The organism is Paraburkholderia sediminicola (genome assembly GCF_046027355.1).
In the GTDB taxonomy this organism is placed as follows: Bacteria; Pseudomonadota; Gammaproteobacteria; order Burkholderiales; family Burkholderiaceae; genus Paraburkholderia; species Paraburkholderia sediminicola_B.
Genome location: NZ_JAQQEK010000007.1, coordinates 285,688 through 343,358 on the forward strand (window position 1 = coordinate 285,688; position 57,671 = coordinate 343,358).

50 protein-coding genes (2 of these 50 only partly in view) are annotated in these 57,671 nt (G+C 63.6%); 26 read left to right on the plus strand and 24 right to left on the minus strand.

The genetic code is table 11. The features are described from left to right. The 3 genes from PQR42_RS15060 to PQR42_RS15070 all read left to right on the plus strand — a co-directional run. On the plus strand, nt 1-461 hold the 3' portion of the coding sequence (locus PQR42_RS15060) for an ABC transporter permease (RefSeq protein WP_408385279.1). The gene continues 682 nt to the left of window position 1, outside the view; 461 of the gene's 1,143 nt are visible here — the last part of the coding sequence; its start codon lies beyond the left edge, outside the window; it ends in the stop codon at nt 459-461. A 12-nt stretch (nt 462-473) separates the two neighbouring features. After that, nucleotides 474-1,934 carry an efflux transporter outer membrane subunit gene (locus tag PQR42_RS15065; RefSeq protein WP_408385276.1) on the plus strand — a complete coding sequence of 487 codons (1,461 nt, stop codon included), beginning with the start codon at nt 474-476 and terminating at the stop codon, nt 1,932-1,934. 308 nt (nt 1,935-2,242) lie between these two features. Continuing rightward, nucleotides 2,243-2,467: a hypothetical protein gene (locus PQR42_RS15070; RefSeq protein WP_408385274.1), complete on the plus strand. Its 225-nt coding sequence runs from the start codon at nt 2,243-2,245 to the stop codon at nt 2,465-2,467. A gap of 556 nt (nt 2,468-3,023) precedes the next feature. Here PQR42_RS15070 and PQR42_RS15075 read toward each other — a convergent pair. Beyond that, on the minus strand, nt 3,024-3,341 hold the full coding sequence (locus PQR42_RS15075; RefSeq protein WP_168792719.1) for a DUF1840 domain-containing protein: 318 nt from the start codon (nt 3,339-3,341) through the stop codon (nt 3,024-3,026). Between the two features lie 532 nt (nt 3,342-3,873). Between PQR42_RS15075 and PQR42_RS15080 the strand changes: the two genes are divergently transcribed. The 8 genes from PQR42_RS15080 (at nt 3,874) to PQR42_RS15115 (ending at nt 11,665) form a co-directional block, all read left to right on the plus strand. Then, on the plus strand, nt 3,874-5,040 hold the full coding sequence (locus PQR42_RS15080; RefSeq protein ID WP_408217092.1) for an HPP family protein: 1,167 nt from the start codon (nt 3,874-3,876) through the stop codon (nt 5,038-5,040). A gap of 89 nt (nt 5,041-5,129) precedes the next feature. Continuing rightward, nucleotides 5,130-5,543 carry a MarR family winged helix-turn-helix transcriptional regulator gene (locus PQR42_RS15085; protein WP_012431895.1) on the plus strand — a complete coding sequence of 138 codons (414 nt, stop codon included), beginning with the start codon at nt 5,130-5,132 and terminating at the stop codon, nt 5,541-5,543. Nucleotides 5,544-5,549: 6 nt separating this feature from the next. Next, nucleotides 5,550-7,340: a chloride channel protein gene (locus PQR42_RS15090; RefSeq protein WP_408385271.1), complete on the plus strand. Its 1,791-nt coding sequence runs from the start codon at nt 5,550-5,552 to the stop codon at nt 7,338-7,340. A 285-nt stretch (nt 7,341-7,625) separates the two neighbouring features. Continuing rightward, nucleotides 7,626-8,159: a DUF4142 domain-containing protein gene (locus tag PQR42_RS15095; protein ID WP_408385268.1), complete on the plus strand. Its 534-nt coding sequence runs from the start codon at nt 7,626-7,628 to the stop codon at nt 8,157-8,159. After that, complete coding sequence (locus PQR42_RS15100; protein ID WP_408385265.1) at nt 8,152-8,529, plus strand: cupredoxin domain-containing protein; 378 nt, start codon at nt 8,152-8,154, stop codon at nt 8,527-8,529. The genes PQR42_RS15095 and PQR42_RS15100 overlap by 8 nt, the downstream gene beginning before the upstream one ends. A 39-nt stretch (nt 8,530-8,568) precedes the next feature. Then, nucleotides 8,569-9,279: an RNA polymerase sigma factor gene (locus PQR42_RS15105; protein ID WP_408385262.1), complete on the plus strand. Its 711-nt coding sequence runs from the start codon at nt 8,569-8,571 to the stop codon at nt 9,277-9,279. A 493-nt stretch (nt 9,280-9,772) separates the two neighbouring features. After that, nucleotides 9,773-10,378, plus strand: a complete 606-nt coding sequence (locus tag PQR42_RS15110; protein WP_408385260.1) for a hypothetical protein — start codon at nt 9,773-9,775, stop codon at nt 10,376-10,378. 252 nt (nt 10,379-10,630) lie between these two features. After that, on the plus strand, nt 10,631-11,665 hold the full coding sequence (locus PQR42_RS15115) for a hypothetical protein (protein ID WP_408385258.1): 1,035 nt from the start codon (nt 10,631-10,633) through the stop codon (nt 11,663-11,665). A gap of 64 nt (nt 11,666-11,729) precedes the next feature. Here the strand turns inward: PQR42_RS15115 and PQR42_RS15120 are convergent, their stop codons facing one another. Next, a complete protein-coding gene (locus PQR42_RS15120; protein WP_408385589.1) occupies nt 11,730-12,803 on the minus strand; it encodes a glycosyltransferase in 1,074 nt (357 codons plus the stop codon). Next, a complete protein-coding gene (locus PQR42_RS15125; RefSeq protein ID WP_408217112.1) occupies nt 12,803-14,056 on the minus strand; it encodes an oligosaccharide flippase family protein in 1,254 nt (417 codons plus the stop codon). Before PQR42_RS15125 ends, PQR42_RS15120 begins: the two co-directional genes overlap by 1 nt. A 328-nt stretch (nt 14,057-14,384) precedes the next feature. Here PQR42_RS15125 and PQR42_RS15130 point away from each other — a divergent pair, with 328 nt between their 5' ends. After that, the gene (locus PQR42_RS15130; RefSeq protein ID WP_408493662.1) at nt 14,385-15,590 is read left to right on the plus strand and encodes a glycosyltransferase; all 1,206 of its coding nucleotides are present in this window, start codon (nt 14,385-14,387) and stop codon (nt 15,588-15,590) included. 116 nt (nt 15,591-15,706) lie between these two features. On the opposite strand, the gene PQR42_RS15135 is transcribed toward PQR42_RS15130, so the two are convergent. Further along, nucleotides 15,707-16,861, minus strand: a complete 1,155-nt coding sequence (locus tag PQR42_RS15135; protein ID WP_408217118.1) for an acyltransferase family protein — start codon at nt 16,859-16,861, stop codon at nt 15,707-15,709. Between the two features lie 480 nt (nt 16,862-17,341). Between PQR42_RS15135 and PQR42_RS15140 the strand changes: the two genes are divergently transcribed. Both PQR42_RS15140 and PQR42_RS15145 read left to right on the plus strand, forming a co-directional pair. Further along, on the plus strand, nt 17,342-18,835 hold the full coding sequence (locus PQR42_RS15140) for an O-antigen ligase family protein (protein ID WP_408217121.1): 1,494 nt from the start codon (nt 17,342-17,344) through the stop codon (nt 18,833-18,835). Next, nucleotides 18,832-20,046, plus strand: a complete 1,215-nt coding sequence (locus PQR42_RS15145) for a glycosyltransferase (RefSeq protein WP_408385252.1) — start codon at nt 18,832-18,834, stop codon at nt 20,044-20,046. Before PQR42_RS15140 ends, PQR42_RS15145 begins: the two co-directional genes overlap by 4 nt. A 107-nt stretch (nt 20,047-20,153) precedes the next feature. Here PQR42_RS15145 and PQR42_RS15150 read toward each other — a convergent pair whose 3' ends face one another. Together PQR42_RS15150 and PQR42_RS15155 are read right to left on the minus strand one after the other, a co-directional pair. Beyond that, a complete protein-coding gene (locus PQR42_RS15150) occupies nt 20,154-21,893 on the minus strand; it encodes an FAD-dependent oxidoreductase (RefSeq protein ID WP_408385249.1) in 1,740 nt (579 codons plus the stop codon). A 220-nt stretch (nt 21,894-22,113) separates the two neighbouring features. Further along, a complete protein-coding gene (locus tag PQR42_RS15155) occupies nt 22,114-22,734 on the minus strand; it encodes a DapH/DapD/GlmU-related protein (protein WP_408385246.1) in 621 nt (206 codons plus the stop codon). Nucleotides 22,735-22,919: 185 nt separating this feature from the next. Between PQR42_RS15155 and PQR42_RS15160 the strand changes: the two genes are divergently transcribed. Continuing rightward, entirely contained in the window at nt 22,920-23,426 is a 507-nt protein-coding gene (locus tag PQR42_RS15160) for a hypothetical protein (RefSeq protein WP_408385243.1), read from the plus strand. 31 nt (nt 23,427-23,457) lie between these two features. On the opposite strand, the gene PQR42_RS15165 is transcribed toward PQR42_RS15160, so the two are convergent. The 9 genes from PQR42_RS15165 to PQR42_RS15205 all read right to left on the minus strand — a co-directional run bounded on the left by PQR42_RS15165 (nt 23,458) and on the right by PQR42_RS15205 (nt 35,843). Beyond that, the gene (locus PQR42_RS15165) at nt 23,458-24,810 is read right to left on the minus strand and encodes a glycosyltransferase WbuB (protein WP_408493663.1); all 1,353 of its coding nucleotides are present in this window, start codon (nt 24,808-24,810) and stop codon (nt 23,458-23,460) included. Between the two features lie 57 nt (nt 24,811-24,867). After that, on the minus strand, nt 24,868-26,010 hold the full coding sequence (locus PQR42_RS15170; protein ID WP_408217138.1) for a glycosyltransferase family 4 protein: 1,143 nt from the start codon (nt 26,008-26,010) through the stop codon (nt 24,868-24,870). A gap of 115 nt (nt 26,011-26,125) precedes the next feature. Continuing rightward, the gene (gene fcl, locus PQR42_RS15175) at nt 26,126-27,085 is read right to left on the minus strand and encodes a GDP-L-fucose synthase (RefSeq protein ID WP_408217140.1); all 960 of its coding nucleotides are present in this window, start codon (nt 27,083-27,085) and stop codon (nt 26,126-26,128) included. A 6-nt stretch (nt 27,086-27,091) separates the two neighbouring features. Then, a complete protein-coding gene (gene gmd, locus PQR42_RS15180; protein ID WP_132375929.1) occupies nt 27,092-28,210 on the minus strand; it encodes a GDP-mannose 4,6-dehydratase in 1,119 nt (372 codons plus the stop codon). Nucleotides 28,211-28,285: 75 nt separating this feature from the next. Beyond that, nucleotides 28,286-30,520, minus strand: a complete 2,235-nt coding sequence (locus PQR42_RS15185; RefSeq protein ID WP_408217144.1) for a polysaccharide biosynthesis tyrosine autokinase — start codon at nt 30,518-30,520, stop codon at nt 28,286-28,288. Nucleotides 30,521-30,569: 49 nt separating this feature from the next. Further along, nucleotides 30,570-31,709, minus strand: coding sequence for a polysaccharide biosynthesis/export family protein (locus tag PQR42_RS15190; RefSeq protein WP_408217147.1), 1,140 nt, complete (start codon nt 31,707-31,709; stop codon nt 30,570-30,572). A gap of 65 nt (nt 31,710-31,774) precedes the next feature. Further along, nucleotides 31,775-33,160 carry an undecaprenyl-phosphate glucose phosphotransferase gene (locus tag PQR42_RS15195; RefSeq protein WP_408385238.1) on the minus strand — a complete coding sequence of 462 codons (1,386 nt, stop codon included), beginning with the start codon at nt 33,158-33,160 and terminating at the stop codon, nt 31,775-31,777. Between the two features lie 53 nt (nt 33,161-33,213). Continuing rightward, nucleotides 33,214-34,773 carry a mannose-1-phosphate guanylyltransferase/mannose-6-phosphate isomerase gene (locus PQR42_RS15200; protein ID WP_408385235.1) on the minus strand — a complete coding sequence of 520 codons (1,560 nt, stop codon included), beginning with the start codon at nt 34,771-34,773 and terminating at the stop codon, nt 33,214-33,216. 86 nt (nt 34,774-34,859) lie between these two features. Beyond that, complete coding sequence (locus PQR42_RS15205; protein WP_408217231.1) at nt 34,860-35,843, minus strand: helix-turn-helix domain-containing protein; 984 nt, start codon at nt 35,841-35,843, stop codon at nt 34,860-34,862. A gap of 878 nt (nt 35,844-36,721) precedes the next feature. Between PQR42_RS15205 and PQR42_RS15210 the strand changes: the two genes are divergently transcribed. The 4 genes from PQR42_RS15210 (at nt 36,722) to PQR42_RS15225 (ending at nt 42,217) form a co-directional block, all read left to right on the plus strand. Continuing rightward, entirely contained in the window at nt 36,722-38,935 is a 2,214-nt protein-coding gene (locus PQR42_RS15210) for a hypothetical protein (RefSeq protein WP_408385233.1), read from the plus strand. A gap of 85 nt (nt 38,936-39,020) precedes the next feature. After that, a complete protein-coding gene (locus PQR42_RS15215) occupies nt 39,021-39,197 on the plus strand; it encodes a hypothetical protein (RefSeq protein ID WP_408217158.1) in 177 nt (58 codons plus the stop codon). 45 nt (nt 39,198-39,242) lie between these two features. After that, the gene (locus PQR42_RS15220) at nt 39,243-39,695 is read left to right on the plus strand and encodes a GDP-mannose mannosyl hydrolase (RefSeq protein ID WP_408217233.1); all 453 of its coding nucleotides are present in this window, start codon (nt 39,243-39,245) and stop codon (nt 39,693-39,695) included. Between the two features lie 131 nt (nt 39,696-39,826). Further along, a complete protein-coding gene (locus PQR42_RS15225; protein ID WP_408385230.1) occupies nt 39,827-42,217 on the plus strand; it encodes an RICIN domain-containing protein in 2,391 nt (796 codons plus the stop codon). A gap of 25 nt (nt 42,218-42,242) precedes the next feature. Here PQR42_RS15225 and PQR42_RS15230 read toward each other — a convergent pair whose 3' ends face one another. Further along, nucleotides 42,243-43,313 (minus strand): glycosyltransferase family 4 protein, encoded by a 1,071-nt coding sequence (locus PQR42_RS15230; protein ID WP_408217235.1) that lies wholly within the window; start codon nt 43,311-43,313, stop codon nt 42,243-42,245. On the opposite strand from PQR42_RS15230, the gene PQR42_RS15235 reads away from it, so the two are divergent. Further along, the gene (locus PQR42_RS15235; protein ID WP_408217238.1) at nt 43,236-43,403 is read left to right on the plus strand and encodes a hypothetical protein; all 168 of its coding nucleotides are present in this window, start codon (nt 43,236-43,238) and stop codon (nt 43,401-43,403) included. The genes PQR42_RS15230 and PQR42_RS15235 overlap by 78 nt on opposite strands. A gap of 761 nt (nt 43,404-44,164) precedes the next feature. Here the strand turns inward: PQR42_RS15235 and PQR42_RS15240 are convergent. After that, on the minus strand, nt 44,165-44,614 hold the full coding sequence (locus tag PQR42_RS15240) for a hypothetical protein (RefSeq protein WP_408217163.1): 450 nt from the start codon (nt 44,612-44,614) through the stop codon (nt 44,165-44,167). Between PQR42_RS15240 and PQR42_RS15245 the strand changes: the two genes are divergently transcribed. Both PQR42_RS15245 and PQR42_RS15250 read left to right on the plus strand, forming a co-directional pair. Continuing rightward, nucleotides 44,583-46,124 carry a hypothetical protein gene (locus PQR42_RS15245; protein ID WP_408217166.1) on the plus strand — a complete coding sequence of 514 codons (1,542 nt, stop codon included), beginning with the start codon at nt 44,583-44,585 and terminating at the stop codon, nt 46,122-46,124. The genes PQR42_RS15240 and PQR42_RS15245 overlap by 32 nt on opposite strands. A gap of 136 nt (nt 46,125-46,260) precedes the next feature. Further along, on the plus strand, nt 46,261-46,662 hold the full coding sequence (locus tag PQR42_RS15250) for a hypothetical protein (protein WP_408385227.1): 402 nt from the start codon (nt 46,261-46,263) through the stop codon (nt 46,660-46,662). A gap of 276 nt (nt 46,663-46,938) precedes the next feature. Here PQR42_RS15250 and PQR42_RS15255 read toward each other — a convergent pair whose 3' ends face one another. The 4 genes from PQR42_RS15255 to PQR42_RS15270 all read right to left on the minus strand — a co-directional run bounded on the left by PQR42_RS15255 (nt 46,939) and on the right by PQR42_RS15270 (nt 51,862). After that, nucleotides 46,939-48,423 (minus strand): MFS transporter, encoded by a 1,485-nt coding sequence (locus PQR42_RS15255; RefSeq protein WP_408217171.1) that lies wholly within the window; start codon nt 48,421-48,423, stop codon nt 46,939-46,941. 98 nt (nt 48,424-48,521) lie between these two features. Further along, nucleotides 48,522-49,760 carry a CaiB/BaiF CoA transferase family protein gene (locus PQR42_RS15260; RefSeq protein WP_408385225.1) on the minus strand — a complete coding sequence of 413 codons (1,239 nt, stop codon included), beginning with the start codon at nt 49,758-49,760 and terminating at the stop codon, nt 48,522-48,524. Next, a complete protein-coding gene (locus tag PQR42_RS15265; protein ID WP_408385222.1) occupies nt 49,757-50,734 on the minus strand; it encodes a hydroxymethylglutaryl-CoA lyase in 978 nt (325 codons plus the stop codon). Before PQR42_RS15265 ends, PQR42_RS15260 begins: the two co-directional genes overlap by 4 nt. A 234-nt stretch (nt 50,735-50,968) precedes the next feature. Then, on the minus strand, nt 50,969-51,862 hold the full coding sequence (locus PQR42_RS15270) for a LysR family transcriptional regulator (protein ID WP_408385220.1): 894 nt from the start codon (nt 51,860-51,862) through the stop codon (nt 50,969-50,971). A gap of 338 nt (nt 51,863-52,200) precedes the next feature. Between PQR42_RS15270 and PQR42_RS15275 the strand changes: the two genes are divergently transcribed. Next, nucleotides 52,201-52,848: a LysE family translocator gene (locus PQR42_RS15275; protein ID WP_408217187.1), complete on the plus strand. Its 648-nt coding sequence runs from the start codon at nt 52,201-52,203 to the stop codon at nt 52,846-52,848. Between the two features lie 65 nt (nt 52,849-52,913). Here PQR42_RS15275 and PQR42_RS15280 read toward each other — a convergent pair whose 3' ends face one another. Next, a complete protein-coding gene (locus PQR42_RS15280) occupies nt 52,914-53,816 on the minus strand; it encodes a DMT family transporter (protein WP_408385217.1) in 903 nt (300 codons plus the stop codon). A gap of 63 nt (nt 53,817-53,879) precedes the next feature. Between PQR42_RS15280 and PQR42_RS15285 the strand changes: the two genes are divergently transcribed. After that, on the plus strand, nt 53,880-54,812 hold the full coding sequence (locus tag PQR42_RS15285; protein WP_408385214.1) for a LysR substrate-binding domain-containing protein: 933 nt from the start codon (nt 53,880-53,882) through the stop codon (nt 54,810-54,812). Nucleotides 54,813-54,930: 118 nt separating this feature from the next. Continuing rightward, complete coding sequence (locus tag PQR42_RS15290; RefSeq protein ID WP_408217195.1) at nt 54,931-55,719, plus strand: sulfite exporter TauE/SafE family protein; 789 nt, start codon at nt 54,931-54,933, stop codon at nt 55,717-55,719. A 46-nt stretch (nt 55,720-55,765) separates the two neighbouring features. On the opposite strand, the gene PQR42_RS15295 is transcribed toward PQR42_RS15290, so the two are convergent. After that, a complete protein-coding gene (locus tag PQR42_RS15295; RefSeq protein WP_408217198.1) occupies nt 55,766-56,014 on the minus strand; it encodes a hypothetical protein in 249 nt (82 codons plus the stop codon). Between the two features lie 248 nt (nt 56,015-56,262). Then, the gene (locus tag PQR42_RS15300; RefSeq protein WP_408385213.1) at nt 56,263-56,616 is read right to left on the minus strand and encodes a BON domain-containing protein; all 354 of its coding nucleotides are present in this window, start codon (nt 56,614-56,616) and stop codon (nt 56,263-56,265) included. 607 nt (nt 56,617-57,223) lie between these two features. Between PQR42_RS15300 and PQR42_RS15305 the strand changes: the two genes are divergently transcribed. Beyond that, a protein-coding gene (locus PQR42_RS15305; protein ID WP_408385211.1) for a TAXI family TRAP transporter solute-binding subunit crosses the window boundary here: on the plus strand, nt 57,224-57,671 show its start. Its footprint extends 1,037 nt past the window's final position; the window shows 448 of its 1,485 coding nt (coding positions 1-448); the start codon lies at nt 57,224-57,226; its stop codon lies beyond the right edge, outside the window.

The window sequence follows — 57,671 nt, forward strand, 5'->3', positions numbered from 1 at the left end:
TCGAAGTGATGACCGGCAAGATCGTGCCTTATGTCGTCATCGGGCTCATTCAGGCGTCGATCATTCTTGCCGCGACGCGCTACGTTTTCCATGTTCCGTTTGTCGGCAGCGCGCTGGCCATCTATCTCTCGGCGTTGCTTTTCATTGCGGCGAATCTGACGGTTGGCATCACGCTTTCCTCGCTTGCACAAAACCAGTTGCAGGCGATGCAGCTCACCGTCTTCTACTTCTTGCCCAACATCCTCCTCTCAGGCTTCATGTTCCCTTTCGCGGGCATGCCGGCTTGGGCGCAGTTTATCGGCAACCTCTTGCCGTTGACCTATTTCAACAGGCTGATTCGTGGCATTTTGCTCAAGGGCAATGGCTGGGCTGATCTATGGCCTTCGGTGTGGCCAATGGCGCTGTTCACGGCAATCGTCATGGCCATTGCCTTGCGCTTCTACCGGCGCACGCTCGACTAGGAAGACACGATCATGAAGCAACTCGCTTTCCTGGGCTCACTCGTGTTGTGTGCCTGCGCAGTGGGACCGGACTTTCACACACCCGCGGCGCCGGACACGCAGACCTACACGCACAACGCCGAGCCATCCCGCACGGTGTCGGCCGGCGGCACAGACGGTTCCTCACAAACCTTCACAACGGCGGACACGCCGCTGCCGATGTGGTGGCGCCAGTTTCACTCGGCGGAGCTCGACCGTCTGGTCGAGCAAGCGCTCAGTCGCAGCCACACACTGGCGCAAGCCCGCGCAAAGCTGATCGAGGCGCGCGAAAACTACAACGCCCAGTCGGGCGCGACACGATTTCCGAGCGCCGACGCGACGATTTCCGGAACGCGTCAACAGGTCGATCTCGCGGCTTTCGGCATTCCGCATGTCGAGAACCCCGGGCCGTTTTCGCTATTCAACGCGTCGGTGACGGTAGCCTATACATTCGATGTTTTCGGCGGCAATCGCCGGGCGCTCGAAGCCACGTTGGCGCAGGTCGACTACGAGGCGTTCCAACTCGACGCAGCGCGCTTGTCCATTGCGGGCAATGTCGTATCGACGGCGGTGCAGCGCGCTTCGTTGCAGCAACAGGTCGTGCTGACCCAGCGTCTTGCCGATGCACAGGCGCAGCAACTCAGCATCATGGAGGCACGCTTTGCCGCCGGTGGTGTGTCGCAGCTCGACGTGAACAGCCAGCGCACGCTGCTCGCGCAGGCGCGCGCGTCGCTGCCGCCGCTCGCTACGCAACTCGCGCAGGCGGATCACCAGCTTGCGATCCTGGTGGGCGACGTACCGTCCAAAGCGGATTTCGATCAACTTACGCTGGACTCGCTTCATCTTCCGACTGAGATACCCGTTACGCTGCCATCGACACTTGCACGGCAACGTCCTGATATTCGCGCTTCTGAAGCGCTACTGCACCAGGCCAGCGCAAATATAGGCGTCGCCACAGCGAACCTGTATCCACAGTTTTCGCTATCGGCAGGAATCGGCTCTGAGCGCACAAGTATTCAGGACATTGTGAACGGCCTGAACATCTGGAATATCGGCCTGAATCTGACACAGCCCATTTTTCATGGCGGCGAACTTCACGCGAAGAAACGCGCTGCCGAGGCAGCCTATGACGCTGCGTTGGCGAGCTATCAGCAAACGGTACTTCAGGCGCTGCAACAGGTTGCGGACGCGCTGACGGCATTGCATAACGACGCGCACGAGTTGGATGCACGCGACGACGCCGCCCAGCGGGCTCGAGCGAACCTCGAGATTGCGCGCGCGCAGTATTCAGCGGGTGGCGTCAGCCAGTTCAGCCTGCTCGACACGCAACGTCAAGCGCTGCAGACAGCTCTCGACCAGACGCACGCACAGGCGACCCGCTTAAGCGACACGGCCGCGTTATTTCAGTCGCTGGGCAGCGGCGAGGCCGACTTGACGTTAGGAAGCGCGCCGTAACGGCGGAAGACCACTTTGCGCGCCGAACAGGCCACGCCCCCGGCGTATCACTCGACGGGCGGTTCGCCTTCGCCAGGCGGCGATTGATCAGATTTCCCACCTTGCGGATTCATTGAGAGTCGACCTGATCGTCGTTGGACACCACCCGCACGGATTTTTTGCCCGCTGGTGGACTGGGGAAAACCACGCATTGCTGCTTGACCGAGTGTCTTGCGCCGTCCTCTTCAAGGTAGACGACTGACACCCTTGCAAGAACTTGAAACGGGATGCGAGCGGCTAGACGGCGTCTGTGGTGAAAGGAGAGCACCATGAATATCGAGTTTTACTGGGTGCTGTTTTTTATCGCGCTGTTCGTGTTTGCCACGATTGGCTTTGGACTGTCCGCTCTTTTTCCAGCGGACCATCCAACGCGCAACCATGACGGAGGCAATGATGATCATGGATCTTCTCGTACAGGTTGTTGTTTCGGCCGCAGTGCTGGTGATGGTGGTTCTTTTCGTCGTCGCTCTGGATTCGCGCGCCGATCCGCGTGAGCGCGTTCTCCGACGTGCGACCGGCAGGCATTGGTGGAGCCGCACGCGCCACGGATCTTGACGCTGCCGGCTGCACCGGTCCCACGCCGGTTCATTCGCGTTATACGGGCCGTCTACAGTGCGGGCCAGAGAAAGTTCACATGCTGATCGTCGCCAGTATGGCGTTGCCGTGTATCTCCCGGGCGCCACCGTCTGCTTTCCGGACAGCAGCCATCCGGCCACTTCACCAGCATGAATGGTCCGCTCGATAGCATATCGAGCGTCGTATGACCGTACACGCCGATAACCGTCATCGGAATATCAGCGAAATAGGGAGCAACTGTTTCGTTGCGTGGCGTCGCCTTCCACGTGCCGGCCAGCTTGCAATCGGTTTGGTCTCCGCATGATCTTGAACCACCATCCTGCGAGTGAGCGCCAGGTTGCGCGCCTGCCCACGTCGACGCGCAAAAGCCGCACATAACAAGAGCCGCAGCGAACAGGCTCCGTGCAATCCATCGGTTCATCCCAGCATCCTTCAATAAGCGCCGCGGCATCGATTCAGGCGACAAACCGGCGCCTACAGCCCCCAGATGATGTCGGCGTCCTGTTTGCAGGCTTCGCGCATCATGTCGAGAAATGGCCAGGCACGCTGCGAAAGTCCACTGCCGGATTCCTGACGGCGTTCGCGGGAATACTGCAGCGATTCGAGGACAATCTCCGCTTTTTCATCGTCCGAAATTGCCGCTTCTAGACGGCTGATTGCATGAGGCAGCTCGTCGTGCAGGATCACCCCACGCGTATCGAGCCGCTTGCCCACCAAGCCCAGCAGATACTGGGCGAGATCCCTGAGCATCACGACATCGGGTGTAGCAGGCGATTGAAACGTGATCAGCATGATGGCTCCTTGCTTCGATCTGTGTTGCGCCGTTGCACCAGAAAGCCGTTTGAGTCATCTCGCAATTAGCGCATCCGCGTCTTTCACGCTGTGACGCGGCGCCATCCGGGCAAGCGGCAGTCGCCTTCTGTGACGACGGCATGGGGCCTTCACGACGACCGGTTTCGTGCATCGGAGCGAAGCACGGCATCCCCATGGGCGCATGCAATCCGGGCAAATCTTCCTTGTAGTTTCATCCGGACTGCTCCTGTGCGAGAGCCAGTCACGAGAAGGCCTGCTTTTACTTTACATCACAACGTGAGACATTAAAAGTTGCGAATGCCACCGCTAGCGGCTAGTCCGCGTCACGCGCCGGACCAGGCTAAACCCCTGGCTGCCGGCCCACTTCTGCTGCGCTGCGGCAACCCGCGGCGGACTTTTATATCACAATGAAATATAATCATGACGATGCGTTCTTTCGTTTCGTGAGGATTTGGCCGTAATGTGTGGCGTCCTCTCATGTGATACCGCCTTTCATTTTCCTATTCGACCCTTGTCCCGCTACGCTCTCATCCGCTGGCTCGCCAGCTTCGCCCCCCATCCCATTGCCGTCCGGTGGCCCGAGCGCCTGAGATCGTGTCTCGGCGCCTTGCTTGGGATTGCGTTCACCGGCGGGACCATGCACGTCCTTCTCGGGCCGGCGGCAAATATTCCGCTTCTCGTCGCGCCAATGGGCGCTTCAGCCGTTTTGCTGTTCGCGGTTCCCGCCAGTCCGCTTGCGCAACCGTGGTCGATTATCGGCGGCAATATCGTTTCCGCGACAGTGGGCGTGGCCTGTGCGAGCTGGATCGCCGATCCGGTGGGCGCGGCCGCTTTGGCCGTCGCGCTGGCGATCGGTGCGATGTTTGCGCTGCGCTGCGTTCATCCGCCGTCGGGCGCGGTCGCGCTGACTGCGGTCCTCGGCGGTCCGGCTGTGCACGCGTTGGGCTACCGCTTTGTGGTCGAACCGATTGCAATCCAGTCGGTAACGCTGCTGTGCGGCGCCATCATCTACCACGCGGCTACCGGGCATCGATACCCCCACGTTGCCCAAGCGAGCTCGGTCAAAGGCGCGGGAGCATCGGCTTCGGCGTCGAATGAAGGTTTCACGCGCGCGGACCTCGAAGCGGTGCTGAACCGGCGCGGCGAATTACTCGATATCGACACGGACGATCTGGAATCCCTGTTGCGCGATGTTCAGTTGCAGGCCTACGCCCGCACGTTCAATGAACTGACCTGCGCGGACATCATGTCGCGGTCGCTCGTCGCCGTGTCGGCAACCACGCGAGCTTCCGCCGCCTGGGGTCTGCTGAAACAGCGCCACATCAAGGCGCTTCCGGTCACTGACGAGAGGCAGCACGTGATCGGCATCGTGACCCGCGCCGATCTCGTCGACAAACGCGCGTTCGGTAAAGCGCCCGGCCGGTCCTCCCCAATGCAACGCTGGTTCAGGCGAAGCGTCACGCCGGCGCCGCTGGTCGGCGCCCTGATGAACGTCGACGTTCGTACGGTCGACGCAACGACGCCGATCGTCGAGCTGGTGCCCGTGTTCGCGAACTACGGGCATCACCATATCCCCGTTTTGGACTCGAAACAGCGGCTTGCCGGCATGATCACGCAGGCCGATCTCATCGCGGGACTGTATCGCCAGGCTTACGCCAAGCAGCGAACCGCAGCATAGCCACTGTCATTCACACCGAGGTTGAACACGGACATACATATCACGTCATGATACAATCCGCGTTTTACTTCTTTCTCCACGGCACTCCGATGAAAACACTCACGCGCGGCTTGACCAAGGCGAACTTCGAGCAGCTATCCGAGTTTCGCTACCAGATGCGGCGCTTCGAGCGTTTTTCTGAACAGGCCGCCCAGGGCGAAGGCATCACGCCGTTGCAGTATCTGCTGCTCCTGCATATCAAGGGTTATCCGGAACGCGACTGGGCGACCGTCGGCGAGCTTGCGGAACGGCTGCAGGCGCAGCATCACGGCGTGGTCGCGCTCGTGTCCCGCTGCGAGGCGCTCGATCTCGTCCGCAGAAAAGTCAGTGAGACGGACCGCCGCCAGGTCGAGGTTCATCTGTTGAAAGCGGGCGAGCAGGTGCTCGCCCGTCTCGCCGAGATGCACCGTGCCGAGCTGAAGTCGCTCAAAGGCGCGTTTAACGTCCCCCAGATCGATATTTGAGTCGCCATGAGTCTCGATACCCATAAGCGCGATTTCTCCATCAACGCGCGGCTTCCCGGCATTTCCGCACTTGCCGCGGGGATCGGCGCTCTCAGCACGCTCGCGGCGTTCGTGCTGCTAAGCCTGATCCATCTGTTCACCAATCTGTTTTTCTTCCAGCAATTCTCGTTCGCGGACCGCTCAGCCGCCGTCAATACGTTGGGTGTCTGGGTGGTGGTCATTCCTGTGATCGGCGGCCTCATAGTCGGTCTAATGGCGCGTTACGGCTCGGAGAAGATTCGCGGGCATGGCATTCCCGAAGCGATCGAAGCCATCCTGTTCGGCAAGAGCCGCATGTCGCCGAAGGTGGCGATTCTCAAGCCGCTGTCGTCCGGCATCGTGATCGGCAGCGGCGGCCCGTTCGGCGCGGAAGGCCCGATCATCATGACAGGCGGCGCACTGGGGTCGCTGATCGCGCAGTGCGTGAAGGTCACGTCCGCGGAACGCAAGACGCTGTTGGTAGCCGGCGCGGCGGCGGGCATGACGGCGGTCTTCGGCACGCCGGTGGCGGCCGTGCTGCTGGCGGTCGAGTTACTGCTGTTCGAATGGCGTCCGCGCAGCTTTCTGCCGGTCGCGCTTGCGTGCGCCGTCGCGGGATTTGCGCGCGCGGCATTCTTCGGCACCGGCCCGCTGTTTCCGCTCGAAACCGCGCCGCCCGGCGCGGTGTCGCTGCTGTCCTGCGTCATCGCGGGTCTGCTCTCCGGCGCGCTCGCCTCGGGTTTGTCGGCCGCGCTTTATAAGGTCGAGGATTTGTTCGGCAAACTGCCCATCCACTGGATGTGGTGGCCCGCGCTCGGCGGACTCGTCGTCGGCATCGGCGGCTTTCTCGAACCGCGTGCGCTGGGCGTCGGTTACGACGTGATCGGCGACCTGTTGCATCAGCACATTGCAATCCAGATCGCGCTGGCGATCCTCATCGTGAAGGCTGTCATCTGGGTCGTGGCGTTGGGCTCGGGTACCTCGGGCGGCGTCCTCGCTCCGCTGCTCATGCTGGGCGCGGGACTCGGCGTCTTGCTCGGCCACGTGCTGCCGGGCGGCGAACCCGCGCTGTGGCCGCTCGTCTGCATGGCGGCCACGCTCGGCGCCACGCTGGGCGCGCCGTTGACCGCCATCGTGTTCGCATTCGGCCTCACGCACGACAGCAACGCACTGCTGCCGCTGCTCGCCGCGACGCTGATCGCGCATGGGTTCGCAACAGTCGTCATGAAGCGTTCCATCATGACCGAGAAAATTGCCCGGCGTGGTTATCACATTTACCGGGAATACGGTGTCGATCCACTGGAGCGCCAGCATGTCGACGAGGTGATGTCGCGCGCGGTCAAGACGATCGATGGCGACATGTCCGTGGCAGAAACGTTAGCAACGTACTTCGGCGCAACGCAGACACATCGCGCCTATCCGGTCGTGCTTCAAGGTGCGCTGGTGGGTGTCGTCGATCGCGCGGTACTGGAGACAATCCGCGACGGCGAGGCGCAAAATGCGCTCGACTCGCGACTCGCCGACGTACTGCGCCATCGTGTACCCACTTTTGCATTGCCAGGAGAAACCTGCCGCCTCGTTGCAACACGCCTTGCGGTGCACGGTCTCGAACGGTTGCCCGTGGTTGCGGATTCCACGACGTTGCAACTGGTCGGCATCGTGTCGCGCAGCGATCTGGTCAAACCGTCGCTTGCGCATTTCGACGAAGAGCACAAGAAAGAGCGGTTCCGGCGCTTGCGGGTGCACACCGGCAAGCGGCCATTCCCACCGGTTCCGTAAATAGCAGAAACCGATACGCAATTCTTCCGTGCCCCTTCCCAGGGGCACATCAGCATGTCCCGCCGATTACGCCCCCTCTCCCCGCACGGCATCGTCCCGACGCCGCGAAGCCACGTCGCGCTCTTCATGGCTATTTCGCAACCGTTCCAAAGACGCGCGCATCGCAAGCTACAACTGGGAACAGGGCTCGCACACGTGACATCCAACACCATATCGACGAGCGAATCAGCCGCCGATCGCGTGCGGACCGACCCGGTCTCGCCATCATTATTCAGGAGACGCAAGATGAAGATGATCAGCGCAGCACTGTTCATCGCACTCACGCTTACCGGCCTTCCGTGCTGGGCGCAGAGCGCCGGTCCCACCGATCCGCAGATCGCAGCCATCGTCGTAACGGCCAATCAGGTGGATATCGACGCGGGCAAGCTCGCGGAATCGAAAACGAAGTCGAAGGATGTCAAAGCGTTCGCGCAACGCATGGTCACCGATCACAGCGGCGTCAACAAGGCGGCCACCGACCTTGTGCACAAACTGGGCGTGACGCCGGAAGACAATCCGACGAGCCAGAGTCTCAAGCAAGGCGGCGATGCGAACCTCGCCCATCTGAAGTCGCTCAAAGGCGCGCCATTCGACCGGGCGTATATCGACCACGAAGTCACTTATCACGAGAACGTTCTCGATGCGCTGGACAAGACGTTAATTCCAGACGCGCAGAACGCGGAACTGAAGGCGCTGCTCGTCAAGGTGCGGCCGGCCTTTGTCGCGCATCTCGAGCACGCCAGGCATTTGCAGGCGGCGCTGGGCAAGAGCGGTGAGTAATCCGAGTGTTCGCGCGGCCGGAAAGCGCTGGGGCAAGAGACCCACGACTGGTTTCGTCCGCGCCTGCGCTTTGCTCGCGATCTTTTCGACGTCACTAGCCTGCGTTTCCACCGCCGCGGCGAAAACCTATCTGATCGTGATCGAACAGATGCGTTTCAATCCGCCGGTGCTCACCGTGCACCGCGGAGATCGCGTGATGTGGGTCAACAAGGATCTGTTTCCCCACACGGCGAGCGCCATGTCGAAAGCGTTCGATTCACGCGAAATCGCGCCGAATGCATCGTGGACCTATGTGGCGCGGGAGACCGGCAGCTATCCGTATCTGTGCACCCTGCACGCCACGATGCGTGGCACAGTGATCGTGCAATGACGGATGCACGATGCGTGGATACAACCTGGCGAGGCAGTCATGACGGACATCGCTGAAGCACACTCAAGCTTTGCCGCGGACGACGAACGCGAGACAGTCCGCCGCATCGTCGCGGGAGATCGATCGGCGTTCGAACTGCTGATGCGCCGACATAACCGGCGCTTGTATCGTCTGGCGCGCGCCACGCTGCGTGACGCAGCGGAAGCCGAAGACGCGCTGCAGGCGGCGTATCTGTCAGCCTTCAGATCGATCGCCCGGTTTCGTGGCGATGCCACGCTTCTCACCTGGCTGTCCCGTCTGGTGCTCAACGAATGCTATGGACGCCTGCGCCGGGAAGCTCGCCGTCAGAACGTGATTCCGATGGTGGACGCCAACACTCACGTCGATATCGATGCCATGATCGCGCAAGATTCCGATTCCCCAGAGAAAGCGGCCGCGCGCGCCGAGTTGCGAACATTGCTCGAGCGCAAGCTGGACGAAGTGCCGGAAGTCTTCCGCGTTGTGTTCGTGCTGCGTTCAGTCGAGGAAATGAGCGTCGAGGAGACCGCGCAATGTCTCGACATCCCGGAAGCGACGGTGCGCAGCCGGCATTTCCGCGCAAGGAGCCTGCTGCGCGAATCATTGGCGCACGAGATCGATCTCGCCGAGCGCGACGTCTTCGAATTCGGTGGTGCGCATTGCGACCGGGTGGTCGCCAACGTACTACGCCGGCTAGCCGATGAGGATGATCAGCCGCTCACTTCTGGTTGAGATTGGTTGGCAACGCGACTGCAGACCTCGCCAGCCAGTGCGGCGGTCTGCAGACCTGCCGCCACATGCTGCACAAGGCACCCACGAGCACGCCATCCGTGCGCTGCCGCACGGACTTCCGCGCCGAATGGCTTTGCACCGATACCTTGGCATGTCCGGCAGTCGGCCATGCCATCAATAACAGCATTCGATAGCAGTACTGCCATTTCCTCATGTCCGACTTCTCGTCGTCCACGGCGGCATACCCGCCCAATCAACTCCAGAACGACCGCATCGCCCAGGGATACTCCCTACGTTTTCCGCCATTTCACGCGGATCTGTCTTGATTCGACTGCAGGATGGCGGTTTCGCGCGCTATGCCAGTGTATTGCGTTGACAATACACGGTGTTACGCTCAGGAAAGCAGCCTTCGCGGCAGAGTCAGCAGCCATAGAACGTACCGCGAAGCGCGAATGCCTACGAGAGGCGAAACATCGCTGCGGGAGCGACTGCGATGCAAATCAAAACATATACCGTACTGACGCTATTGGTGTTTAGCAGTGCTGCCCTCGCATGGCAGCCGCTCACTTATCCAATTCGAAGTCAAAGCCCTTATCAGCGCAGCATCGATACCGCGATGTGCTACGCGGCGGCGAACAAGCAGACCAAGGTCAACATCGCCCACGAGTCGCAGCTTCCACCGCGCAAGCCGGCTGCCACCAAGACTTCGTCGACCGGCGCGCCGTCGCGGCCGCCCTTGCCGCCCAGCACCTTCTCGTCCGCGCCGATCGGCGCAAGCATGCCGGCCGCCGCCGCGCCGGGCGCGAGCGCGCCCGCAGCGACCACGGCGGCGACGGCAACGGGGACGGCGAAGGGTGCTTCGGCGCCCACGGCGGCGAGCGCGACTTCGGCGGGCACCACGACCACGGCCGCCACGGCGGCATCGGCGACGAGCGCGGACAACAGCGCCTCGGAAACGGCGGCTGCGAGTGGAGCGCAGATGGCTGCGGCATCCAGCGTGAAGCTGCCGCCTCTGCCGGCGCCCGAGCCGCCAATGACACAGTATTGGGCCGCGTATGGCGCGTGCATGCAAGCGCGGGGTTACGTCGTCGCACAGTAACCCTGCTTGCAAGCCTCGTTACGGTGCCTTGTTTTTTTCTGATTGTGGCGCCGGCATTCGACGCCCCCTTGCGACACGGCGATGCTTAGCGACTTTACTTCCGATCAGCACGATCCCCTCCGATGCGGGCACTGCGGTGTCCCGCTAGCCGGTCGCTTCACGCCCTGTCCTTCGTGCCATCGGCGGCCGGTCGATTCGTTCGGCGCGCGTTCGGCGCCGCCTCCCTCGCTCAAAGTCCCGCTGAAGGATCCATTGGACGATCCGCAGCCGCTCGTCGACAGCCGTCTGCCGACTCGCAAGATCTGGAACCCGTCCTCGCGCGCGCTGGTCAATCCCTACGAGTTCATCGAGGAGCCCGTGGTTGCCGTGTCCGCCTATCAGCGACTGCGCCAGCCCCTCGTGCTGGGCGCGTCGGTGCTGGTGGTGACCTCCGCGGTGTACCTGGGGTTCATCCACAGCAACGACTCGGATGTCGGCACGCCTATTGCGGTTTCCGGCAAGGTGCAGACGCAAAATGTCCCGCCGCTCGTCGTCATTCCGCAGAAGCCCACGACCGCTGTCGCGCAGCGGTCCGCGTCTGCCGCCTCGCAGAAACCCGCAACTATCGTCGCCCAGAAGCCTGCCGCCGTCGCCACCCAGAAACCTGCCACCGCCGCCGCACAGAAGCCCGCCACCGTCATCGCGCAGAAGCCCGCGGCCGCGCCCCCTGCCGCCGCACCAAAGCCCGCGGCCACCGTCGCTGCGCAGCGCGCCACGACCGTCGCCGCCGCGCGGTCCGCGCCCGTGCGTTCGCCGCCGATTCCGCCACCAGCCGCTTCGCCACCGCTTTCGCGCCGCGTCGCATCCGTGGGACCCGACGCGAAGCGCGATCCAGGCGGGCAGTCAGGCAACCCACCGGATCAACCACGCGCGGATGTGTCGCGGCATCTCAAAGCCGCCCGTGCCAATCTGCAGCAGAACAATCTGTCGGCGACCCGAGCGCGCCTCGCAGCGGCCATCGCCGCGCAGCCGGACAATCGCGACGCGTTGAACATGCGCTCGACAGTGAGTCAACGCGAACAGCAGCGCGACGCGCTACTGAGCCTCGCGCGAGGCTGCGGCTATATCGCTCGATGGACGTGCGTCTCGCACAACGCCGGCACGGCACTGCAGATCGATTCGAGCAGCAAGGAGGCACAGCGTCTCATGACGCTTGCAGTGCGCGAAACCGAACTGCAGATGCCGCCGCCCGCGGAACCCGCACCCGAGCCGGCGCCCGACATGCGTGACGTGATCAACCATCATTGATACCCCGAGTCCGCTCGGAGCGGGCCATGAACGAGTGGCAACAAGAACAGGTGCGCGCTGCGCCCTAACGAGCCGGCACGGCCAGACTCACCTGACGCGCGATCGCACGATAGCGGTCAGCGGTATCCCTGAGCGTCAAGCCGACCAGCGAGCGTTCCGCCCGCGCCTGCCCTAGCGCAAGGATCACCGCCTCGGCATAGCACTGCACATTGCCGGTATCGACCAGTTGGACGCCGGGAAATCCGCTCGCGAAAGCGAAGGCCGGAATCTTGCTCGCCACGATCGGCACGCCGGAAGCCAGCGCCTCGAGAAAAGCCACGCTGTGCGCCTCGGATTGCGACGGCATGACGAACACGTTCGACTCCGACAGCACGGTGGCGACATCGGTGCGCGGACCCGCCACCGCGACGCGCTCGGCGATGCCCAGCGTCTTCGCCAGCGCGACGACCGCGCGCTGATAGTCGGGGTCTTCGATCACGCCGTACAACACGAGCCGCGCGTCTTTCTCGTGCTTGAGTACTTCGCTGAACGCCCGCACCGTCAGCAGTTGATTTTTGACGGCCGCGTATCGGCCGATCTGCACCACCTGCGGCGCGCGGCCGTCGCGGTCCACGCCGTCCGTGAACGCGAAGCGCGCGATGTCCACGCCGTTCGGCACGACGGTCATCGACGGATGCGGCCCGATGGCCTGCACGTAGTCCGTCACCCCCTGCTCCGACACGCCGATCACCATCCGGGCGCGTCCCGACAGGACATGTTCGACGCGCCTGAACAACGGGCGCTCAAAGTCGTTGGTCGCCGAATGCATGACGTAGACCACCGGCACGCGCAGCGGCAATGCGCGCGCGTAAAACGACGGAATGGTCGCGTGCGCAAAGATCACATCCGGATGAAAACGCCGCACGGCGCCAAACAGATGGCACAACTTGACGAACGCACGATGCCGCCGCTCTGGAAAGAAGCACTGCACGCCATGGCTTTCCAGGTCGTTCTGCAAGGGCGCGAAATCGGCATGCGCCGGCAACAGCGAAGCCACGCACACCGCCATGCCTTCCGCACACTGATCGAGCGCGAGGTCCTTGGCCAGGACTTCAGCTCCCGACAGACGCGGCGCAAGAACCAGGTGAAAGACGCGCATCATGGCGTCCTTGCCGTCAACGTTCGGAACAGCATCCACGCGGCGGCGCAGCCAAGGCCGAGCGTCATGGACCAGGCAATGCCCGTCACGCCCCAATAGTGCACGGCGGGCGGCGCGCTCAACACCAGCACCACGACCTGGATCGCCGACGCATGCACGGTCGCCTTCGCGTCGCCCACCGCGCGCAGATAGGCCACGAGCACCGCGATCAACGCGCCGATCGCCATATTGATCACCAGGATCCTGAACAGCGGCACCGCCGGCAACCACGCCGCGCCGAGAATCAGCGAGAAGAGCGGCTCGGCGATCAGCCTCAGCACCGAGACGAAAGCCGCGAGCCCGATCGCGATCACCAGCAGATAGATCTTGATGATGCGCGACGCCGACTCGGGGCTGCGGCGATGATGTGCCGCGAAGGTCGGAAAGAGGTATTGCGACATGGCGATCGCGGCGTCGGCGAGCAGCATCTGCGCGAGCCGCGACGACATCTGATAGCTGCCCAGTTGCGCTGGCCCGAGCAGTTTGCCGACCACCACCTTGTCGAACTGATTGAGCAGCAGATTGATTACGCTGCTTGCCCAGATCCAGCGGCTGAAGCCGACATAGTGACCGATGCCCGACCACACCGCGCGGATCGGCGGACGCGGTTTCATGGTCGCCCAGGTCAGCGTGCTTTTCAGGCTTTCGCCGGCCACGAGGCCGATCAGCACCGAAGACGCGCCGGCGCCGAAATACGCGAGCGCGAGCCCCACCGTGCAATCGACGAATGACGCCGCCACCTCCACACCGGCAATGTGCTGGAAGCGCCGCTCGCGCTGCACCACGTAATAAGCGGGCGACGCCAGACCGCGCAGCAACGGCAGCAGCGCCGCGAGCTGGATCAGGATCAGCGAGCCGTCCAGATGGAACTGGCTGCTCAGCAACGGGGCGAGCGCGACCAGCAGCAGCGAAATGAGCACACCTCGCGCCGTCAATGTCGTCCACACCGCGCCGAGTTGCGAGCGCGACGGCGGATGTTCGCCTTGAATGACCGCTTGCGCGAGGCCGGTATCGGACAGCGCCTCGGCAATCGCCACCGCGAGCAAAGCCACGCTCACGCTGCCGATTGCCGCCGGCCCTAGCATCCGGCCAATCGCAAGAAATTTGATCGCTACAAGTCCACGCACGGCGAACTGCTGTAGCAGGACCCACGTCGCCGCACTCGCGCCGAAGCTGCCCGCCACCGAGAACGCCGGAAGCCTGATCGCCCGCAAGCTATTTCTCCGTCGAATCGGAGCGCCGTTGAATCGGCCGCGCAGAGCGATTTCAAGCATCGCTCTGTGAACGCCGCCGGCGCATAATTTGTTAGGTTGCACCAGCAAGCTGGCGAAGTTTTTTCATCGAACTCCATGCACGACCATACCGCGAGAGAATCGCCTACAACCGCCATCAGCTAGGCGGGTTCGGCCTAAGCCAACGGCCCCTCGTACGCTGAACCACAAAGCCGGACAAATTAGTGGTTACACGGATTCCGGCGGTGCTAACGTTGCTCAGCTAGCGCCATGCGGGAACGGCGCTCGGGTACTTTTTTCCGCAACGCAAATGGCTACCGACGCAATGGAACAAGACTACGTCCTGATTGTGGAACCGAATCTCACCGGCCACCGCTGGCGATATGTCGAGTGGACCATGCAGGCCTGCGCGGAAGCCGGCTATCCGTGCATGCTCGTGACCGAGTGCGCCAACGAAGACCACCGGCTCGCGAGACAGATCACCGCCGCCAATCGCCCGGACCAGCAGATCGCTTTTGTCGATCCCGAGGAGCAACCCCGCGGCCTCATGCGCGATCCCAATGATTACTGGCGCTTCCACCGCTATTTCAAGCGCGTGCACACGATCATCAGCCGCATGCAGGCGATCCGCCTCGTGGTCGTGCCCTATGTCGATTACTTTTTCTATTCGCTGCCGTTTCTCGGCTCGCCGTTCGGCAAGACGCCTTGGATCGGCATCACGATGCGCTCGACGTTCCATCATCACAAGGTCGGCATCAAGGCCCCCGATCGTCCGGTCGTCAATGCGATCAAGGCGCTGCTCTTCAAGCGCGCGATCCGGACCACCGGCCTGCGCACGCTGCTGACGATCGATCCGACCTTGCCGGAATGGTCGGCGCGCAGTGCGTCGAAGCACAGCGCGGCCATCGCCTACGTGGCCGACCCTTTTCCCGATGAACACGCGGAAAACCCCGTGCTGGCCCGCGAGCGCTTGGGGCTCGATCCCGAGCAGCGCTATCTGCTGGTGTACGGCGCGATCACGGAACGCAAGGGCATCTACGAACTGGTGCATGCGCTGACGCGTCTCGAGCATGCGCCTACGCTGATCGTCGCCGGCGAGCAGGATGCGGGCACGCGTCATTTCATGCGCAATCATGTGCGCAGCCTCAAGCCCGCGCCGCTGGTGCTCGACGCCTTCATTTCCAACGACATGGAGCGCGATCTGTTCTCCGCGTGCGACGCGGTCTGGCTCGGCTATAAGGGGCACTACGGCATGAGCGGCGTGCTGGTGCAGGCGTACCGTTTCGGCAAGCCCGTGATTGCGACGGAAGACGGTTTGATCGGCTGGTTCAGCCGGCGTTGCGAATTGGGGCCGATTCTGAGCGACCTGAGTTCCGCGTCGATCGGCCGCGCGATCACCGAGACCATGACCTCGTGGCCGCATGCGCCCCAAGCCACGCCGTCCGCGCGTGAAGACCTGCTGTCACGGCATACGCTCGGGCAATTCAAGCAGACTTTGCTACAGCAGATGGCCTGATTCCCCGGCAGGCTCTTCAAAAAACACGAGGCGTCCATCGATGCGATGGACGCCTCGTCACATTTGGCGTCGGTTGATGGCCGGATACGAGAGTAACCGGCCGCATGCCCGCATGCTCACGACAACTGGCCGCCCGCAGCAGCGGCGGGCACTTCCTCGCGCACCGAGCTGCTGCGCTTTTCGGGGAACAGCGCATTGCGCATCAGCAGGAACGGATACTCGATGGCACGCGTGGTCACATAGCCGATCGCAATCGCGATCGCAAACTGCGCCGTGAGCGCGACGACCCAGATAAGGCTTGGCGCCAGACCCAGTGCGGTCGCTTTCCGGATCAGCATGTCGCCGGGCGCGAGCGCGAGCGAATGCCACAAGTAAATACCGTACGAATAGAGGCCGATCCACGCCACGCCGCGATAGATCCACGACGTACGCAGCGAGCCGGAGTATTCGAGCACCAGCACGATCAGCGCGGCGAATCCGAGCGCCTGAATCGTGTAGCCGATGCTTTCATCCAGCGCGAGGTTCTTGGTGGCGAATGCGAGCCATGCGCAGAGCAGGACGACGCTGAAGATCAGCAGCCACTTGCGCTTCGCGAGCTGATGGTAGACGCCGGGTTTCATCCAGTAGATCGCGGAAAGAATCACACCCACCAGCAAGCTGTCGATACGGTATTGCGTATAAGCAAACGCCCCGTCGAGATTGCCGCCCGCCACCGCGAAGCAGCGCGCCGTGAGCACCACCGCGCAGATGCCGGTAAGCACGCTGACGATCGTCCACGCGCCGAGACGCCAGCGCGCGAACACCAGCAGAAGCGCCGGCAGCACCAGATAAAAGTGTTCTTCGACCGCCAGACTCCAGGTCTGCGTAATCGACGTGCCCAGATAGTTTTGCAGGTGGGTCAGGTTCTGGAACAGGAAGGTATTCCACGGGTGGCGTCCGGCCAGCACATGGAAGACGATCAGCACGTAATACGCGGGCCAGATGCGGAAAATCCGCCGGATGATAAAGCGCCGTGCGTCGACATGGCCTGTTTCGGCGTACTGCCGAAGCAGCAGGCCGCCCACCAGAAAGCCGCTCAGGGTGAAGAACAGATTCACGCCTTCGCGGCCGAAATTCTTCAGCGGGTACTCAATAATCTGGATGAGGTAATTGCCGGTATGAACAGCATGGAAGTGAAAGCCCATCACCGCGATGATCGCGATGCCGCGGACGAAGTCGAGCTCGATCGCCCGTCCGGCTTTTGCGGGTCCCGCCCCGCCGAATAACTTCATGTTGTACTCCCTGTCGACCAGAGTTAGCGCTTTAGCGCTTACTCTGGTCCCATGCAAAGCGGTCGACCGGAGTTAGCGCTTTAGCGTTTACTCCGGTCCCATGCACAGCGGTCGACCGCAGTTAGCGCTTTAGCGCTTACTCCGGTCCCATGCAAAACGGTCGATCAGAGTGGGCGCTTCAGCACCCACTCCGATCCCATGCAAGATTGCGCTCGTCTCTCGCGGGCCCGTGTCCCTTTTTGCATCTTCGGTGTCGGCAAGCGTGCGTGCGCGCCAACTTCAAGGCATTGACCGACAACATACGCAAGTGTGCGCGCGTCTTGCAGAGCTTACGCTTTCCGCGGCCGCCAGAACCCAGGCAATGATCGACGAATGCGGTCCAGCCCACTAACAGGCGTGCAGATTCCTTCAAAATAACCCGATGCGAGACCGTCCACTGTAGACCGACGGCGAAATGACGGCGACGGGGAGGAATCGTTAATGCGCCACCAGTATGCAACGCCCTGGATATGGTTTTTTCTGCTGCCGCTTGCGTTCGACTATAAGGCGACCGACGCGAATACGGGTCACTTCGCGCAGTTCATCTTCGTCCTGCCGGCGATCGCCGCAGGGATTGCCCTCCTTCTCATCGCGCCGCGCTTTCACGAGCGCTCGCGGCTGCGCTCGGTCGTCACGTGGAGCATGATCCTGTGCGTGTTCGGCAGCATCGTCGCGCAACTGGTTCAGGATAACGACACCGGCAACTACTTGCGAACGCTGCTGCCGTTCATCCTCTTCATGCTGGGCTATCTCGTGGCGTGCCGCCCGTGGAGCGAATTCCGCATCGCCCAGTTCGAAAAAGCCCTGTTCGTCGCCAACGTCATCAGCCTCGTGTTCACCATGGTCTACGGCATGGCGACGGGCGGCGATCTCGACGACGTGCGCTTCCGTATCCTCTCCGTGACGTTGCTGGGTTTGCAAGGCGTGTTGCTCCACGAATTCGTCGTGGCCAAGCGTTTTTCGTTCTTTACCGTGTCGATCTTCGCCCTGAGTGTCGTCATCGAATTGCTGAGCGTGACACGCAGCGTGATGGTCGGCACGGTGCTGCTGTTCCTGATCGCCATGGGACTGAGCGCGCCGTCGATCCGGCATATCTGGCGCGCAATGAGCCGCACCATGATCATCGGCGCCGTGCTCGCCGGCATGGCCGGCGTCGCGGCCCTGACTTTCCCGACCGTCGCCGAGCACTGGACACAGCGCATTTTCTTCTCCGAGGAAACCCGCTCCGGCAAGGATCCGACCACGGTCACGCGTCTCGCGGAAATGCGCGATCAGTACGATCAGGTGACCTCGCAGCCGGAGACGCTCTTGTTCGGCGAAGGCTACGGCCACTACTATCGCTATTCGCCGGTCTATCTGCCGGACCTCGCCGGCCAGATCAGCGAGAAGGATTTTTACGCGATCAACGAATGGGCCGCGGGCCACAACTTCTGGGTCTATCAGTTCTTCGCGGGCGGCCTGCTGTTCGGCATTGGCATGCCGCTGGCCACGCTCGCCGCACTGGCGATCTGCTTCTTCTCGTATCGCTACTGGCGCTCGGTCGTGCCCGACGCGCCCATGCTGCCGGTGTTGGGGCGCGCCATCATGCTGTTTGCCGCGTTACCGGCCACGTCGATCGGCGGCAATCCGCTCGGGCCGCGTTTTTCGGGCTTGATTTTCGGCGTCGCGCTCGGCTTGATGATCGCCACCCACGCGCGTTTGCAGCGCGCGCTGCCGGCGCGCGCGCGGCGCTTCCGCAGGCCGCCTTACGTGCGCCCGGAAGCGATGCCCGAGTTACCTGGCCGGATCCAGCCGGGCATGGGCCGCGCCGACCTCGGGTCCACGCTCGGCGTGTCACGCACGCCCGGCTCCTCGTCCGACGCCGGCCAGTACGGCGCCCTCGTCCCGCATACGCCGCCCAGGCATCGCTCCAACCGACCGAATATCGCCCGATGAAAATTCTCCACCTGCTCGCAAGCGTCGACCCTCGCGCCGGCGGTCCCGTTGAAGGCGTCCGCCGCAGCGGCATGGCGATGCGGGCGGCCGGACACGAGATCGAAGTGGCGACCTGCGATGCCCCCAGCGACGCCTACCTTGCGGCCTTCCCCTTTCCGGTCCACGTCTTCGGCCCGACCAAGGGCCGCTACAGCTTCAGCGAACGCCTCGCGCCGTGGCTCGCCGCCAACGCTAAGCGCTTCGACGCGGTGATCGTCCACGGCTTGTGGCAATACCACGGCTTCGCGGCATGGAAAGCGCTGCACAAGAGCCAGGTGCCGTACTACGTGTATGTGCACGGAATGCTGGACCCGTGGTTCAAGGAGGCTTACCCGCTCAAGCATCTGAAGAAGTGGCTGTACTGGCCGTGGGCCGAATACCGTGTGTTGCGCGACGCGCGCGCCGTCATCTTCACGACCGAGGAAGAACGTACGCGGGCGCGCCAGTCGTTCTGGCTGTACCGCGCGCATGAACGGATCGTGCCGTTCGGCACGACGGTGCCGCAACTCGAAGCCGCGCCGCTACGCGAAACCTTCCTTAAAACCATACCGAGCCTGCGCGGCAAACGCATCGTGCTGTTTCTCGGCCGCGTGCATGCGAAGAAAGGCTGCGATCTGCTGATCGACGCATTCGCGCGCGTTGCCAGCCGCGATCCGACGCTGCACCTCGTGATCGCCGGTCCGGACGAAACCGGCTGGGCCTCGACGCTGCGTACCCAGGCGCAGGCGGCCGGCGTCGCGCATCGCGTGAGTCTGCCAGGCATGCTGCAAGGCGAGCTCAAGTGGGGCGCTTTTCATGCGAGCGACGTGTTCGTTCTGCCGTCGCATCAGGAGAATTTCGGCGTGGCGGTGGCCGAGGCGCTCGGCTGCGGATTGCCGGCGCTGATCTCCGACAAGGTCAACGTGTGGCGCGAAATCGAAGCGGACGGCGCGGGGCTGGTGGCTGCGGATACCGTCGACGGTACGGAAAAGAATCTCGTGCGCTGGCTCGAACTGGACGACACGGCTCGCGCGGCGATGCGCGCACAGGCGGCCCGCACGTTCAATGCGCGCTTCCGTGTCGAGACGATGGTCAGCGCGCTGACTGCCCTGCTCGAGACCAAGGGCGGCCACGACGACGTGCGTGACAACACCCTCACCACACTGCGCGAAGCGACCCAGCAAAGCCGCTGACTCGCGCCGCCGATCACCGGCGGCATTCCACGGCCTGAAGGCCTCACAACTCAAAACGAAGATGGCGCGCCTCGTGCGCGCCATCTTCGTTTGTCCTCATCAGACGCTCACTGCTCTTTCATCACCGGCGTCAAGGTCGAGGCCGCGATTGGCAGCGTCTCGACTTGAGGCGGCGTCTGGAGCGACATGGTCGCGCTGTTCGCGGCTTCGGTTCGCGTACTGCCTACGACGTCCGGCACATCCAGCTGCCGCATCAGATGACCGGCGAGACGCAGCGACAACGCGGCAATCGTGATGGTCGGGAAATTGGCGCCGACGGTCGGAAACACCGAACTGCCGCCAATGTACAGATTGCTGATCCCGTGCACCTTGCAATCGCGATCGACCACGCCCTCGCGCGGCGAATCGTGCATGCGCGTGGTGCCCATGTGGTGCCACGTGCCTTCCAGCTTCACCGGCCACGTCCGGCCTTCGAGCGGCTCATCGAGCGTGACGTCCGCGACGTTCGCCATCTGCAGTTCCTGCGCGAGCAACTGGAATGTTTTATCGAAAGTGCGCTGCACCTGTTCGCCCAGGCGCCACTCCACCCGCACGCGCGGCATGCCGAAGTGGTCGCGCTTGTCGGCCGACAACGTGACGCGGCTATCCGGATTGGGCTCCGCTTCGACGATGGCCTGCAGCGTCACGTCGGTGATCAGCGCGGGCCACTGCAACAGCCGCGTCAAACCGAAGCCGACGGTATCCAGCGGGTGCGCGATCATGGTCTCGATGTCGCGCTTCAGGCTGCGGCCCGGCTGGTCCTTGCCCATCAGCGCTTCCTTGAAACGGATCAACGCCTCGGAACCCGCGCTGCCTTCGCCGTACCATTTCGAGTAGAGCCACACGCGTGAATTGAGCAGCTTCTCGCGTTCCATCCACTCCTGCTTCGGCGCGAACTGCGACGAGATCTTCGTGCCGTGCGCGGAGACCGCCACATTCTGGTAGTGATACTTGATGTCGTACAGCTTGTTGCGCGCAATGCCCGGACGGATGCGCACCTTGCCCGACATCATCCGCGGATGATCCATGAAGTAGCGGCCGACCAGATCGTTGGCATTGCCGAGCCCGGCCGCCTGCACGTTGTTCGACGCAAGCAGCAGGCGCGCGTTTTCGATGCCGCCCGTGGCCAGCACGAAAATCCTCGCGGTCACCGACATCGCGCGGCCGCTGATGGTGCTCACCTTCACCTTGGAAATCGTCGTGCCTTGCGCATCGGCGTCGATATTGAGCACGTTCGCATGGAGGAACACGCGCACCCACGTCGAGCGCGACAGCTCCTCGCGATACACCTTGCCGAAGCGCACCGGCGGGCTGAACTGCGCGACGGTATCGCGCATGTCGCCGGTGGCGAGCGGCAGACGGCGCACGTCCTGACGCCCGATCTCGCGCTCCCAGTAAGCAGGGTCGAAATTCTCCGGGCCGAGCTTCAGCAGTTCATGCGTGCGCGCATAGTAAGGCGCCAGTTCATCGAGACCAAACGGCCAGCCGCTGTGCGGAATCCAGTCACGCTTTTCGAAGTCCCAGGGATCGAGCGGGCGGCACCAGCCGCCCCAACAGTTGCTGCTGCCGCCGAAATAGCGGCTGCGCGAGCCGTCCGCGAACGTATAGGGCAGCCCGATGTTCTCGCCGCGATAGAGATCGCGGGTCGCGTCGTCAGGTCCAAAACCACCGCTTTCGAGCATACAGGCGTCGATACCCGCCCTCGACATTTCGAGCGCGAGCGTAATCCCCGCGACGCCTCCGCCGATGATGCAAACCATCGTTTCAATGACCGTGTCTTGTTCAACCGTACGCGTATCGATGAACATCCGCTACTCCCCATCTGCTTCACGCATTTCCTGAGCGCGTCACGGTTCGCCAAGCGGAGTTGGCAACCAAGCCACGCAAACGTCGCGGCCGGAACTTGCATGGGTGCTGCCGCGAAGGCCGCTCATCATGCAGCGCGGCAATCCCATTGCGGTAGCCGACATTCCGGCAAAACGACCTCGGCCTCCCAGCGTACAAACGCTGTGGTTCTATGTCTGTGGTTCAGGTCACGGAATCGAACCGTTTCCTGATAAAGCGGCAAGGATTTCCGCCGTACACGCCCTCCGCTTCCAGCGAACGATGCACGACCGACAAAGGTGTCACGACCGCCGAACGGCCGATCGTCACGCCCATTTGCACCACGCACTTCGAAGTGATCCAGACGCCGTCCTCGATGAGGATCGGCGCGACGTGCAGATCCATCGTCGTGCTCATGTCGTGAGAGCCTGCAGTGAGGAACGTGCCTTGAGAAATGCACACGTTCGAGCCGATGCGAATCAGCGTCTGGTTGTAGATCCACACATCGACACCGAACCAGCAGTTGTCGCCCACCTCGAGATTCCACGGTGCCTTCACACGCACCGGATGCACGAATCGGCAACCTGTACCGATTTTTGCGCCGAACAGACGCAGTAACGCAACGCGCACACCTGAGAACGGCAGCAGTTTGTTGTTGATCACACAGGCTTCCAGCACGAACCAGATGAGTTCGATCAGCGCGCCTCGCCTGGCCTGATAGTTTCCTTTTCCGGCCTGCGACAGATCGATGACGCGGCCGTCTTCGCGCTCGCCCTCGGCTTTCGGCATGCGCCCGATGTGCGGATCGTCGGCTACGTTACCCATCAGCTTTCTCCGAACCACGAACAGTGGTAAACATACGCAGGCATGCCAGGCAAACCTTTTACATTATGTTGCCGCGCCTGGCTCGACTTCGCGCGGTGGCCGTGCGGGCAAGCGTTTTGGCGGCTACACGCGTACTGGTTGGCGCACGATAGCTTTATCCCGACAGCAGTTCCCAGGGGAATAAGATGATGACCTCGCTTCGACACACCGCTACCTGGACGTTTCTCGCGATCGCATCGTGCGCGATGCCGGCGTTCGCGCAGAACGCCGCACCCAATCCCGCCGCGGCCGCCCGTCCTCCCGCCGCGACGGCGGCCAATGGCTACGGGCTCAACGCACAGCTTCCCGCCGACCGGCACGCCGCGCATCGCAGCAGCGAGCAGGGGTTGCTCGGCGCCCCGAACCCATACAGCACCGACGGCGCGCAAGGCAATACCAACGACGCCCAACGCGCCGCGCTGCTCGACACGCAACGCATGACGGTGCTGGGCGGTGACCAGGCCGCGCAACCGGCGGTGGGCAAGGGCAAGGGCCAGCGCAAAGCGCCGGCTGCGGCCAACGGCCAGGTGCGTGTAGCCGGCCAGCCGGGACGGCCGAATGCGGCTGACGGCCTGACACCCCAAGGCGCCGCGAGAGCCACCTATACCGATCCCTACGCCAGCAAACAGGGTGTCTACCGTTCTCCGTGGTGATATCGCCTTCATGACAGCGCCGCATGTCGGATCAATCCGGCGCGGCTTCCTCCGCGGTAGCCGGCTTTCGCCGGCGCCTCGCCGCAGCACCTGAAGGCCGCGCGCCGAAAGACGGCGTGCCGACTTTGCGGCGTTTGCCACGTTTGCCACGTTCGCCGCCCACCTCACGCAACAGCATCGCGAGCCGCTCCTCGAAAGTGCGAATCGTCGACTCCGGCGAGAGCGTGCGCTCCGCATAATTGCGCGCTGCCTTGCCGAGTGCCGTGCGCCGTTCCGCGTCGCCCGCCAGCACCATGATCGCCGCCGCCAGCGCCTTCACGTTGTCCGGCGGCACGACCACGCCGCGCGGCGCCACGGCTTCGTAGAGCGCCGTGCCGCGACGCGCCACCGCCACGGTCGCGCGTCCGCTCGCGAACATGCCCGTGAGCTTGGACGGCATGACGAGATCCGCCGCGTCGCCGCGTTGCGGCAGCACGTGAATGTCGGCGAGGTTGAGCAGTTCGTTCAGACGGTCTACCGGTTGCAGCGGCAGGAACACGCAATTCGTCAATCCTGAGCAGCGCTCGAGCAGACTCTCTTTCGCGGCGCCGCTGCCGCAGAATACGAAGGTCAGGTCCGTGCGCGCGGCCAACGCGACCGCCGCATCCGCGAGCGTTTCGATGCCCTGCTTCGCGCCCATGTTGCCGGAGTACAGAATCACCTTCTGCTCGGCGGGAATCCCCAGGAGGCGCCGGAATTCGCTCGGCCGCGCAAGCGGGAAGATAGTCGACACGTCGACCCAATTGGGCAGGCAGACAACCTTTGATGCGTCGACGCCCTTCGTCGTCGCGCGCGCGCTCATCTGCCGGGTGATCGACGATACCGCATCGAAGCGCCGCAGCAATGCGCTTTCCACCCAGCGTGCCGCGCGGGCCGCGAGCGAGCTTTTCAGCAATCCCAGATCGAACGCCGCATCGACCTCGTAGTCCTGAATATGCAGCCACGCTTGAGCGCGCGTGATGCGTGCGAGCACCAGTGAGCCCGGCGCGCACATCAAGGTCGGTGCGATCAGCATGACCGCGTGGGGGCGCCACAGCACCTGCCGCACGAGCAGCGGCAGCGAGGTCGCCGCGAAGGTCGCCAGATGCAGCATCCGCTTCAGGCCGCTCGGACGCGCCGGCACCCAGAGCGGTGCGCGCCAGATCGCCACGCCGTCGCGCGTCTCGTGCTGATACCGCCACGACGCGTAGCCCTCCCCCACACGCCACTCTGGGTAGTACGGCGGCGCGCATACCACGCGCACGTCATGTCCTCGGCTCGCCAGCAGCACGGCCATTTCCGCCGTGTACTTGCCCACTCCCGTCAGCTCAGGCGCGTAGTTGATGCCGTAGATCAGTATCTTCATCGTGGCTGCCAGAACGAGTTAGGGCGTGGTGCGCGCGACGTGGCTGGGCGGAGCGGCTCAGTCGCTCAACATCAGTGCACAGCCGCGGGCGATGTTGGCAGCCGCGGAAGGCGGATCGAAACGGCGAATCACATCCATGCACCGGCGCGCGGTGCCGCCCGCGTCGGCGAACGCCTCCATGGCCTTGAGCATGGTGCGCTGCAAGCCGGCGACATCGCCTGCTGTAAACGCATAGCCGCTCACCCCGTCGATCACCAGTTCCGGCACGCAGCCGCAACTCTCGCTGACCACTGCCGGGCAACCATGCGCGAGCGCCTCGTTGACCACCAGTCCCCAAGGTTCGCTGTAACTCGGCAGCACCATGCAGGTGGCGCCGTAGTATTCCCGCGTAAGCGGCTCGTCCTGCAGACTCCCGACGAACGTCACCGCGTCGCCGAGTTCGAGCTCGGCCACCTTCGCATGCAACGCGTCGCACATCGGGCCGGTGCCGACAATGCGCAGCTTCGCCGCCGGAATACGCCGCCGCAATCCGGCGAGCGCTTCGATCAGCGTGCCGATGCCTTTCTCTTCGGACAAACGCCCCACGAACAGAAATACCGGCGGATTACCCGCGCGAGCGGCGACCCGCTCGACCAGCGCACGTTCCGGAGAAAACGAACCCGGCATCGCCGCGGCCTGACACGGCACGAAAATCTTGTCGCGCTTCGCGCCGAGCGACAGCAGATACTCGCGGCTGCGCTCGCCGAAGCCGAAATAGCCGTCGCAGAGCGAGAAAAACACGCGCTTCGGAATCGACGTCAGCAGCTTTTTGGGCCGGTCGCGCGCCGTCGAATCGCAGAACACCGCGCGCCGTTTGCCGGTCACGATGCATGCCGCGAGCATCGCCCAGTATTCCGGGCGGTGATAACCCGGCAGCACGATCAGATCCGACTTGGTGCGCAAGACTTCCCACGTGAGCCGCGCGATCAGCTTCATGGTCGGCACGTCTTCGTAGCAGCCGTCGAACAGCTTTTGCATCGGATAGCGGTGAAACGAATAATCGACGTCGGAAAAACCGACGCGGTCGTGCTCCGTGTCCGCGATCTGCACCATTGAATAGCGAATCGCTCCGGATGCCGAAATGTTATGCAAGGCGGAAAACACGACACCTTTGTGGCGCGACCACACGACGTTGTGGAAGATCGTGACTGACGCTGTCATTTTTATGCCACTCCTCGAAAAATCGTCCTGCGTGCATTGCGCATCCTGCGCATGCACAGCTGCCCAAGCGGTCCTTTACTGCAAAGCCGCGCTGACGGCGCGGCAATCCGCGCGCCTAGGCCTCGATGGCGGCAGCCGGTGTCGAACCGGCGTGTGATTCGACGAAGTCCCGATACGTGGACGCGATTCCGTCCTCCAGACCGATCGTTGCCTGCCAGCCCATTTGCGCGAGACGGGAGACGTCGAGCAGCTTGCGCGGCGTGCCGTCGGGTTTCGAGGCGTCGAATACGAGCTCGCCTTCAAAACCGACCACCTTGCAGATGCATTCGGCGAGTTCACGGATCGACAGGTCCTCGCCCACTCCGACGTTGAAGAGGCCCTCCGTCACGTTGTGCTCGAGCACGAACAGCGTGGCCGCGGCAAGATCGTCGACGTGCAGGAACTCGCGGCGCGGCGTGCCCGAACCCCACACCGTCAAGGTGGCCTCGCCGTTCAGCTTCGCTTCGTGCGCCTTGCGCAGCAGCGCCGGCAACACGTGGCTGCTCTTCAGATCGTAGTTGTCGTTCGGGCCGTATAGATTGGTCGGCATCAACGCGACGTACTGCGTGTTGTACTCGCGGTTGTACGCTTCGCACAGTTTGAGGCCGGCGATCTTCGCGATCGCGTAGGCGTCGTTGGTCGGTTCCAGCGGCGAGGTCAGCAGATACTCCTCGCGGATCGGCTGCGGACACTGCTTCGGATAGATGCACGACGAGCCGAAGAACACCAGCCGCTCGACCTTGGCGCGGTACGCGGCGTGGATCACGTTGGTTTCGATCACCAGATTTTCATAGATGAACTCACCCGGCCGCGTCGCGTTCGCGAGAATGCCGCCCACGCGCGCGGCCGCGAGCAGCACCACGTCGATCTTTTCGCTTTCGAAGAAGCGATTCACGGCCGCCTGATCCGTGAGGTCGAGCTCCTTGCGCGAGCGGGTGATCACGTTCTGATACCCCTCGGCGGCGAGACGCCTGACCAGCGCGGAGCCGACCATGCCACGGTGGCCCGCGACGAAGATACGTGCTTGTTTGTTCATCGCAAGTTACTCGTGATGTTCCAGCGCCGTGAATCCGGCCAGCGTGACGAGCGCGTCACGTCGTGCAATCTGATAATCCGAGCGCACCATTTCCTTGACGAGCGACTCAAACGAGGTGGTCGGCCGCCAGCCGAGCTTCGCATGCGCCTTCGACGGATCGCCGAGCAGCGTCTCGACCTCGGCGGGCCGGAAGTAGCGCGGATCGACGCGCACGATCACGTCGCCCGGCGACATCCTGATCTCGCGCCCTTCCACCTTTTCGACGATGCCGACTTCATCCACGCCGGTGCCTTCGAAACGCACGGTGACACCCAGCTCGGCGGCAGCGTGCTGCACGAACTGACGCACGCTGTACTGCACGCCGGTGGCGATCACGTAATCCTCCGGCTGCTCCTGCTGGAGCATGCGCCATTGCATTTCCACGTAATCGCGCGCATGGCCCCAGTCGCGCAGCGCCGACAGATTGCCGAGATACAAGGTCTTCTGCATGCCCACCGCGATTCGCGCAACGGCGCGCGTGATCTTGCGCGTCACGAACGTCTCGCCGCGCACCGGCGATTCGTGGTTGAACAAAATCCCGTTGCACGCATAGAGACCGTAAGCCTCGCGATAATTGACCGTGGTCCAGTACGCGAACAGCTTGGCGACGGCATACGGGCTGCGCGGATAGAACGGCGTGGTCTCCGACTGCGGCACCTGTTGCACGAGGCCGTAGAGCTCCGAGGTCGAGGCCTGGTAGAAGCGCGTCTTCTCCTGCAAGCCGAGAATCCGGATTGCTTCGAGAATCCGCAAGGCGCCGAGGCCGTCCGCATTGGCCGTGTATTCCGGCTCCTCGAACGACACCGCAACGTGGCTCTGCGCGGCGAGGTTGTAGATCTCGTCCGGCTCGACGCGCTGGATCACGCGCAGAATGCTGGTCGAGTCGGTCAGATCCGCGTGGTGCAGAAAGAGGCGCTGGTCCGGATCGTGAGGATCGCGGTAAAGGTGATCGATCCGGTCTGTGTTGAACAGGGATGACCTGCGTTTGATGCCGTGTACGTCGTAGTCCTTGGCGAGCAGCAACTCCGCCAGATACGATCCGTCCTGTCCAGTGATGCCGGTGATCAGCGCGACCTTACGTTTCATGGAGCCTTCTCCTCGTTAACCTTTGCAATCCCAGTGCCACGAGCTTTGCTGCGCGGCCGGCCGTCGGCTGCTGTCTCAACCGGCGATGCTGTCGTAGCCGTAGTAACCGCCCTGATAGCCCGAGCCGAGGAACGCGCCTTCCTGCGGCACATCGGTCAGCAGCACGCCTCTGAGCCCCACGCCCCCATTGCGCAGCCGCTTGGCCGTCTCCATGACCTCGTTGAGCGGATGGCGGCCATGGCGCACCACCAGCAGCGTCGTGCCCGCGTATTTGCCGATCACTGTCGAGTCGGTCACCGCCAGAACCGGCGGCGTGTCGACGATCACGAGGTCGTAGTGCGACTTCAGTTCCTCGAGCATCGTTTCGAAGCGCTTGCTCATCAGCAGTTCGGCCGGGTGCGAGGGCAGCGTGCCCTTGGCGAGCACGTCGAGACCCGGCAGCACGTCGCGCTGGATCATCGAGCTCAGATCGCCGCCGCTCAGCACGTCGGACAGACCCGGCTGATGCGCGACACCGAAATGCGAGTGCACGTCGCCGCGCCGCATATCGCCGTCGATGATCAGCACGCGCTTGTTCGCCGACGCCACCAGCGCCGCCAGATTCACCGACAGGAACGACTTGCCGGAATCGGGCCGCGAGCCGGTGATCATCACCACGTTGTTCTCGGCGTGATCGAGCGAGAGCTGCAACGAGGTGCGCAGATTGCGCACGCCTTCCACGGCGATGTCTTCCGGCGCCTGTTGCGCCAGCACATGCAGCCCGCGACGGCGCAGCATGACGTTTTCCTGCAGCTTCAACTGGGTCTGGCTGCGCGGCACCACCGCGAACACCGGCACGCCGAGCATGCTTTCGAGTTCGTCAGGACGCTCCACGCCGCCGTACATCGCGCGCTTGAAGAAGGTCAGCAGAATGCCGAGTACGAGCCCGCCGCCGAGCGCGATCAGGATCGCAAGCACGCGCTTCGGACGCACCGGTTCGTCAGGTGCTTCGGCGAAGTCGACCACGCGCACGTTGCCCACTTGTCCCGCCTTCGCCACGCGCAGCTGCTGTGCGCTGTTCAGCAGATTGGTGTACAGCTCCGTGTCGACGTGCACGTCGCGCAGCAAACGCAATGCGGTCTGCTCCGTATCCGGCATCACCGCCACGCTGCGGTTCATGTTGGCCGCTGCGCCCTGCAACGCGGCGATCTGCGCGTCGAGCGAGGCCACCGCCGGGTGATTCGCCGTGAAGCGTTGCGACATCTCCGCGCGTTGCTGCTGCAGATCCATCAGCTTGGTCTTGTTATCGACGATCTGTTGCAGCAGCAGGCGGCTCTCTTCGCCCAGGTCGACCGTGCCGTGCGTGTTGCGGAATTTGTTGTAGCGTTGCTCGGCGTCGTCGAGTTCCTTGCGCAAGCCCGGCAGTTGCTGATCGAGGAAGGCCAGCATGTGCTCGGCCTCGGTCGAACGGCTCTCCACATCCTGACGCACGAACTCGCGCGCCATGCTGTTGACGATCGCGGCCGTCAAGCCGGCGTCGCCGCCTTCGAGGCTCGCGCGGATCACGCCGGATTGCAGCGTGGTTTCCTGCACCAACAAAGCCTTTTGCAAACGGTCCACGGTGCTCAGCGTCGAGGCGCGCTGCAATTCGAAACGCGAGCCGGCGGCGCCGACCAGCCTATCGACGCGCAGCGTGATCGGGCCGTCGGCGGTATCCGTTTCCACGGTTTCGCCGACTTTCCCCGACAGAATCGCAATACCGTTCTTGTCCCGCAGCACGTACGACCCGTCATTGCCGGAAATCAGCGTGAAAGTCGCGTCGTACATTTCCTTCGAGGTGTCGAACTGCGACACCGAAATGCTCTCGTCACCCCATGCATAGCCGGACAGGTTGATGAACTGCGGCAACTTGAAGCCCCATTGCCCGTTCACCAACCCCGCAATCATTCCGCCGATAATCGGAAAATAGCGCGGCGAAGCCGTGATATCGAGGTGCAGTTTCTTGACGGTTTCTTCCGTGACGAGCCGCGACTTCAGCAACTCGATCTCGGCCGCCGTCGAAGGCTTGGTGTCGAACATGCCGGTGAGCGGCGGCAAGGAATCCTTGCCGTTCGCATTGGCATTCGCCGTCTTGTCCTCTACGTGAAACAGAACATCCGCGCGGTACGTCGGTGGCGCGAGGAAAGCGTACGCGCACCCCAGCGCGAGCGCGATCAGCGTCACCATCAAGATCGTGCGCCAACCTCGCACGATCGTACGCAGATAGTCCGACAAGTGAAGCTCGTCCGGACCGGACACGTCGGTGTAACGGTTTTCAAAGTTGATTGCCATTTTCTTCACCCAACAAAGCCCGGCGGTTCAAGATCACGTTGTACGGTTACTATTTCGCGAGGACGACGCCAGTTACAGCCGCATTGATCGCCGGCAGCAGCAGGTTCAACACACGGTTGAAGCGGACCAGACCGCCTTGACCGACGTACACCACGTCCTTCGGCTGCAGCTCGAACTGATTCGCGAGCACCATCGACACCGGCGAGGTCGCATCGAGGTGGTACACCTCGGGCTTGTCGCTCGTCGAATTGCGGATCACGAACAGTTGCCGAGCCGCGGCCGTGTTCGAGTCGAAGCTGCCGCTGTCGGAGATCGCCTGCGAAAGCGTCAGCGAACCGTTGCGCATCGGCAGGATAGTCGCCGGCTTGTTGACCTCGCCCATCACGTAGACACCGCTGTCCTCGCGCGACGCCACACGCAGTATGTCGCCCGGTTGCAGATAGATGTCCGACGGATTTTTGCCACGCTTGATCAGATCGTCGATGTTGAGCTGATACGGCACGCCGTTGCGGATCAACACCACGCGGCTGCGGTCCGCATTCGCGCTGAGGCCGCCGCTCAAGCTGATCGCGGTCGTCAGCGACATCGGAATGTCGTTGACCGACTGAGCGCCAGGCGTGCGCACTTCGCCGTCGACATAGACCTGCTGCGCGCGGAACGAGGCCACCCGCACCGTCACTTCCGGCTTCTGGTACACCTTGCTCAGACGCTTGGCCAGGTCCTTCTGGATCGAGGCGACGTCCCTGCCGGCCACATGCACCGTGCCCGCGTACGGAAACTGCACATCGCCGTTCTCGTCGATCAGGAAGCCAGGTGCCGCGTCCGTCGTCTTCGTATTCTGCTGCGGCTGACCGAGCGCGGCAGCCAGTTCCGGGTGATCCCACACGACGATCTGCAGCACGTCGCCGGGGCCGACCTTATAAGCGGTCGGCTTGCCGAACAGCGCGAGCATCTGCGGCGACAGCGGCGCGGTCGCCTGCGCCTGGCTCATCTTGCGCAGGAGTGTGAGATTGATATCCGTAATCGGAATCTGTTGTTGCGATGCCGGTTCAGTACTGTAATCACCACCCGTGTCCTGAATTGCGGCAGGCGTGATCATCCGCTGGCCCGGTGCGATGCCGCATCCGGAAAGCAGTGTTGCAGTAGCGAAAACCAGGAGACTTCCCGTGCGTAGACCAAGCGAGCTCATGATGTTCCTCCTTGTGCCACGGCGTTTTTCCTCAAGGAAGGAAGCGCGCGGCGTTTTGTTAACAACTAATAAGCGTTTCGATGCACCAGTCCGGCGACTATCGTCGCGCCGATAATCCGCATGTCGAGTGCGAACGACCAATGCCCCAGGTAATACAGGTCATGTTCGACACGACGTTCCATCTTCTCGATGCGGTCGGTTTCGCCACGAAAACCGTTGATCTGTGCCCACCCCGTGATCCCCGGTTTTATGCGGTAGCGATTGATATAGCCCGCGACCACTTTCTGATAGAGGTCGTCGTGCTCGAGTGCATGGGGACGCGGTCCTACGACCGACATGTCGCCACGCAACACGTTGTAGAATTGCGGCAGTTCGTCGAGGCTCGTGCGGCGCAGGAAAGCGCCCACTTTGGTCACGCGCGGATCGTTGCGCGTGGCTTGCCTGACGGTGCCTTTTTGCTCGGTATGCAAACGCATCGAGCGGAATTTGTAGATCGTGAATACGTGACCGTCGGCGCCTTTGCGTTTCTGCTTGAACAGAACCGGACCGCGCGACGACAGCTTCACCGCGATCGCAATGGCGAGCATGACCGGGGCAAGCGCGATCAGCGCGGTCAACGCAAACAGACGGTCGAAAATTTCCTTCTTCAGCATCGAACTGGCGGACAGCGGCGAGGCCACGAGATTGATCGCCGGCACGCCGAGCAGATCGATCACGCCGCTGCCCTCGAAGAGCGCGAGGCTGCGCACGTCCGGCATGAAGCGGATGTTCACCAGATCGTCGCGGAATTCGCCGACCAGCGAACAGATCAGCGGTTCTTCCGAGAGCGACAGCATCAGCCACAGTTCATGCACGTCGTTGGTCCGCATGTAGCCGGCCAATGCATCGACGGTATCGAACACCGGCACGCCCGGGCTCGCGACCGGCGACACGTCCGGACGCGCGTTGTACACGGCCGTGGCGCGAAAACCGGTGGTCGGCGCGGCGTTGATCCGGCGAATGATCGCGTCGCACTGCGAGCCACTGCCGACAATGGCGACCTGGTGCAGATTCATCCCGGCGCTGCGCGCGCTCGCCAACACGGCGTGCGTCATCAGCCGGTATGCGATCAGCAGGCCGCCGGTCACCGCCGTCCAGTACGAGAACCACAGCCGTGACACGAAGTCGATACGATGCAGCGAATACATCAGCACGAGCGCGCTGCCCTGCACCATCAGCCACGCGAGCGACACCTGGCCGGCCAGCACCAGCTTGGAGCGGCCGCGCCATGATTCGTAGACGCCGAACGCCGGAAAGATGGCCAGCGCGAAGGCAGCGGAAAACATCACGAGCGCCCAGTAGAACCCGGATTGAGCGAGGTAATCAAAGCGGATCTGCGACGCCACCGCCGCTCCCGCCAACACCAATGCAACATCGAAAACTCGCGCGAGCAAATCCTGAAACTTGCGCATTCTGGTCACCTCGTTCTTGCCGTTCTTGTCCGCAGTTGAGTCCGGCGTGCTGTTTAGGAGCAGCGGCCGTAGTTGTCGTTGAACCTCACAATGTCGTCTTCACCGAGATAGGTGCCTGACTGGATTTCAATGATTTCGAGCGGCACCTTGCCCGGGTTTTCGAGCCGGTGGCGGGTGCCGAGCGGAATGTAAGTCGATTCGTTTTCACTCAACAGAAACTGTTCTTCACCGCGCGTGACGAGCGCCGTGCCGCGCACGACGACCCAGTGTTCCGCGCGGTGGTGATGCAATTGCAACGACAGTTGCGCGCCCGGCGTCACGACGATGCGCTTGACCTGGAAACGCTCGCCATGGTCGATCGAATCGTAGAAACCCCACGGGCGGCGCACCTTGCGATGCGCGTCGGCCTCCGGCGCGTGCTGCGCCTTGATGCGCGACACCAGACCCTTCACGTCCTGCACGTGCGAGCGGTCGACCACCAGCACCGCGTCGGCGGTTTCGACCACCACCACGTTGGTGGTGCCAACACAGGCGACCAGCCGCCCTTCCGAATGCGCGTAGCTCGATACCGCCCCTTCGAACGTCACCCGGCCGCGCCCTGCGTTACCGTTGGCGTCCTTTTCCATCGCGGCCCAGACGGCGTCCCAGGAACCCAGGTCCGACCAGCCGGCATCCAGTCCGACCACGACGCCGGCGGGCGTCGCCGGCACGCTCGCAGCCGCGCCATCCGTCGTTTCGGGCTCGGCCGTCTCGGTCAGGCGCTCCATCACCGCGTAGTCGATCGAATTCGCGGGTGTACTGAGGAATGCGTCGACCAATGGCCGGAAATACGCGCCGTCGACACGGCCGCCGGTGAATGCGCGTTCGCAGGCCGAGTGCATTTCCGGCTGCAGACGCTTCAACGTATCGAGCCACACGCTCGCGCGGACGATGAAGATGCCGCTGTTCCACCAATACATGCCCGCCGCGACGTACTTCGCCGCGAGTTCTTCCGCGGGCTTTTCGACGAAACCGTCGATCGCATGGCCGCCACCCGCCAGCCCGGCGCCGATGCGGATGTAACCGAAGCCCGTGTCGGGGCGCGTGGGCGGCACACCCAGCGTCGCGATCGAGCCCTGCTCCGCGTAGCGCGCGGCGAGTTCCAGCGCGGCCTGCAAGGCGGGCACATCGGCGATCGAATGATCCGCGGGCATGACGACGAGAATCGCGTCGCTACCGTCCGCGCAGGCCAGCGACGCCGCCAGCGTCAGCGCGGGCGCCGTATCGCGTCGCGCCGGCTCGACAATAAGACGAGCGTCGACGCCGTTTTCATGAAGTTGTTCTGCGATTACGAAGCGATGTTCTTCACCACATACGATGATCGGCGATGCATCCACGCTCCAGCCGGCCGGAAAGCCTTCCATGCGCCGCGCGGTGGCTTGCAGCAGCGAGTCGGAACCGACTACGTCGATCAGTTGCTTCGGATAGTTTTCCCGCGACACCGGCCACAGGCGCGTGCCCGAGCCGCCCGCCAGAATCACCGGAACGATGCGCGCGCAACGCGCGTCTGCCGTCACGCCATCCGCACCGGTCGGGGCGACCGACGCGGCGCCTACAGCTCCCTGATTCAACATATTCGCATTCCTTATAATTCCCAAAGATCGACGGAAGTACGGACCGGAGGCCGTGTTGCCACGGCCATCCGGCTGGCCCCGTCGCGCTATTCGCCGACTAGTCGGCGACTTTGAATCCGAAATTCGGTAGGGGAAATTCTCATCCGCTTGCGAAACACTTTCGCGAGGCGGTCACCGTTTCCCATGCCGGTGCGCCGGGCAATCTTGTCGACCGGCAATTCCGATTCGGTCAACAGGCTGCAGGTCACCGCGAGGCGCTCGTGCAACAGAAAACTCGAGGGCGTAATGCCCATTTCCATCTTGAAGCGGCGCAGAAAGTTGCGCTCGCTCATCGCGGCGAACTGCGCCGCGTCGGCGATCGAAATCGCCTGCTGGCAGTTCTCTTGCAGCCAGCGCGCTGCCGCGCGCACCTTGTCGCCCGGACTCAGGCCGCCGTCTTCGCCGAGCAGCGGCGCGAGATTCGAGCACGAGTCCGCCAGCAGGCGCTCGGCAACCGTACGCGCCGTGGCGCCGCCGAGATCGCGCTTGATCATGGCGAGCGCGCTTCGCATCGATTCGAGGCGGTCGCCCGCATCGGCCGTCTGTTCCGGCTGGCGCGCCGGTACCGACTGCGCCTGCGCATCGCCGGCTTCCTTGCTGTCGGGCACATACGCTGCCTCGAGCAACGCACGGCCTTCCGCGATCGGCCGGATCATGCCGGTGTTGCGGCGCACACGGCGCAGCCACGCGATGAGGCGTTCGTCGCCAGCGGCGGCGAATGCGCCTTTGCCGCCCGCGACATACAACGCATCGAAACCGCCGTAATGCCGTGCGTCGAGTCCGTCTGTCCAGACCCGCAGCGCGGACGACGAAGTCACCATGCCGCCATCGGCCGACAGGAAGGACACGTCGTATAGCCAGCCGCCCGAGCCAGATGAAGCCATTTCGTTCGCTGCCTGGAACACCTCGGCAACGACGCCGGCTCCCTGCAGCGAGCAGTCGTTGAACATCAGTATCGCGATGCGACGCATACCCTTGTTCGGAGCGTGCACCCAGCGCAGCATTGCGGACTCGAGACTCGCGCAGGTCATAGTCATCCTCTCACCAGAAAACCGATCTACTTTTCACCTTGGACGGCCACAGAGAGGCCGGCCTCTGTGCAGCGCATCATAGTCACCGCCCCTCAAGCATTTAGCCGCCATGACCGAAAGCGCAGACATGTTGGCGTATGGACAGGGTGACCGACCAGGGATTTTCGGAACAACCCCGCTACCGCCGTCTTTTCAACGAATTAATTGCCGATTCCACATAGGAATGAATTTGCATTCTGCGAATGTTAATGCAAATAAAAGCGCGATTTCGTACGCCACCGCACACACCACGACTACTCGAAAACGGCGCAGTTACAATTTGATCCATCCATCGTCACGCCGATTTGAAGTAACTTATTCCCATCAGGACGTCAGAATGAGCGCAACCAGCTTCGCTATTCCGGCGTCCGCCGCGCCCCATGCCTACTTGGGTTTCTTCTGACGATTTATCCGCGGGGATGGCAATAAGTAAAACGAACATCCAATATAAGCACTTGAGAGCGCGACAAAATTATTTAATTGGTTGTTATTGGAACTCACGAATATAAACGTGACGATTAATGTTTCAAACGTGAAACACGGGAATAAGACAACGTTAGACCGCGAGGCAATAGACGGGCCAGTGGCGGAATGTGTCGAATGGAAACCGGGCTATTTCCGCCAGCGGTTTGCGGAAATACACTATGCGGTTTCCGCAACACATTGCTTCGAGGGGTGCGGTGAGGCGGCTCTGACCTGGTGAACTAGTAGTTGGGCGACGCGTCTGTTGCCTTTGGAAGGACAGCGAACGACACGGGGAACACATGTCGAATGTACGCGAACAGCGCGCGCCGCGAAAGCGCGTCGGCGCCTTTTCCGGCGGCAGTCGAAGACTGAGGATGGGCATCGCCGCCCCGGCGGCGGCGGCCGTCCTGCTCGGCCTCGTGGCCGGCCAATGCGCTGCGGCCGACGCCGCGCCGCAGGCGAATGGTGTGAGCAATGGCGAGTTCACCGCGGACGGCAGAAAGTGGACACCGTGTGCGGCGGAATACGGCACCTGCCGCTTCAACGGCACGCGCGACGTGCTGTATGGCACGGCACAACAGCACGTCGTCAAAACGTTCTCGAATAGCGCGGAGTGCAACAACGGCGTATTCGGCGATCCTGCGCCCGGTGTGGAGAAGCGTTGCGCGATGGCGCCAACGGCGGCGAGCAATGCAGCCGCGCCTGGCGCGAAGCAGGACGCAGCCCCGAATGCTGCGCTGCAATCCGCCACGCCCACCGACCTGAAGGCGCCACCCGGACAAGGGCTGCGTTGCTCAGCGCCTTCGTTGCAAGTCCCCACGGCCGCGAGCGGCGATCTGCTCGAAGCCGACACGCCCAGCGACGGCACGCGTCTGTTCGCCGTGAACAAACCGTTCGCGCTGGTTTTCGCTGCGCGCCCGATGCAAGGCGACACGCTCAACTGGCAGATACGCGACACGTGGAATGCCGTGCGCGCCAGCGGACGCTTTCCCGTTGCGGCCGGTTCGACGCTGTCCACGTTGAGCTGCGCGTCGAGCGTGGCGGGCTACTTCGCGGTGTCCGCATCGCTGGAGCGCGCACATGGTGAGCTCGAATCGCGCGGCACGCGTCCCGCAGGCATCGCGACGTTCGGCGTGCTGCCGGATCCGTCTGCTGCGTTACCCGTCGTCCGTTTTCCGTATGAAGACCTGCACCGGTTCGGCGGACAGGGCGCCGCTTATCTTGCGCCGGGACAACACTGTTGCGACGGCGACGGCTACCGGCCGGTCTATACCGCGCTCGGCCTCACGTGGGTCAACGACAATCGCAACTGGTATATGGAGGAGCCGAAAAAAGCGGGCACGTTCGACCCCGCGAGCAAACAGCTCACGCCCTTCTTCCGGCGCGGCGACCTGATGCGGTTGATCCAGCTCGACGGCATTCCGCAGTGGGCGAGTCCGACGAACAAGGAGACCCACAGCTATGCGCCGACATCGCTCGCGCAGATGAAGGACTACATGGCCAAGGTGGGCGCCGAGTCGAATCGCGTTCGCATGACTTACTTTCCCAAACAGCGCGACAACTACTATCAGGTGACGTGGGAACCGGACGCCGACGGCGGTCTGCCGTGGCGCGACACCGACGCGAATTTCATCGCCATGTACAAGGCGGTCTGGGAGGGCATCCATCAGACGGATCCGCATGCGGTGGTCATGGGTCTGACCTATTCGTCGGTGCAGGGCAACGTCACGTGGATGCGCAAGCTCGGTCCGCTTGGCATTGGCCGCTATATGGACGGCATGACGATTCACGGTTACTACGATATTGGCACGACGCCCTCGCATCCGCCCGAGCGCGTCGCGGATACCGGCAATCAGGGCACGGTGCCAGGCGCGTTGCCCGCTGCGATGCGGGCGCTGCGCCACGAAATGCGTCTCTACCTGAAACCCGGCGCGCCGCTCTTCGTGACCGAAACCGGCATCAGCTACGACATCGGGCAATCGTATGGCAAGAACTATCCGGGCGCGAACGTGCTGTACGCACAGGCTGCGGTGACGGCGCGCACGCATCTGATTTTGCTCGGCGAAGGCGCCGACATGACCTACGTGTTCTATCTTGCGGATATGCCGGACGCAGCGCCCGGTTACGGCATTTTCTTCGAGCTCGATCATCCGAAAGGCGCCTACGGTCCGACGCGCATCAGCCCGAAACCCGCGGCGCTCGCGGTGGCGGCGATGACGCGCATCATCGACGGCACCGACACGCTCGGCCCGCTCAAGGATCTGCCCAAAGGCGTCTATGCCTACGCATTCCGCCGGCTCGGCGGCGGCAAGATCGTGACCGCGTTATGGACGCATGACAACGACAAGTGGAACGCCAAAAGCGGCTTCGACGCGAGCCGCAACGTGGACTATCGTCTGCGGGTCGACGCGCCCGGCACGACCGGCGAAGTGACGGCGTTCGACATGATGGGCAACGCGACGAGCTTGCCGTACCGCGACGGAATGGCTAGCCTGAAACTCTCCCCCGCGCCGGTCTATGTCGTCTCCGGCAACGCCGACGTCTTCAAGGACGCGGTCACCACGCCCGAGGGTTACACGGCGCATTAGCGGCGCGATGTGACGATACTTCGGCGTGATGTGACAGGTTGTGCGGCTCTTGACGCACAGAGTATGCAGGCGCAGGCACGTTAGCATGCCTATCAACACGCTGGAGCCGAACATGAACGGCCTTGCATGGATGATGCTGATACTGGCCGCGATGATCGGCGCGTTTCTCTTTGCGACGATCGGCGCGATCGTGCTCGCGCTTTTCCTGGCGAGCGTCTCAAGCCGCCTCACACGGCACGATGATCACCATCGCGATTACTAGCTGACCAGGCGCTCAGCCTGCGCGAGAACCGGGGAAGATGACATGCTGCTGACCGAGATCGATTTCCTGGACGTGGTCCGCCTCACGCCCCTCGTCGCATTCGATCTGATCGTCAGCGATGCTCAAGGGCGCGTGCTGATCGGCCGCCGCCGCAACCGCCCTGCCCGTGGCACATGGTTCGTTCCCGGCGGCCGCATCCATAAAGACGAAACACTCGACGCCGCGTTTGCGCGCATCGCCGACGCCGAACTGGGCATCGCGCAATTGGCGCGCTCGACGGCACGCTTCGAAGGCGTGTTCGAACATCACTACAGCGACAACTTCGCGGGCGAGCCGGACGTGTCGACGCATTACATCGTGCTCGCCTATTCGCTGACGCTCACGGGCACGGCGCCGCTCGGACGGCCGGAGCAGCACAGCGAATATCTGTGGCTTGCGCCTTCGGAACTGCTCGCGCGCGCGGACGTCCACGACAACACCAAAGCCTACTTCCGCTAACGCAGTCGCAAGCCGTCGCGCGGGCCTGAACTCGCGCCGGATCGCGATCTGCCGCTGACTGTGAGTTCGGTAACGTGCCGGCCAGGGCCGCTACAGTATGATGCGAGCTCACCGTCAGAGCTCGAATCACTATGCGACTATCGGCAACCCGGCTCGTTCGCGATTCATTCATAGCTTTTCTCGCGGTTCTCTTCTTCACCTTCCTGCCGGGCGCGGCGCACGCGGCCGATTGCGGCGCCGGCACGCTGGTCACCGTGGTCGCGCACCTCGACGACGATCTGCTTTTCGTCGACCCCGCCATCAGCGAGCGTCTCGACGCGGGCTGGTGCATCACCACGGTGCATCTGATCGGCGGTGCCAACGGCGCGGATTTCGCTTACGTTCAAACGCGCGAGCGGGCTTCGCGGCTCGCCTACGCGCGCATGGCGGGCGTGCCTGACGAGTGGCTCGAATCCAACGTGACGATCGCCGGCAAGCTCGTGCATCAAATGGTGCTGAAGGCAAAGCCGCAAGTGCGCCTGCTCGAGTTGCGCCTGCCCGGCGGCGCCGTGCGCGGCGGCCGCGTACCGCTCGGCCTGCTGTGGGAGCAGCACGCCACGATCTCCACTTATCCGATGAACGCGGACGGCTCCGTGCGCGTGAAATACGATCGCGACGCCTTGTCGGCCACGTTGAAAGTGATACTCGCGCAAGCGACGCTCATCTACACGCTGAATCCGGACACCGTGCCGTTTATCGAGCATCCCGATCATATCTATTCCGCGCGCATTACCCGCCACGTCGCCCAGACGCTCGGCAAAGGCGTGCCGATCGTCTACCACGTCACCTATCCGACCGGCGGCTGGCCCGGCAATCTTCCCGCCGCCGAAGTGCAGCGCAAGCGCGACATTGTCGCCAGCTATTTTTCGATCGACGGCAGCGAGTCGTCGCACGTATTCGGCGAGTTTCAATGGGACGGTAACTGGATTTCGCGGCGCTATGCGTTTGCCGATCGCACCGACCGCCGCGTGCCCGATTTTGTATCTCATCCGATTCAGCTCTTCAACGCGGCGGCGAGCCGCTGCCTGACCTCCGCGGGTCCAGGCCGCGCGCCGACACTCGCCGCGTGCACGGACTCGTCCACGCAGCAATGGCGATGGGATCCGCTGACCGTGTATCCCGGCAATACGCGCAACGCCGCGCTCGTGAGCGTCGCGACTTCGCAATGCATCGCCGAGCGCGACGGCTACCTGGTCGCCGAGACCTGCGATCAATGGGACGTGGCGCAGCGCTGGACGCCGTGGGACTTCGGCCTCGTCTATACGCCAATGCGGCATTGCCTCGGCGAAAACGACGGCAAGCTGACCATGCGCGGCTGCACCGCGCTCACCACCCGCTACCGCTGGGCCACCACGCAACGCACTCAGGCGAACGACCTGAGGCTCGCCACGGCGATGGTCGGTTACATCGCCGGCTCGGGCGAGCAATCCGCGGTGTATGTCCAGCGGCAACACGACGGTCCGGGATTCAACGTGTATGCCGCGTCGCTCGCGAAAGCGTCGCCGCCCGCGCTGTGGTACGCGGGCGCCGTCCCATTCGATCCTCAGGCTACCGCACCGAGCTGCGCCGGCGACAAACTGTGCTTCGACAGCGTGCGCTTCCTGCTCGGCGATTTCGACGGCGACGGCAAGGCGGATCTCATGGTCGTCGCCGCGCGCCAGGGTGGGACCGCATTCTGGTTGCTTCGCAGTGCTGGCGACCGCTTCGAGGCGCCGCGCCTCTGGCTGCAGACCAGCAATGCGTTCAAGCCGGAACTGACGCAGCAATATGTGGCGGCCGACTTCACGGGAGCGGGACGAGCCAGCGTGCTGATCGCGCAGAAGCGATCCGACAGCGGGCTCGATCTGTGGATGGCGTCTTCGCAAGGATCGGGCGTCTCAACGGGATCGGCGCCGGCGCTCTGGGCGCAGGCCAGGAATCTGCCGCAGAACGTCAATCTGCTGGCACGCGAAACGGCGGGCTCGCGCGCCTCGCTGGTCGCGGTGGACGGCGCCAACGGACGCCTCGCGCTCACGCCCATCGCCAACGAGGGCTCGCGCATGAGCGTCGGCGAGCGCAATGTCTTGCCGGCGAGCTTCGCCCCCGATTTCGTGAAGGTGACAATGGGCGCCGTGCATGGTCGCGATGGCAACACGTTGATTCTGCTGACGCCGCATCTGGACGAGTCGAGCGAAGAAGCCATGATCGACGTCGCCACGCTCGACCTGAGCGGCGCGGCAAGCGCGCCGGCCCAGGCGGCGACCTTGCACGACATGTCGTGGTCGGACGTGTTCCCTGAATTCGTGCGCGACAGACAGGGAGCCGCACTCGTGCTGTTTCGACGGACCGACGCGACCCTCGCCGATTTCTATTTCACCGGCGGCGCACCCGCGCTCACGCGCTATCCATCCGGGAACGGCATGGCGCTGGGCGAAGCTCAGGAACTCGGCAAACTGCCGGGGCTTTTCTCGGAGACAGTGCGAATCGACCGGCTCGCGCAATAACGCGGGCCGGCCGGTCCGCTAGACGTCAGGCCGAAACCTGGAGCGGGTGAACGAACTTCCGCGCGATCGTCATGTAACGATCCGCTGTGTCGCGCAGCGTGTAGCCGGCCAGTTGCCGGTTCGCACGCGGCGTGTCGAGTGCATACAGCAGCGCGCGGCCGTAGGCTTCCGGGTCGGTCGTATCGACCAGGTTGACGCCGGCAAAAGCGCTCGCAAAACCGAAAGAGGGAATCGGGCTCGCCACGATTGGAATACCGGACGCAAGCGCCTCGAGAAAACCAATGCTCTGCGCTTCGAAACGCGACGGCATCGCGAAGACACGCGAGGCGCGCAGGATCGCGGCGACGTCGGAACGCGGCCCGCCCACCGTCACCTTGCTTTCCAGGCCGAGCTGACGAACAAGCGACAGCACCGCCCTGTGATAGTCGAGATCTTCGACGACGCCGCAGAACAACAGACGCGCCTCCGGCTCCGATTGCAGCACGCGCTCGAACGCACGAATCGTGTCCAGTTGGCTCTTGCCTTCGATATAGCGGCCGAGCTGGACGATCTGCTTCGGGTGCATGCCGATATCCGGCACGACGGCGTCGTTGGCTTCCGAGAACAATTGCGCATCCACGCCATTCGGAATCACGACCATGGACGGATGCCGGCCAATCTCCCGAAGATAGTCGTCGATATTCTGCTGCGACACGCCGATGATCGCTCTCGCCCGTCGCGAGAGCAGACGTTCGGCCCGCTTGAGCGCGCCGTTCTCGAAGTCGTTGACGCCGGAATGCATCACCCACGCAATCGGCGTGTGGACCGGCAGAAGGCGTACATACAGCGCGGCAAGCGTGGCGTGAGCCACGATGAAGTCGGGCCGGAACCGCCGCACCACGCGGTACAGGTGCAGCAGCTTTCCCACCCTGCCGTAGCGAACCTCGGGAAACAGACACGTGACGCCCGCCGCCTGAAGTTCTGCGTGAATGGCGGCGAAATCGTCCTGCTCCGGGAGCAGCGATGTCATGCAGACCTCATGGCCACCGCGCTGATGATGAATGGCCAAACCTTTTACGAGTACTTCTGCCCCGGACAAGCGCGGTGCATGAACCAGTTGAAGAATCCTCACGATTTATCTCTCTGGATAACCGCCTTTTTTGCGCAGCGGAGGGATGCCGCCCCCGTTATTGCAGACGCAAAATAACGTCGGCATCCATCATCGTGTATGGCGCGTTCCCTTTCGCGGAACGCGTCAAAGTCTCAGTAAAACAGCGACAGTTCCGCTGCGAAGTCCATGTCGCGAGGAAACGTTACACCCAAGGTCCAGCACTTTTACGCCAACCCCAAGAGCTTTTCGGCTGCCTAATGAGCGCTAGCGCCCATTTCTCAGTCGATTGGCCGTGCCAGATAGTTAGGCATCCATTTCAAATTATTGCGACCCCAATTCGTCATGGCGGAAAAATACTGGTTTTGCCTGACGGATATTTTCATTCGATCAAAGCAATTAGTACTGCATCAATGTTCATACGTAACGACTCGTTACTTCTTTTAAACACACTAATGCGTATTGTTGCGGTCGATTCTTCCCAAATTGAGCTCTTCTGGCTTACAGGACAGTAAAAAGTTCATCGGCTAGCGCCGTGAATTCACGTACTGCGATCTGAATCGCGCTGTTCCTCAACACGCTGGCCGTTTTCGTCGTACCCTCCCCGGTCGTCCGATTCCGCCAAATCCGCTTCTGTCAGCGGTCTGGTTTCGTATGACAAGAGTTTCTCTGCAGAGAAATGCGTTCGGGGCCGACATCCCGGGAAGGCATCACCTTCGCGCCGCCGCAAAGCTGCGCACACAGGACGCCAGTGTCGAAGCCTCGGTCATCGGCTGGCTTGCACATGAACCCCGATGTTCGCTCCACCTCCCGACGCGCTTTGCGCGAGGACACGGACGAATCATCAGCCAACGCATTGCTTACAGATTGATGAAATCGCACCTACTCGCACTCTCGACACTCTCCCTCGCACTCGCCGCATGCGGCGGCGGTGGCGGCGGCAGCACCGCCGGCACGGCGGCTGCCCAGTCCAACGGCAACAGCAGCAGCTCGAACAGCTCGGCCGGCACGTCTGCCGCTAGCAACACCAGCACCGGCACCGTTGCGCTGAACGCCACAGGCGGCACCGCGGCCATGAGCTGCGCCTCGCCCACCACGTCGGCAGGCTCGGGCAGCGCGACGATCTCGGCCGATACGCCCAGCGCCGACGGCACGCGCATCTTCGCGGCCGGCAGCACCTTCCAGCTCGCCTTCAACACCAACGCGCCGAGCGCGGACACGCTGAACTGGGCCGTCACCGACACGCTCGGCCGCGTCGCCGCGAGCGGCAGCACCGCCGTGCCGAGCGGCGCGAAGACCATCACGTTCAATTGCACCTCGACGCTCGCCGGTTATTTCGCGGCGACGGGTACGCTCGCCAAGAACGGCGGCCAGTTGCCGCAAGCCGGCACGCGTCCGGTCGGCATCGCGAGCTTCGGCGTGACGCCGAACCTGTCCGGCGTCGTTCCGGCCGTCACCTATGCGCGCCAGGAACAGCATCGCTTCGGCATGCAGGGCGCGAACGACAACGGTCCGCTGCTCGCCGCGCTGGGCATTTCGTCGACGATCGACGACCGCCAACTCTCCACCATGGAACCGAACGGGCCGAACACGTTCAACCCGTCGGCCAGTAGTCTCGACTCGTTCTACAAGAACGGCAACGTGATGCGCCTGATCCGCCTCGACGGCATTCCCGCCTGGGCGAGCAGCACCGGCGCCTTCCAGGACGACACCACGCTGCCGACCGATATGTCGTACTACCAGAGCTATATGAGCCGTGTCGGCACCGAATCGAACGCGATTCGCGCCGCGTACTTCCCGACCCAGTCGGCGAACTACTATCAGGTGACGTGGGAACCGAACCAGATGTGGACCGACACCGACGCCAACTTCGTCGCGTTGTACAAAGCGGTCTACCAGGGCATTCATTCAACCGATCCGCACGCGATGGTGATGGGCCCGGCCGATGCCTTCCCGAGCCTGACCACGACGCACCTGAAACGCCTCGCGCCGCTCGGCTTCGGCCAATACATCGACGCGGTCGCCACGCACGGTTACTACGACGCGGGCACCTCGCCGTCGCATCCGCCTGAGCGCTACGACAGCGACCCGTCCACCGCCGACGGTTCGTTGCGCGGCCAGATGCGCAACCTGCGCACGGAAATGGCCACCGACTACCGCACCGGCATGCATCTGTTCTCGACGGAAGCGGGCATCAGCTACGACCTCGGCAGCTCGTACGGCCCGAACTATCCGACCGCGAACGTGCTGTACGCACAAGCGGCGGTCGCGGCGCGCATGCACATCATCACGCTCGGCGAAGGCGCGGATCAGACCTACGTGTTCTACGGCGCGGACTATCCGGATGAAGTCGGCTACGGCACCTTCTTCGACCTGAGCGATCCGCAGGGCGCGTTCGGCGCGAGCAACATCAGCCCGAAGCCGGTTGCCATGGCGATCAGCGCGATGACGCACACGCTCGACGGCACCACGACGCTCGGTCCGGTCAACGGCACGCCGACCGGCGTCTACGCCTACGCGTTCCAGCAGGTGGGCAACGGCGCGGTAGTCACCGCTTTGTGGGCGCACAACAACAACGTGTGGAGCGCGAGCGCCGGCTTCAGCTCGACCTATAGCGTCGCGTACAGCCTCAACGTCGACGCGCCGGGCACGAGCGGCACCGTGAAGGTGGTCGACATGATGGGCAACGCAACCAATGCGAACTACAGCAACGGCGTGCTGACGCTCAATCTGACCGAATCGCCGGTGTATGTGGTGTCGAACAACGCGTCGGTTGCCAAGGCCAACGCGACGACTCCGGTGGGATACGTCGGCATGTAAGTTGCGCGTTTGATGGACCCGAATTCGGGTACTGCGGCAGACATGAAAAACGTCAGCCGGCTCATGGGCCGGCTGACGTTATTTTTTGGGCGCTCAGAACAGGCAAGGCGAGTGAGGGCTCGAGTCGCGATCGTCGATGCTCGAACGGTTGAAAGCCGAATCGAACTCGCTTGAGTCGTACTTCACCGAACTCGAAAGCGAACTCAAGCGCGCCCACCTCAAACGTAACGTTGTGAGCAAAAAACTGGGCGTGCTCTCGGAACTTATCAAGGATGTCGACGCGCTACACGCGGAGTCCGCAGTAGCGGTGCAGACAGTGGCTGCCAGGCCGGAGATGGCGGCCGGTTACCGAGGCCGCTCCGCGAGGCCCACGCAAAAAACAGATATTCGCCGTCGCGTCCTTTACTCTCGTGGCGCTGGCGATTGCTTTCATCGCGCTGGAAAAAACCGGTCAGATTGCTTGCATGACTTGTGCGCCGGCCAGGCTGCTGGGCCTGATGTGAGCTTCGCCCGGACCACGGCCAGGCTAGCGCCTTAAAAACCAGAAACCCCAACATAAAGCACAAAACAGGCGCACACTACCTTATTGCTCCCGTGCGGAGCAAAAACCGCCAATTGGGGAGTCCATCATGGCAAAAGGTCAAATGCGCAGTAACCGCGAAGTCAAGAAACCGAAGCAGGCGAAGAAACCCCAACCCGCCACTTCGCCCTCAGGCGCGCCGCCGATCCGCATAGCACCGAACGTATCAGCGACCCAGAAGAAGCACTAAAGCGAGCGAGCCCGCCCACACAGGCGGGCATTCTCCTGGACCAACTACTTCGAAATATCCTCCAACGCCACGTCTCGCGTCTTCGGCCCAAGCGTCCCGATGGCCAGCATCACCACCGCCATCGCTCCGGAAATAAACACGAACACGCCGTCCACGCCGAAGCGGCTCAAACATCCCGCGATCACGAACGCGGAGAACATCGCCGAAATCCGGCTCCACGAATAAACGAATCCCACTGCCCGCGCCCGGATGCTGGTCGGAAACAACTCGGCCTGATACGCGTGATAGCTATACGAAATAATATTTCCCGCTAGCACGAGACATACACCCAGGCTCACCAGCAACACCGTCTCGCGCGCCTGGCTGAACGCCAGCCCGCACACCACATTCACACCCGCCATGCAGATGATCACCGTCTTGCGCTCGAAGCGGTCGGCAATCAGCAATCCCAGCAACGGCCCAAGCGGCGCCGCAATCGCGATGATGCTCGCGTACATCAGACTCGTCGTCACCGTAATGCCCTGTTTGATCAGCAAGGTCGGAATCCAGTTCGCGAAGCCGTAATAGCCCATTGTCTGGAACACGTGGAAGACGATCAGCATCAGCGTGCGCTTGCGATACGGCGGCACCAGCAGATCGCGAAACGCCGCCCGTGCGCGCACCGGTTCGGGCAAGGCCGGTTCCGGCAACGGTCGTCCGTATTCGCGCGCCACGCGTGCTTCGAGCCGCGTCATGATCGCGTCCGCTTCGTCGATGCGGCCTTTCTGCGCGAGCCAGCGTGGGCTCTCCGGCAAACGCAGACGGATCCACCACACCACGATCGCGCCGACCACGCCGGTCAGCACGACCAGACGCCAGCCATCCAGACCGAAGTAGCGATGCGGCACCAGCAGATACGAGAGAAACGCGACGATCGGCACCGCGCAAAAGCCGACTGCTTGCGAACATGCCGACGCACGTCCGCGCACATGTTTCGGCACGAGTTCGGAGATATACGTGCCAATGGTGACGATCTCCACGCCAATGCCGATCCCCGCGATGAAACGCCACAGATTGAGTCCGAGCGCCGTGTCCTGAAACGCCATGATGATGTTGGCCGCCGTGTACCAGAGCAGCGACCACGTGAAGATCGCGCGCCGGCCAAAACGGTCGGCGAGAAAGCCGCACGCCGCCGTGCCGATAAACAGGCCCGCGAACAATGCCGCAATGAAACTCGCCACGCCGCTGGTGCCGAACAGACCGTGCGTGGTCGCGGTGAGAATGCCGCTGCGCACGAGTCCCGGTGCGATGTAGCCGGAGAACATCAGGTCGTACAGTTCGAAAAAGAGCCCGAGGCTCAACAGCATCACCAGCTTCCAGATCGAACGTGTGGCCGGCAGGCGGTCGAGCCGCGCGGAAATCCGCGCGCCATCGAGCGCGATGTCGTCCGCGCGGCCGCCAGCCGACGCATCCGCGCCGGACGGCAATCCGCCGAGTGCGCCGGCATCGCCGACCGCCGTTGCATATACCGCATGATTCGACGATTTCATCGTCTGTCTCCGTTGTCCGGTCTTGCGCCGGATGAGATTGATTTGACTGCGTTCGATGTATCGAGCGCCGCGCTCAGGCAGCGGCCTCAAGCGCGACCTCACGCGGCTTCGCGCGGCGCCTGATTCGAGCTGCCGCCCAGCGCCGCGATCTGTGCTTCGTCGTAGCCCAGATCGCGCAGCACTTGCGCGGTGTGCTCGCCGATCTTCGCGATCGGTTGACGCGGTTGCAGACGCGCGCCGTCGAGTGAAATCGGCAGCAACGGCATGCTGGTTTCGCTGCCGTCGTCGAGTGTCAGGCGAGCAAGACCGCCGCTCTCGTTCAGATGCGGATCGTCGAATAGCTCTTCGGGTTTCGTGATCGACGCGAACGGAATGTGGTCGCGCTCGAACTGCGGCACCAGCGTCGCGCCGTCGAACTGGCTCAGCGTTTCGCCGAGCGTTTTCAGCAGCCATTCGCGCGCCAGCACGCGGTCGTTGTTGGTGGTGAGGCGCGGGTCGGCCAACAGATCCGCGCGACCGAGAATCGCGCACAGCGCGCGCCACTGTCCGTCGCCGGTCGCGGCAATGAACATCTGCTCGTTGTTGGCGAGCGTGAACACGTCGTACACGGCCCATGCGCTGATGCGCTCGGGCATCGGCGCCGCGGGCACACCGGTCGCGGCGAACTGCTGCATGTGCTGCGCGGACAGCAGCACGCAGTTCTCGAACAGCGCGCTCTGCACTTCCTTGCCGCGTCCGCTCGCATGCCGTTCGTGCAACGCGGCGAGCACGCCGATCGCGCCGAACATGCCGCCCATGATGTCGTTGACCGAACTGCCCGCGCGCAGCGGACGGCCCACCGGTCCGGTCATGTAGGCGAGGCCGGCCATCATCTGCACGACCTCATCGAGCGCGAGACGGTGTTCATACGGACCGTTCAGGAAGCCCTTGTGCGAGACGTAGATGAGCTTCGGATTTCGCTCGCGCAGCGACGCGTAATCGAGACCGAGGCTCGCCATGCGGCCCGGTTTGAAGTTCTCGACGAACACGTCCGCGGTGTCGACCAGCTTGTGCAGCGCGGCCAGTCCGGCTTCGCTATCGAGGTCGAGTGCCACGCTCTTCTTGTTGCGATTGAAGGTGCGGAAAAAGCCCGCGCCGGTGCCGAGCAAACGGCGCGTGCCGTCGCCGCGCGGCGGCTCGACCTTGATCACTTCGGCGCCGAGATCGCCGAGAATCATCCCGCAGGTCGGGCCCATCACCATATGCGACAACTCGATCACGCGAATGCCCGCGAGCGGCAGCGCGCCCGGCTGCGGCACGGAAGAAGCAGCGGCTGAAGTAGAGGAAAGCGGATTCATTGCAGTACCTGCGAGTCGGAGGATTCGAAACGTTGACGGGCGGCGCTGAACTGCTTCGGCAAGCCGGCGCGTGCCAGATAGCCGTAGAGCGGTTCGCCGGGCAAGGCGTCGGCGAGCACGGCGCGCGACGCGAGCAGACGGTCGAGGTCGATGCCGGTCGCGTAGCCCATGCTGTCGAGCATGAACACTAGGTCTTCGGTGTTGACGTTGCCGGTCGCGCCCGGCGCATGCGGACAGCCGCCGAGGCCGGCCAGCGACGCGTCGAATTCGCGGATGCCGTGTTGCAGCGCGACCAGCGTGTTGGCGAGACCGAGGCCGCGCGTGTCGTGGAAATGCAGCGAGCGCAGCTTGCCGCCCGCCACGTCGCGCACCAGCTCGATGATCTCGCCGACCTGGCGCGGCGTCGCTTCGCCGGTAGTGTCGCCGAGCGCGATCACATCGGCGCCCGCTTGCACCGCGGCGCGGGCGATCGCGGCGATATCCGCGTACGGCACCGCACCTTGCAGCGTGCAGCCGAAGACCGTCGACAAACCGGCGATCAGTTCGACGCGCCGCGCGTCGGCATGCGCCGCGCCGTCGATCAACTCGCGCATTGCCGCGAACGCCTCGATCATTTGTGAAGGCGTCTTGCGCACGTTCGCGAGGCTATGCGCGGCGCTCACCGAAATCGGCGCGACGATCCGATGCACGCCGGCTTCGAGCGCGCGTTGCGCGCCCTTCAGATTCGGCACCAGCGCAGTCACGATCAGATCGTCGTAGGTGAGCGCGTGGGCGATGACTTCGTCGGCGTCGGCCATCTGCGGCAGCAGCTTCGCCGGCACGAAGGAGGCGACTTCCATATGGCGCACGCCGGCGGCATAGGCGGCGTCGATCCAACGCCGTTTGAACGCGGTGGGCATCGTGCGGGCGATGCTTTGCAGACCGTCTCGCATACCGACTTCGGTCACGACGACGCGCTCCTGGGTATCACTCATGGTCTTGAATCCCGGTCTTGAATGCCGCGGAGAATGCGGGGAAGGAAGCAACTGAGTGACAGCGTGCCCGCGCATCGGCGCGCGGGAAAGTCTGCGTTGGCGACGCACTCCATCGCCGCTCGCGATGGCGGCTCAGGCAAGCGGGACGGACGTGAGCCGTCGCAAAGGGAAAACGCTTAAGGGCTTTTCAGAGGGTGTGACGGAAAAATCGCGACGCGGTTTTTAGACTCGGCCTCAGACCGCGTTCAGCAGATGATCGAGCAGATGCGACGCCGCGAGCGTCAGCGCCTGACGGTCACGCATGCAAATCACGAAGCGCCGTTCGGCCCAGGCTTCGTGCAAGGGCACGGCCATGATGCCGTATTCATCGGCGGCGTGACGGGGCAGCGCTTCGCGCGGCAGGATCGCGACGGCGAGGCCGGCCTGGATGAAACGATAGGCGGCATCGAACGTCGACACGTAGGTGCGATAGTTGAGCTCGCGGCCCTTCTCCACCGCGATGCGCTGCATCAGCGCATTCACCGACGCATTCGATGAGAGTCCGAGGTGGTCAAAGGCCAGCGTCTGCTCGAAGCTGATCGAGGCCTCGCCCGCCAGCGGATGGTCGCGCGGCACGATCAGCGCGAGATGATCGGCGCGATAGGGCAGCGTGTCGAGACTGCCCATCGGCACGACGTCGCGGCAGATGCCGAGATCGGCGACGCCCTCTTCCAGACCTCGCACGATTTCCGCGCTCACGCGCTCTTCAACGTCCACGCGAATCCGCGGGTTCGCCTTCAGAAACGCCGAGAGCGCCTCGGGCAGAAACTCCACCATCGACGACACGTTCGCCAGCACCCGCACATGGCCGCGCGCGCCGGCCGCGTATTCGCTGAGTTCGGCCTGCAAGCGTTCGTGGCCGCGCATGATGAGCCGCGCGTGCCGCAGCAACGCCTCGCCGGCGGCGGTCGCGCGCACGCCGCGCTGGCTGCGCGAGAGCAACGCGACATCGACCAGCGCCTCGAGATCCGCGAGCCGTTTGCTGACCGCCGACGGCGCGATGAACTCCCGTTCGGCCGCGCGCGCGATCGTGCCTTCCTCGCAGACGGCAATGAACAAGCGCAAGGTGACCTGATCGATCTGCCACATGAGCGGGCGTGCTCCCTAGGTTCGAAGTGGGAAAATTATGCCCCACGATGACGGCGGCTGAGGCCGTCTCAGGGTATCCACCGCGGGAGTTGCTGGGGTTGCTGGGGTTGCTGGGTTGCTTGAACTGCTCGAGCCGAGCGGGCCGCTTGGGCCGCATGGATCACTTGGCCGCTTGGGCTGCTCGAACCGCTTGAACCGCGTGAACCGCCTGAACCTGCGATCACGCCTGCACTTGCCCGACTTTTCCGGTCTGGCTATGCTGAGGACCTTGCCGGCCGCGAGTATCTCCTCAACATGCGAATCGCGGCACGAACCAGAACAATCGACCAAAGATAGCCATGTCCACCACCAGTCTCTTCCTCACCGCCGCGGGCGTCGGCCTCGCGATCGCCGCGCCGGTCGGCCCGATGGGCATGCTGTGCATCCGTCGCACGCTGACCGGCGGTCCGCGCGCCGGGCTCGCCATCGGCTTCGGCATCGCAACCGGCGACGCCGCCTATGGTCTGATCGCGGCGCTCGGCCTCGTCAGCATCTCGCAGTTCATGCTCGCGTACGACCGGCCCTTGCATCTGCTCGCGGGGTTGTTCCTGTTGTATCTGGGCGTGCGTACGCTGCTGCAGAAAGCACCCGCCGACGCTGCAAACGGCGGCGACCAGGACAACGGCAAGCTCGCGCAAGTGGGCCGCGCCGGCGCGCTGCGCGCCTATGCGAGTTCATTGCTGCTCACGCTGACCAATCCGCAAACGGTCATCATGTTCGCCGCGCTGTTCACAACGCTTGCGCCGCGTGGCGCGTTTTCATCGAGCATTGCACTGACCACCGTGGGCGGCGTGTTTTGCGGCTCGATCGCGTGGTGGTGTTTCCTCGTGACGGTGGTGTCGCTCGCGCGCCATGCAATCGGCAGCAAACTGCGTGTTGCCATCGACCGGATCGTCGGATTCACGCTGGCGGCGTTCGGCGTCGTGGAAATTCGCCGGGCACTTTGAACGGGCGTCGCCGCACCACGCCACGTGCTAGCGCCGCGATTGCATCGGCGGCTGTGGCCTCAGTCTCACGAGCGCCCGCGCAACGCCACCACCACCACTCCTGCAATCGCCAGCAAGCCACCGCATAGCGTCGCGAGCCCCGGACGCTCGCCGGTCAGCAGCGCGGACAAGGCTGTCGCCACGGCGGGCGTCAGATAGAGAAAATTGGCCGCGCGCGCCGCGCCGAAATGACCGAGCGCGAAGGTCCACGTCGCATAACCGAGCGCCGCCGGAAACACACCGAGCACTAGCACGGCCTGCAGCGTGCCGTGCGGCGCGCCGACGAGCGAATGCAACGCGCCCGGCAGCCAGGGCGTTAGCAGCAGCGCTCCGGCCAGTAAGGTGTAGGCGGTGCAGGTCAGCGCGCCGTAGACCGGAATCAGACGCCGCTGCAGCACGAAGTAACTCGCGGAACACAGCGCGGCGCCAAGAATCAAGGTACTGCCCGCACCGAGCGTCAGGCCGCCCGGCTGCCCGCGCGCAATCACGGCGATACCCGCCAGGCTTATCAGCGACCCGAGCCATCCCCATCGGTTGAAACGCTCGCCGAGCACCGCGGCCGCCAGCAGCGCCGTAAAAATCGGCAGCGTATTGACGATGAAACTCGCCGCACCCGCGGCCACGGTCTTTTCACCGGTATTGAGCAGCGCGTTGTAGAGCGCGATACCGAGAAAACCGCACAAAGCGAAGCGCAGGCTGTCGGACCATGTCGGCAGACGCGGCCGCCGGTAGGCGAGCCACGCGAGCACCAGCAGCGCCGCGGTAGCGAATCGCGCCGACGCCAGTTGCAAAGGCGGCAAGCCCTGCAAGCCGATGCGAATGAATGGAAAAGCGGATGCCCACGACACAATCGTGAAGGCAACCGCCCCCGCCGCCAACAGCGGCTGACGCGCAAAGCGCGAGGGACGAGGCGAAGTCAGTGTATTCATGCCACGATCGTGCCTTGGCATGAGCTGCTAAGCTAGAACACAAATGAACACCGTGATGTGAATATGGCTCACACCTTGCCACCCGCCGCGTCCGCGCGGCCGCCGCTCGCCAGCCTCGAAACCGTCTGTCACGTGGCCCGCGAAGGCTCGTTCCTCGCCGCCGCGGAAGCCGCCGGCCTCACGCACGGCGCGATTAGCCGACGAGTCGCCGCGGTTGAAAACTGGCTTGGCATGACGCTGTTCGAACGCCATGCGCGCGGCGTGCGGCTGACACCGGACGGGCAGCGTTTTGTCGGCCGGATCGAGCAGGCTTTCGGCATTATCGACAGCGCGGCGGACCAATGGCGCTCGCCGCGCAGCCCGCAACTGGTCAAGCTAAGCGTGGTGCCCGCGTTCGCCAAGCTGTGGTTCTTCGAGCGCCAGGCGGCGTTCGAAACCGAGGCGCCGGCGCTGCGTATCCAGCTCGACATCGGCCACCGCAACGTGGACATCGTCAGCGGCGACGCGGACCTGGCCATCCGCTACGGGCGCGGCAACTGGCGTCAGCTCGAGGTCAAGCCGTTCCTGCCGGAGAAACTGTATCCGGTGGCGCATCCCGCACTGGCCGCGCAACTGGCGAAGCAGCGGCATAAGCGCGGCGACGCGGCGCTGCTGGATTTGCCGCTGCTGCACGACTCGGATGTGACAGGCTGGCGCGCATGGTTCGATGCGCTGGACATGCCGTTGAAACCTCGCGCGCAGGACCGGCGCTTCGAAGACTACACGCTGGTGCTGGCCGCCGCGGAAGCGGGTCTCGGCGTGGCGCTGGCCCGCGTGCCGCTCGCCGACGCCTATCTGCAGCGCAGCGGCCTCGTGCGTGTGAGCCGCCATGAAGTCGCCTCGCCGCTCACCTACTACTTCGTTCATGCGAAAGGCGAGAGCCGGCCCGAGGTGCTGGCGTTGATTGACCGTATGCAGACCGCTTCGTACGCAAACGCGGCAGTTTTGCGACAATAGCGGCTTTCGCCGCGCCACGGCGGTCTTGCCGCCGCCCTCCATCGACTGTCGAAGGCAGGCGCGCCGGCCTTGCCGCCTATAACCCGTCCAACCCACCCGACCGCCAGCGGTCCGCTCAATGGCACTTCCCCACATCGATCTGCTGTACTCCGTCTCCGGCCTGTTCGTCGGCTTTCTGGTCGGACTGACGGGCGTCGGCGGCGGCTCGCTGATGACGCCGATCCTGGTCCTGCTGTTCAACGTGCATCCGGCCACCGCGGTCGGCACCGACCTGCTGTACGCGGCGGCCACCAAGGCGACCGGCACGCTCGTGCACGGCCTGAAGGGCTCCGTCGACTGGCAGATCACCCTGCGCCTCGCCGCCGGCAGCGTGCCGGCCGCCACCATCACGCTGATCCTGCTGCATCGTTATGGCATGGACACGCCGGGCGCAAGCCGGCTGATTCAGGTCGTGCTCGGCGCGGCGTTGCTGGTGACGGCGGTGGCGCTAGTGTTTCGTCCGCAACTCGCGGCGCTCGGCGCGCGCAAACAGCGCACGCCGCGTCAGGGACGCACGCTCGCGCTGACCATGCTGACCGGCGCGGTGCTCGGCGTGCTGGTGTCGCTGACCTCGGTCGGGGCGGGCGCGATCGGCGTGACGGTGTTGTTGCTGCTGTATCCGCTGCTGCCGACCACGCGCATTGTCGGGTCGGACATCGCGCACGCGGTGCCGCTCACCCTGCTGGCGGGCGCCGGCCACTGGCTGCTGGGCTCGATCGACTGGTCGATGCTGCTGTCGTTGCTGGTGGGATCGCTGCCGGGCATCGCGATTGGCAGCTATCTGTCCGCACGCGCGCCGGACGCGCTGCTGCGCAACCTGCTCGCCGCCACGCTCACGCTAGTCGGCGTACGCCTCGTGCTGGCCTGAAACCGCCTTAAGGATATCGACGCACGCCGGCGCGAACGTCCAGCGGCTACTTGAAGAACCGGCAGGTCAGATCGGCTTCGAACTGCCGGATCCATTGACCGTGACGATCGTGATAGGACTGCGCCCAGCCGCCGCGCCGCACGGTGACGAGGCGCTCGTGCGCCGCGTCGCTCGGATCCGCGGCGGCACTGATGTCGAAATGCGCCGGCGCAAAACCGTGCCGCGCGCACACCAGTTCGAAAGCCGCCCGATCGCCGATGGGCAGATCGGTATAGCGCAAAAGCGGGGTTTCCATGGCGTTGACTCCGGTTCCCTACTCATCACAGTACGCTTCGCAACGCGTCAGCAGTGTGTCACAGCGCACAGACTGACCGTGGCCGCGCCGCCGTCCCGTTCGGAACGGCTGAGCCCTATCATCGCCGCTTCAATAATCGCCAAATTAAATAAAAAAAGGCTCCGGTTTTTTGCCGGAACCTTGGTGCGCGTCTGCATCACGATGGCGCATGACGGCGTGAACCGCCCGCGCCAGGTGTCGCAGCCTGCTTACTGCTGCACGACGGTCAGCTTGTTCGACACCGACGTCACGCCCGCGACGCCCTTGGCGGCCTGGCCGGCAGCGTCGATCTGGCCTTGGTCAGGCACCGAACCCGTGAGCGTCACCGCGCCGCCACGAGCACGCACGGCGATGTTCGACACGTCGACGCCTTGTGTCTTGGCCAACGCGCCACGCACCTTGCGGCCCAGCTGGCTATTCGCCTTCTTGGTCGCCTTGGCGCTGGCAGCCGGCGCGGCGGTCGTGCCGGTTGCCGTTGCGTCGCTTGCCTGAGCGTACACATTGCACGCCACCACCATTGCCACAACCGAGCCCAGCGTTTTCAGAAAACCGACCGATTTCATAGCTTTTCTTCTCCTTAGCTTCACATTGGACCGCATACACAAGCGGCTTCGTTACGACTACCGGCAGCCATGCTGGGCGCGCACGACAAGGCGCGGCCGAGCAACGGCCGACTATGGCTGTAACACGATGTGCGAGAGGCGAGAGAGGCCGGTTGCCGTTGCCGCCTGCGATGACAGGCATGCAGTGCGGTACGAAACCGGCAAGCCGCGAAGTCCGCCGACGCGCCCGGTTCTTGTGTGTCGTGCCGGGTCGCGCCGCGCAAACATCTGTTCGCGGCAGCGATGCACAATTTAATCTAGCCGGGCCAGAAGCGCAAAGGGTTTAGTCGCGTTTAGTCATACTCGAGACGCTCGAGATGCGAATCGCGTCAGGCGCACGGGCTGTCACGCCACATTCACGATTTGTTACGGGTTTGTCGGCGCTGGCCGCCGCCGCGCGTTCCGCCGTGCGGTGAATCTCAGGTACCATCGGCGCGACGCAAGCTGCCGCGCGGCTCGCACGCCCTTCGCGGCAGCAGGGCCCGCAAGCCGCGCGTGCTTCGCACCGATTCGCGCGCCGCAGAGCGCCGTTCCTGTTCACTTTCGACCGTAGCCGTCACGTCATCCGATGAAGCCAGCCACCGGCCGCAAAAGCCCTCCTCGTCTCGTCGCCCGTTTTGTCGCGATCTCCTGGCGCGATCTCGCGGTCTCGTTCGGGCCGATCCTGCTAATCGCCGCCGTCGCGATCTGGGTCGCCGTGCGGCTGATCCAGCCCGCGCCACCCAGCACGCTAACCATTAGCGCCGGCCCGGAAGGCAGCACCTTCTGGACAGCGGCGCAAAAGTACAAAACGATCCTGGCGCGCAACCGCATCACGCTGAACGTGCTGTCGTCGGAAGGCTCGCTGCAGAATCTCAAGCGGCTGTCGGACCCGAAATCGGACGTCGATGTCGCCTTCGTGCAGGACGGCGTCGCGCCCGGCGCGGCGTCCGACGGGCTGATGTCGCTCGGCAGCGTGGCCTATGTGCCGCTGGCGATCTTCTATCACGGGCCGACCGTCACGCGGCTTTCCGAGT

Bases quoted from the DNA above. Each gene is read 5' to 3' on its own strand.
- PQR42_RS15160 (WP_408385243.1), top strand. From the start codon at position 22,920: ATGATGACCTCGCTTCGACACACCGCTACCTGGACGTTTCTCGCGATC.
- PQR42_RS15095 (WP_408385268.1), top strand. From the start codon at position 7,626: ATGAAGATGATCAGCGCAGCACTGTTCATCGCACTCACGCTTACCGGC.
- PQR42_RS15285 (WP_408385214.1), top strand. From the start codon at position 53,880: ATGGCTCACACCTTGCCACCCGCCGCGTCCGCGCGGCCGCCGCTCGCC.
- PQR42_RS15295 (WP_408217198.1), bottom strand. From the start codon at position 56,014: ATGGAAACCCCGCTTTTGCGCTATACCGATCTGCCCATCGGCGATCGG.
- PQR42_RS15070 (WP_408385274.1), top strand. From the start codon at position 2,243: ATGAATATCGAGTTTTACTGGGTGCTGTTTTTTATCGCGCTGTTCGTG.
- PQR42_RS15150 (WP_408385249.1), bottom strand. From the start codon at position 21,893: ATGTTCATCGATACGCGTACGGTTGAACAAGACACGGTCATTGAAACG.
- PQR42_RS15270 (WP_408385220.1), bottom strand. From the start codon at position 51,862: ATGTGGCAGATCGATCAGGTCACCTTGCGCTTGTTCATTGCCGTCTGC.
- PQR42_RS15135 (WP_408217118.1), bottom strand. From the start codon at position 16,861: ATGAAGTTATTCGGCGGGGCGGGACCCGCAAAAGCCGGACGGGCGATC.
- PQR42_RS15145 (WP_408385252.1), top strand. From the start codon at position 18,832: ATGAAAATTCTCCACCTGCTCGCAAGCGTCGACCCTCGCGCCGGCGGT.
- PQR42_RS15215 (WP_408217158.1), top strand. From the start codon at position 39,021: ATGCCTATCAACACGCTGGAGCCGAACATGAACGGCCTTGCATGGATG.
- PQR42_RS15200 (WP_408385235.1), bottom strand. From the start codon at position 34,773: ATGTTGAATCAGGGAGCTGTAGGCGCCGCGTCGGTCGCCCCGACCGGT.
- PQR42_RS15185 (WP_408217144.1), bottom strand. From the start codon at position 30,520: ATGGCAATCAACTTTGAAAACCGTTACACCGACGTGTCCGGTCCGGAC.
- fcl (WP_408217140.1), bottom strand. From the start codon at position 27,085: ATGAACAAACAAGCACGTATCTTCGTCGCGGGCCACCGTGGCATGGTC.
- PQR42_RS15260 (WP_408385225.1), bottom strand. From the start codon at position 49,760: ATGAATCCGCTTTCCTCTACTTCAGCCGCTGCTTCTTCCGTGCCGCAG.
- PQR42_RS15170 (WP_408217138.1), bottom strand. From the start codon at position 26,010: ATGACAGCGTCAGTCACGATCTTCCACAACGTCGTGTGGTCGCGCCAC.
- gmd (WP_132375929.1), bottom strand. From the start codon at position 28,210: ATGAAACGTAAGGTCGCGCTGATCACCGGCATCACTGGACAGGACGGA.
- PQR42_RS15140 (WP_408217121.1), top strand. From the start codon at position 17,342: ATGCGCCACCAGTATGCAACGCCCTGGATATGGTTTTTTCTGCTGCCG.
- PQR42_RS15290 (WP_408217195.1), top strand. From the start codon at position 54,931: ATGGCACTTCCCCACATCGATCTGCTGTACTCCGTCTCCGGCCTGTTC.
- PQR42_RS15190 (WP_408217147.1), bottom strand. From the start codon at position 31,709: ATGAGCTCGCTTGGTCTACGCACGGGAAGTCTCCTGGTTTTCGCTACT.
- PQR42_RS15280 (WP_408385217.1), bottom strand. From the start codon at position 53,816: ATGAATACACTGACTTCGCCTCGTCCCTCGCGCTTTGCGCGTCAGCCG.
- PQR42_RS15090 (WP_408385271.1), top strand. From the start codon at position 5,550: ATGAGTCTCGATACCCATAAGCGCGATTTCTCCATCAACGCGCGGCTT.
- PQR42_RS15265 (WP_408385222.1), bottom strand. From the start codon at position 50,734: ATGAGTGATACCCAGGAGCGCGTCGTCGTGACCGAAGTCGGTATGCGA.
- PQR42_RS15155 (WP_408385246.1), bottom strand. From the start codon at position 22,734: ATGGGTAACGTAGCCGACGATCCGCACATCGGGCGCATGCCGAAAGCC.
- PQR42_RS15165 (WP_408493663.1), bottom strand. From the start codon at position 24,810: ATGAAGATACTGATCTACGGCATCAACTACGCGCCTGAGCTGACGGGA.
- PQR42_RS15300 (WP_408385213.1), bottom strand. From the start codon at position 56,616: ATGAAATCGGTCGGTTTTCTGAAAACGCTGGGCTCGGTTGTGGCAATG.
- PQR42_RS15250 (WP_408385227.1), top strand. From the start codon at position 46,261: ATGCTCGAACGGTTGAAAGCCGAATCGAACTCGCTTGAGTCGTACTTC.
- PQR42_RS15255 (WP_408217171.1), bottom strand. From the start codon at position 48,423: ATGAAATCGTCGAATCATGCGGTATATGCAACGGCGGTCGGCGATGCC.
- PQR42_RS15275 (WP_408217187.1), top strand. From the start codon at position 52,201: ATGTCCACCACCAGTCTCTTCCTCACCGCCGCGGGCGTCGGCCTCGCG.
- PQR42_RS15205 (WP_408217231.1), bottom strand. From the start codon at position 35,843: ATGACCTGCGCGAGTCTCGAGTCCGCAATGCTGCGCTGGGTGCACGCT.
- PQR42_RS15130 (WP_408493662.1), top strand. From the start codon at position 14,385: ATGGCTACCGACGCAATGGAACAAGACTACGTCCTGATTGTGGAACCG.
- PQR42_RS15210 (WP_408385233.1), top strand. From the start codon at position 36,722: ATGGGCATCGCCGCCCCGGCGGCGGCGGCCGTCCTGCTCGGCCTCGTG.
- PQR42_RS15235 (WP_408217238.1), top strand. From the start codon at position 43,236: ATGGCCACCGCGCTGATGATGAATGGCCAAACCTTTTACGAGTACTTC.
- PQR42_RS15120 (WP_408385589.1), bottom strand. From the start codon at position 12,803: ATGCGCGTCTTTCACCTGGTTCTTGCGCCGCGTCTGTCGGGAGCTGAA.
- PQR42_RS15065 (WP_408385276.1), top strand. From the start codon at position 474: ATGAAGCAACTCGCTTTCCTGGGCTCACTCGTGTTGTGTGCCTGCGCA.
- PQR42_RS15105 (WP_408385262.1), top strand. From the start codon at position 8,569: ATGACGGACATCGCTGAAGCACACTCAAGCTTTGCCGCGGACGACGAA.
- PQR42_RS15195 (WP_408385238.1), bottom strand. From the start codon at position 33,160: ATGCGCAAGTTTCAGGATTTGCTCGCGCGAGTTTTCGATGTTGCATTG.
- PQR42_RS15075 (WP_168792719.1), bottom strand. From the start codon at position 3,341: ATGCTGATCACGTTTCAATCGCCTGCTACACCCGATGTCGTGATGCTC.
- PQR42_RS15085 (WP_012431895.1), top strand. From the start codon at position 5,130: ATGAAAACACTCACGCGCGGCTTGACCAAGGCGAACTTCGAGCAGCTA.
- PQR42_RS15225 (WP_408385230.1), top strand. From the start codon at position 39,827: ATGCGACTATCGGCAACCCGGCTCGTTCGCGATTCATTCATAGCTTTT.
- PQR42_RS15110 (WP_408385260.1), top strand. From the start codon at position 9,773: ATGCAAATCAAAACATATACCGTACTGACGCTATTGGTGTTTAGCAGT.